This window comes from Thermus brockianus (assembly GCF_021462505.1).
Classification (GTDB): domain Bacteria; phylum Deinococcota; class Deinococci; order Deinococcales; family Thermaceae; genus Thermus; species Thermus hydrothermalis.
Window position 1 is genome coordinate 214,798 of the sequence record NZ_JAKEDV010000001.1, and the last position, 55,712, is coordinate 270,509.

General features: G+C 67.1%; 52 protein-coding genes (2 of these 52 only partly in view). 29 read left to right on the forward strand and 23 right to left on the reverse strand.

What is annotated here, in order from left to right; translation table 11 throughout:
• Positions 1–2,030, forward strand: the 3' portion of a protein-coding gene (gene secA, locus LXN00_RS01210) for a preprotein translocase subunit SecA (RefSeq protein ID WP_234503486.1). The gene continues 967 nt to the left of window position 1, outside the view; only the last 2,030 of its 2,997 coding nucleotides appear in the window; its start codon lies off the left edge, out of view; its stop codon occupies positions 2,028–2,030.
• 33 nt (positions 2,031–2,063) lie between these two features.
• On the opposite strand, the gene LXN00_RS01215 is transcribed toward secA, so the two are convergent.
• The 7 genes from LXN00_RS01215 to LXN00_RS01245 all read right to left on the reverse strand — a co-directional run bounded on the left by LXN00_RS01215 (position 2,064) and on the right by LXN00_RS01245 (position 9,401).
• Positions 2,064–2,798 (reverse strand): YebC/PmpR family DNA-binding transcriptional regulator, encoded by a 735-nt coding sequence (locus LXN00_RS01215; protein WP_234503490.1) that lies wholly within the window; start codon positions 2,796–2,798, stop codon positions 2,064–2,066.
• Entirely contained in the window at positions 2,785–4,320 is a 1,536-nt protein-coding gene (locus tag LXN00_RS01220; RefSeq protein ID WP_234503493.1) for a cation:proton antiporter family protein, read from the reverse strand. Before LXN00_RS01220 ends, LXN00_RS01215 begins: the two co-directional genes overlap by 14 nt.
• Positions 4,321–4,388: 68 nt before the next feature.
• Positions 4,389–5,021, reverse strand: a complete 633-nt coding sequence (locus LXN00_RS01225) for a DsbA family protein (protein WP_234503496.1) — start codon at positions 5,019–5,021, stop codon at positions 4,389–4,391.
• Positions 5,022–5,037: 16 nt separating this feature from the next.
• Complete coding sequence (speE, locus tag LXN00_RS01230) at positions 5,038–5,982, reverse strand: polyamine aminopropyltransferase (protein ID WP_234503499.1); 945 nt, start codon at positions 5,980–5,982, stop codon at positions 5,038–5,040.
• Positions 5,983–5,984: 2 nt separating this feature from the next.
• Complete coding sequence (speD, locus tag LXN00_RS01235; RefSeq protein ID WP_234503518.1) at positions 5,985–6,386, reverse strand: S-adenosylmethionine decarboxylase; 402 nt, start codon at positions 6,384–6,386, stop codon at positions 5,985–5,987.
• A 22-nt stretch (positions 6,387–6,408) separates the two neighbouring features.
• A complete protein-coding gene (locus tag LXN00_RS01240; protein ID WP_234503521.1) occupies positions 6,409–9,024 on the reverse strand; it encodes a DNA translocase FtsK in 2,616 nt (871 codons plus the stop codon).
• Between the two features lie 8 nt (positions 9,025–9,032).
• A complete protein-coding gene (locus LXN00_RS01245; RefSeq protein ID WP_071677968.1) occupies positions 9,033–9,401 on the reverse strand; it encodes a zinc uptake transcriptional regulator in 369 nt (122 codons plus the stop codon).
• 57 nt (positions 9,402–9,458) lie between these two features.
• Between LXN00_RS01245 and LXN00_RS01255 the strand changes: the two genes are divergently transcribed.
• The 5 genes from LXN00_RS01255 (at position 9,459) to LXN00_RS01275 (ending at position 16,002) form a co-directional block, all read left to right on the forward strand.
• Positions 9,459–10,469 carry a YibE/F family protein gene (locus LXN00_RS01255; protein ID WP_234503523.1) on the forward strand — a complete coding sequence of 337 codons (1,011 nt, stop codon included), beginning with the start codon at positions 9,459–9,461 and terminating at the stop codon, positions 10,467–10,469.
• A gap of 15 nt (positions 10,470–10,484) precedes the next feature.
• Positions 10,485–11,609 (forward strand): metallophosphoesterase family protein, encoded by a 1,125-nt coding sequence (locus LXN00_RS01260; protein WP_234503525.1) that lies wholly within the window; start codon positions 10,485–10,487, stop codon positions 11,607–11,609.
• Positions 11,584–14,460 carry an AAA family ATPase gene (locus tag LXN00_RS01265; protein WP_234503527.1) on the forward strand — a complete coding sequence of 959 codons (2,877 nt, stop codon included), beginning with the start codon at positions 11,584–11,586 and terminating at the stop codon, positions 14,458–14,460. Before LXN00_RS01260 ends, LXN00_RS01265 begins: the two co-directional genes overlap by 26 nt.
• Positions 14,461–14,552: 92 nt before the next feature.
• Positions 14,553–14,930: a CBS domain-containing protein gene (locus LXN00_RS01270; protein WP_234503542.1), complete on the forward strand. Its 378-nt coding sequence runs from the start codon at positions 14,553–14,555 to the stop codon at positions 14,928–14,930.
• A gap of 85 nt (positions 14,931–15,015) precedes the next feature.
• Complete coding sequence (locus tag LXN00_RS01275; protein WP_234503545.1) at positions 15,016–16,002, forward strand: pectinacetylesterase family protein; 987 nt, start codon at positions 15,016–15,018, stop codon at positions 16,000–16,002.
• On the opposite strand, the gene LXN00_RS01280 is transcribed toward LXN00_RS01275, so the two are convergent.
• Entirely contained in the window at positions 15,956–16,732 is a 777-nt protein-coding gene (locus LXN00_RS01280) for a hypothetical protein (protein ID WP_234503548.1), read from the reverse strand. The two genes, LXN00_RS01275 and LXN00_RS01280, sit on opposite strands and share 47 nt — an antisense overlap.
• A complete protein-coding gene (gene recG / locus LXN00_RS01285; RefSeq protein WP_234503552.1) occupies positions 16,732–19,038 on the reverse strand; it encodes an ATP-dependent DNA helicase RecG in 2,307 nt (768 codons plus the stop codon). Before recG ends, LXN00_RS01280 begins: the two co-directional genes overlap by 1 nt.
• A 15-nt stretch (positions 19,039–19,053) precedes the next feature.
• Between recG and LXN00_RS01290 the strand changes: the two genes are divergently transcribed.
• From LXN00_RS01290 to malQ, 5 genes are read left to right on the forward strand one after another with little or no spacing between them, the layout of a single operon-like run.
• Positions 19,054–20,268, forward strand: a complete 1,215-nt coding sequence (locus LXN00_RS01290) for a M16 family metallopeptidase (RefSeq protein ID WP_234503554.1) — start codon at positions 19,054–19,056, stop codon at positions 20,266–20,268.
• On the forward strand, positions 20,258–21,478 hold the full coding sequence (locus LXN00_RS01295) for a M16 family metallopeptidase (protein ID WP_234503556.1): 1,221 nt from the start codon (positions 20,258–20,260) through the stop codon (positions 21,476–21,478). Before LXN00_RS01290 ends, LXN00_RS01295 begins: the two co-directional genes overlap by 11 nt.
• Positions 21,468–22,328, forward strand: coding sequence for a DMT family transporter (locus LXN00_RS01300; RefSeq protein ID WP_234503557.1), 861 nt, complete (start codon positions 21,468–21,470; stop codon positions 22,326–22,328). The genes LXN00_RS01295 and LXN00_RS01300 overlap by 11 nt, the downstream gene beginning before the upstream one ends.
• 17 nt (positions 22,329–22,345) lie before the next feature.
• Positions 22,346–23,218, forward strand: coding sequence for a 3-hydroxyacyl-CoA dehydrogenase family protein (locus tag LXN00_RS01305; RefSeq protein ID WP_234503559.1), 873 nt, complete (start codon positions 22,346–22,348; stop codon positions 23,216–23,218).
• A 41-nt stretch (positions 23,219–23,259) separates the two neighbouring features.
• On the forward strand, positions 23,260–24,762 hold the full coding sequence (malQ, locus tag LXN00_RS01310) for a 4-alpha-glucanotransferase (protein ID WP_234503562.1): 1,503 nt from the start codon (positions 23,260–23,262) through the stop codon (positions 24,760–24,762).
• A gap of 39 nt (positions 24,763–24,801) precedes the next feature.
• Here malQ and sucD read toward each other — a convergent pair whose 3' ends face one another.
• Genes sucD through LXN00_RS01335 form a run of 5 tightly spaced genes read right to left on the reverse strand, consistent with a single transcriptional unit; the run spans position 24,802 to position 31,381 of the window.
• Positions 24,802–25,668 carry a succinate--CoA ligase subunit alpha gene (sucD, locus tag LXN00_RS01315; protein WP_234503563.1) on the reverse strand — a complete coding sequence of 289 codons (867 nt, stop codon included), beginning with the start codon at positions 25,666–25,668 and terminating at the stop codon, positions 24,802–24,804.
• Positions 25,665–26,801, reverse strand: a complete 1,137-nt coding sequence (gene sucC, locus LXN00_RS01320) for an ADP-forming succinate--CoA ligase subunit beta (protein WP_418952981.1) — start codon at positions 26,799–26,801, stop codon at positions 25,665–25,667. The genes sucD and sucC overlap by 4 nt, the downstream gene beginning before the upstream one ends.
• 43 nt (positions 26,802–26,844) lie before the next feature.
• Complete coding sequence (locus LXN00_RS01325; RefSeq protein ID WP_234503585.1) at positions 26,845–27,849, reverse strand: PIN/TRAM domain-containing protein; 1,005 nt, start codon at positions 27,847–27,849, stop codon at positions 26,845–26,847.
• Positions 27,846–29,114 (reverse strand): DNA repair protein RadA, encoded by a 1,269-nt coding sequence (radA, locus tag LXN00_RS01330; RefSeq protein ID WP_234503588.1) that lies wholly within the window; start codon positions 29,112–29,114, stop codon positions 27,846–27,848. The genes LXN00_RS01325 and radA overlap by 4 nt, the downstream gene beginning before the upstream one ends.
• Positions 29,115–29,170: 56 nt before the next feature.
• Positions 29,171–31,381 (reverse strand): ATP-dependent Clp protease ATP-binding subunit, encoded by a 2,211-nt coding sequence (locus LXN00_RS01335; protein WP_234503591.1) that lies wholly within the window; start codon positions 31,379–31,381, stop codon positions 29,171–29,173.
• Positions 31,382–31,496: 115 nt separating this feature from the next.
• Here LXN00_RS01335 and LXN00_RS01340 point away from each other — a divergent pair, with 115 nt between their 5' ends.
• Complete coding sequence (locus LXN00_RS01340) at positions 31,497–33,017, forward strand: glycine--tRNA ligase (RefSeq protein ID WP_234503593.1); 1,521 nt, start codon at positions 31,497–31,499, stop codon at positions 33,015–33,017.
• 13 nt (positions 33,018–33,030) lie between these two features.
• Positions 33,031–34,026 carry an aspartate-semialdehyde dehydrogenase gene (locus LXN00_RS01345; protein WP_234503596.1) on the forward strand — a complete coding sequence of 332 codons (996 nt, stop codon included), beginning with the start codon at positions 33,031–33,033 and terminating at the stop codon, positions 34,024–34,026.
• On the opposite strand, the gene LXN00_RS01350 is transcribed toward LXN00_RS01345, so the two are convergent.
• Positions 34,013–34,720, reverse strand: coding sequence for a TlyA family RNA methyltransferase (locus tag LXN00_RS01350; RefSeq protein WP_234503599.1), 708 nt, complete (start codon positions 34,718–34,720; stop codon positions 34,013–34,015). The genes LXN00_RS01345 and LXN00_RS01350 overlap by 14 nt on opposite strands.
• An 18-nt stretch (positions 34,721–34,738) precedes the next feature.
• Here LXN00_RS01350 and LXN00_RS01355 point away from each other — a divergent pair, with 18 nt between their 5' ends.
• Entirely contained in the window at positions 34,739–35,050 is a 312-nt protein-coding gene (locus tag LXN00_RS01355) for a DUF3234 domain-containing protein (RefSeq protein WP_234503603.1), read from the forward strand.
• On the forward strand, positions 35,043–35,471 hold the full coding sequence (locus LXN00_RS01360) for a hypothetical protein (RefSeq protein ID WP_234503605.1): 429 nt from the start codon (positions 35,043–35,045) through the stop codon (positions 35,469–35,471). The genes LXN00_RS01355 and LXN00_RS01360 overlap by 8 nt, the downstream gene beginning before the upstream one ends.
• On the opposite strand, the gene LXN00_RS01365 is transcribed toward LXN00_RS01360, so the two are convergent.
• Complete coding sequence (locus LXN00_RS01365; RefSeq protein ID WP_234503607.1) at positions 35,468–37,114, reverse strand: glutamine--tRNA ligase/YqeY domain fusion protein; 1,647 nt, start codon at positions 37,112–37,114, stop codon at positions 35,468–35,470. The genes LXN00_RS01360 and LXN00_RS01365 overlap by 4 nt on opposite strands.
• Before the next feature lie 9 nt (positions 37,115–37,123).
• A complete protein-coding gene (locus LXN00_RS01370) occupies positions 37,124–37,888 on the reverse strand; it encodes an enoyl-CoA hydratase/isomerase family protein (RefSeq protein WP_234503608.1) in 765 nt (254 codons plus the stop codon).
• Positions 37,889–37,979: 91 nt separating this feature from the next.
• Between LXN00_RS01370 and infC the strand changes: the two genes are divergently transcribed.
• The 6 genes from infC (at position 37,980) to mqnB (ending at position 41,994) form a co-directional block, all read left to right on the forward strand.
• Positions 37,980–38,495, forward strand: coding sequence for a translation initiation factor IF-3 (gene infC, locus LXN00_RS01375; RefSeq protein WP_071677664.1), 516 nt, complete (start codon positions 37,980–37,982; stop codon positions 38,493–38,495).
• Between the two features lie 92 nt (positions 38,496–38,587).
• Positions 38,588–38,785 carry a 50S ribosomal protein L35 gene (gene rpmI, locus LXN00_RS01380; RefSeq protein WP_071677665.1) on the forward strand — a complete coding sequence of 66 codons (198 nt, stop codon included), beginning with the start codon at positions 38,588–38,590 and terminating at the stop codon, positions 38,783–38,785.
• 12 nt (positions 38,786–38,797) lie between these two features.
• Complete coding sequence (gene rplT / locus LXN00_RS01385; protein ID WP_234503610.1) at positions 38,798–39,160, forward strand: 50S ribosomal protein L20; 363 nt, start codon at positions 38,798–38,800, stop codon at positions 39,158–39,160.
• A gap of 55 nt (positions 39,161–39,215) precedes the next feature.
• Entirely contained in the window at positions 39,216–39,680 is a 465-nt protein-coding gene (locus tag LXN00_RS01390) for a COG2426 family protein (RefSeq protein ID WP_234503613.1), read from the forward strand.
• Entirely contained in the window at positions 39,677–41,338 is a 1,662-nt protein-coding gene (locus tag LXN00_RS01395) for a glycerol-3-phosphate acyltransferase (protein WP_234503614.1), read from the forward strand. Before LXN00_RS01390 ends, LXN00_RS01395 begins: the two co-directional genes overlap by 4 nt.
• Entirely contained in the window at positions 41,338–41,994 is a 657-nt protein-coding gene (gene mqnB / locus LXN00_RS01400; protein ID WP_234503616.1) for a futalosine hydrolase, read from the forward strand. The genes LXN00_RS01395 and mqnB overlap by 1 nt, the downstream gene beginning before the upstream one ends.
• A 37-nt stretch (positions 41,995–42,031) precedes the next feature.
• On the opposite strand, the gene LXN00_RS01405 is transcribed toward mqnB, so the two are convergent.
• The 3 genes from LXN00_RS01405 to LXN00_RS01415 form a co-directional block, all read right to left on the reverse strand.
• The gene (locus tag LXN00_RS01405) at positions 42,032–42,646 is read right to left on the reverse strand and encodes a superoxide dismutase (RefSeq protein ID WP_234503618.1); all 615 of its coding nucleotides are present in this window, start codon (positions 42,644–42,646) and stop codon (positions 42,032–42,034) included.
• Positions 42,647–42,714: 68 nt separating this feature from the next.
• On the reverse strand, positions 42,715–44,112 hold the full coding sequence (gene fumC / locus LXN00_RS01410) for a class II fumarate hydratase (protein WP_234503632.1): 1,398 nt from the start codon (positions 44,110–44,112) through the stop codon (positions 42,715–42,717).
• Between the two features lie 21 nt (positions 44,113–44,133).
• The gene (locus LXN00_RS01415; RefSeq protein WP_234503635.1) at positions 44,134–44,877 is read right to left on the reverse strand and encodes a TerC family protein; all 744 of its coding nucleotides are present in this window, start codon (positions 44,875–44,877) and stop codon (positions 44,134–44,136) included.
• A gap of 32 nt (positions 44,878–44,909) precedes the next feature.
• Between LXN00_RS01415 and LXN00_RS01420 the strand changes: the two genes are divergently transcribed.
• The 6 genes from LXN00_RS01420 (at position 44,910) to cimA (ending at position 52,435) form a co-directional block, all read left to right on the forward strand.
• Complete coding sequence (locus tag LXN00_RS01420) at positions 44,910–45,905, forward strand: YpdA family putative bacillithiol disulfide reductase (protein ID WP_234503638.1); 996 nt, start codon at positions 44,910–44,912, stop codon at positions 45,903–45,905.
• A 137-nt stretch (positions 45,906–46,042) separates the two neighbouring features.
• Positions 46,043–47,731, forward strand: a complete 1,689-nt coding sequence (gene ilvB, locus LXN00_RS01425; protein WP_234503641.1) for a biosynthetic-type acetolactate synthase large subunit — start codon at positions 46,043–46,045, stop codon at positions 47,729–47,731.
• Complete coding sequence (gene ilvN, locus LXN00_RS01430; protein WP_234503667.1) at positions 47,728–48,240, forward strand: acetolactate synthase small subunit; 513 nt, start codon at positions 47,728–47,730, stop codon at positions 48,238–48,240. Before ilvB ends, ilvN begins: the two co-directional genes overlap by 4 nt.
• Positions 48,237–49,250 carry a ketol-acid reductoisomerase gene (gene ilvC, locus LXN00_RS01435; RefSeq protein ID WP_234503669.1) on the forward strand — a complete coding sequence of 338 codons (1,014 nt, stop codon included), beginning with the start codon at positions 48,237–48,239 and terminating at the stop codon, positions 49,248–49,250. Before ilvN ends, ilvC begins: the two co-directional genes overlap by 4 nt.
• Positions 49,251–49,295: 45 nt before the next feature.
• Positions 49,296–50,852 carry a 2-isopropylmalate synthase gene (locus LXN00_RS01440; protein ID WP_234503670.1) on the forward strand — a complete coding sequence of 519 codons (1,557 nt, stop codon included), beginning with the start codon at positions 49,296–49,298 and terminating at the stop codon, positions 50,850–50,852.
• Positions 50,853–50,854: 2 nt separating this feature from the next.
• Positions 50,855–52,435 (forward strand): citramalate synthase, encoded by a 1,581-nt coding sequence (cimA, locus tag LXN00_RS01445; RefSeq protein ID WP_234503672.1) that lies wholly within the window; start codon positions 50,855–50,857, stop codon positions 52,433–52,435.
• On the opposite strand, the gene LXN00_RS01450 is transcribed toward cimA, so the two are convergent.
• The 3 genes from LXN00_RS01450 to LXN00_RS01460 are packed head-to-tail and all read right to left on the reverse strand — an operon-like array spanning position 52,416 to position 54,719.
• Positions 52,416–52,940, reverse strand: a complete 525-nt coding sequence (locus tag LXN00_RS01450) for a Uma2 family endonuclease (RefSeq protein ID WP_234503674.1) — start codon at positions 52,938–52,940, stop codon at positions 52,416–52,418. The genes cimA and LXN00_RS01450 overlap by 20 nt on opposite strands.
• Before the next feature lie 7 nt (positions 52,941–52,947).
• On the reverse strand, positions 52,948–53,724 hold the full coding sequence (locus LXN00_RS01455) for an ABC transporter permease (protein WP_234503675.1): 777 nt from the start codon (positions 53,722–53,724) through the stop codon (positions 52,948–52,950).
• Positions 53,721–54,719 (reverse strand): ABC transporter ATP-binding protein, encoded by a 999-nt coding sequence (locus tag LXN00_RS01460; protein ID WP_234503676.1) that lies wholly within the window; start codon positions 54,717–54,719, stop codon positions 53,721–53,723. The genes LXN00_RS01455 and LXN00_RS01460 overlap by 4 nt, the downstream gene beginning before the upstream one ends.
• 24 nt (positions 54,720–54,743) lie before the next feature.
• Between LXN00_RS01460 and LXN00_RS01465 the strand changes: the two genes are divergently transcribed.
• Both LXN00_RS01465 and plsY read left to right on the forward strand, forming a co-directional pair.
• Positions 54,744–55,523, forward strand: coding sequence for an ABC transporter permease (locus tag LXN00_RS01465; RefSeq protein WP_234503679.1), 780 nt, complete (start codon positions 54,744–54,746; stop codon positions 55,521–55,523).
• A gap of 10 nt (positions 55,524–55,533) precedes the next feature.
• A protein-coding gene (gene plsY, locus LXN00_RS01470) for a glycerol-3-phosphate 1-O-acyltransferase PlsY (protein WP_234503682.1) crosses the window boundary here: on the forward strand, positions 55,534–55,712 show its 5' portion. It continues 424 nt past the right edge of the window; 179 of the gene's 603 nt are visible here — the first part of the coding sequence; its start codon is at positions 55,534–55,536; its stop codon lies off the right edge, out of view.

Genomic DNA, 55,712 nt, shown 5'->3' on the forward strand with positions numbered 1-55,712 from the left:
AGGATGGCCAGGTCATCATCGTGGACGAGTTCACGGGCCGCCTCATGCCGGGGCGCCGCTACGGCGAGGGCCTCCACCAGGCCATTGAGGCCAAGGAGGGGGTGCGGATTGAAAGGGAGAACCAGACCCTGGCCACCATCACCTACCAGAACTTCTTCCGCCTCTACGAGAAGCGCGCCGGCATGACCGGCACCGCCAAGACGGAGGAGAAGGAGTTCCAGGAGATCTACGGCATGGACGTGGTGGTGGTGCCCACCAACCGCCCCATGATCCGCAAGGACTACCCCGACGTGGTCTACCGCACGGAGAAGGGGAAGTTCTACGCCGTGGTGGAGGAGATCGCCGAGAAGTACGAGCGGGGCCAGCCCGTCTTGGTGGGCACCATCAGCATTGAGAAGTCGGAAAGGCTTTCCCAGATGCTCAAGGAGCCCAGGCTCTACCTGCCCCGCCTGGAGATGCGCCTGGAGCTCTTCAAAAAGGCGAGCGCCAAGCAGCAGGGGGAGGCTTGGGACCGGCTCAGGAAGCTTCTGGAAAAGCCCACCCAGCTCAAGGACGAGGACCTTGCGCCCTTTGAGGAGCTCATCCCGCCAAAGGGGAACCTGCGCACCGCCTGGGAAGGCTTGAAGCGGGCGGTGCACACCCTGGGCATCCTCCGCCAAGGCATCCCCCACCAGGTCCTAAACGCCAAGCACCACGCCCGGGAGGCGGAGATCGTGGCCCAGGCGGGCCGGAGCAAGACCGTCACCATCGCCACCAACATGGCGGGGCGGGGTACGGACATCAAGCTTGGGGGGAACCCCGAGTACCTGGCCGCCGCCCTTTTGGAGAAGGAGGGCTTTGACCGCTACGAGTGGAAGGTGGAGCTCTTCATCAAGAAGATGGTGGCGGGGCAGGAGGAGGAGGCGAAGGCCTTGGCGGCGGAGCTTGGGGTGAAGGAAGAGCTCCTGGAGAAGATCCGCCAGATCCGGGAGGCGTGCAAGGAGGACGAGGAGCGGGTGCGGGCCCTGGGGGGGCTTTTCATCCTGGGCACGGAACGGCACGAGTCTAGGCGGATTGACAACCAGCTCCGGGGCCGCGCCGGCCGCCAGGGGGACCCTGGGGGAAGCCGGTTTTACGTGAGCTTTGACGATGACCTGATGCGCCTCTTCGCCTCGGACCGGGTCATCGCCATGTTGGACCGCATGGGCTTTGACGACTCCGAGCCCATTGAGCACCCCATGGTCACCCGCTCCATTGAACGGGCGCAAAAGCGGGTGGAGGACCGCAACTTCGCCATCCGCAAGCAGCTTCTGCAGTTTGACGATGTGCTTAGCCGCCAGCGGGAGGTGATCTACGCCCAGCGCCGCCTCATCCTCCTGGGCAAGGACGAGGAGGTGCGGGAGGCGGCCATGGGCATGGTGGAGGAGACGGTGGCCGCCTTGGCGGAGAACTTCCTCAACCCCCAGGTCCACCCTGAGGACTGGGACCTCGAGGGCCTCAGGGCCGCCCTCCTGGACACCGTGCCCCAACTGGCGGACTTCCCCTTTGAGGAACTGAGGAAGCTCAAGCCGGAAGAGGGCGTGGAGCGCCTGGCGGAGGGGGCCCTCAAGGCTTACGAGGCCCGGGAGGCGGAGCTTTCCCCGCCCCTGATGCGGGCCGTGGAGCGCTTCGTCATCCTCAACGTGGTGGACTCCGCCTGGAAGGAGCACCTGCACAACCTGGACGTGCTCCGGCAGGGCATCTTCCTCCGGGGCTATGGGCAAAAGGACCCCTTCCAGGAGTACAAGATTGAGGCCACCCGCCTTTTCAACGATATGGTGGGCTTCATCAAGGGCGAGGTGGCCAAGTTCCTCTTCCGCCTCAAGGTGGAGGCCGAGCCCGTGCGCCCGGTGCGGGAAGCCCCCTACGTGCCCGTGCCCGAGGCGCCCAAGGCCCCGGAGGCCTTTGGGGTGGAAAGGAAGCGTCCCCCAACCCCCACGCCCCAGCCGGGCCTCTCCCGGGCGGAGCGCCGGCGGCTCATGCGGGAGGAGAAAAAGCGCAAGAAGGGATAGGCGTCCGCCCGGGGTGACCCCCGGGCGGCCTCTTTACGCCTCCACCTGGAGGCTTGCCGGGTCTAGGTTGGTGTAGACGTTCTGCACGTCGTCCAGGTCCTCTAAGGCCTCCACCAGGCGCATGACCTTGGCGGCCTCCTCGGGGGAGAGGCTTACGGTGTTCTGGGGGTGTTGCACCACCTCCACCGCCTCCACGGGGATGCCCCGCTTCTTGAGCTCCTCGGCGATGCGGTAGGCCTCGGCGGGGTCGGTGTAGAGGGTGAGGCTATCCCCTTCCTCCTCCAGGTCCAAAGCGCCGAGCTCAATGGCCGCCTCCTGGGCAGCTTCGGAGTTTTGGCAGACGATGACGCCTTTCCGCTCAAACTGCCAGGCCACGCTCCCCGAGGTGCCCAAGGAACCCCCGTACTTGGAGAAGACGTGGCGCACCTCGCCAGCGGTGCGGTTCCGGTTGTCCGTGAGGGCGTAGACCAAAAGGGCCACCCCGCCCGGGGCGTAGCCCTCGTAGACGATCTCCTCGTACTGCTCGGCGCTCTCCCCGCCCCCTTGGAGCTTCTGCAGGAGGCGCTCAATGTTCTCCATGGGCACATCGTCGGCGCGGGCGGCCTCAATGGCGTTGCGCAGCTGGACGTTGGCCTCGGGGTAGGGGCTTCCTCCGGCGCGGGCCGCCGCCTGGATGGCCCTGAGGTGCTTGGAGATGATCTTGCCGCGCTTTAGGTCGTTGGCGGCTTTCTTGCGCTTGATTTGTGCCCACTTGCTATGACCGGCCATGGCTCACCTCACCCATTATAGCGAGCCTTTCCAGTACCTTCTCCGCCAAGCGCTCCCCCGCCTCCCGGAAGGGGTGGAAGAGGAGGCTCACCCCGGCGGCCTCCAAGGCCGGGTCCTCCTCCAGGTGGAAGCTGGTGGCCGCCACCACGCCCCTAAAGCCCCTTTCCTTGAGCCAGCGGGCGGCGAGGAGCTTGGCCTCGAGGTCCGGCAGGGCCAGGACCACCGCCTTGACCCCCGAGAGGTCCAGCCTTTCCCAAAGCTCGGGGTCCTCCGCATCCCCGTAGAGGACCCGCCGGCCCTTGGCCCGGTGCCTTTCCACCTTCTCGGGGTCGGCGTCCAGGCCGAAGGGCCGCTCCCCACCCGCCTCCAAGACCCGGTAGACCGCTCCCCCCGTGCGCCCCATGCCCACGATGAGGACCGTGGCCCCGTCCAGGCGCTCGGGCTCCTCGTCGGGGTGGCGGCCCTTCCGCTCTAGGCGGAGGAGCAGGGGCTCGAGGCGCTTATAGAGGGTGTGGCTATAGCGGCCAAGGGGGGCGGAGAGGGCCATGGAAAGGGCCACCAGGAGGGCCAGGTTGCTCAGCGTCACCGGGAGAAGCCCGGCCTTCTCCAAGGCCACCCCCACGATGAGGGCGAACTCCGAGTAGTTGCCGAGGTAGGTCCCCGCCACAAAGGCGGTGCGGGCCCGGAGGCCCAGGAGGAGGAAGAGGAGGAAGAAGAGGGGGGCTTTGAGGAGGGAAAGGAGGAGGAGGCCCAGCACGAGCTTTGCCTCCACCCCGCTTAGCCCCTCCTTTAGGCCGATTTCCAGAAAAAAGGCCACCAGGAAGGCTTCCTTCAGGCTCCACAAGGACTTGGCCATCTCCGTGCCCTTGGGGTGCCCGGAGAGGAGGGTGCCCATGAGGAGCGCCCCCAGCTCCGGGGATAACCCCACCTGGCGGAAGGTTTCCCCGCCCAAAAGGGCAAGCCCCATGCCGAAGAGGACCAAGAGTTCCTCGTGGCCGCTCCTTTCCAGAAGCCAGCCCACCTGGGAGCGGAAAAGGGGGAAAAGGAGGACCAAAAGGGTCCAAGGGCTCACCGAACCCGCCCCATAAAGGGTGAGGAGGCCCACCGCCACCAGGTCCTGGAGTACCAGGATGCCCAAGGAGAGGCGGCCGTGGTAGGTGGTGAGTTCCCGCTTGTCTTCAAGAAGCTTGGCCACCAGCACCGTGCTGGAAAAACCCAGGGCCACGGCCAGGGGAAGAAGGCCCACGAAGGGCAGGGCCAGGAGGGCGAAGAGGAGGAGGTGAAGCCCCCCTGCCCCCAGGACCCGGGGCTCCAGGAGGTCCTTAAGCCGAAGCTTGAGCCCCACGCTAAAAAGGAGAAGGAGGACGCCGATCTCGGCGGCGTGGCGCAAGAACTCCGTTTCCCTAAGGCCCAGGGCGTGAAGGCCAAAGCCTGCCCCCAGGTACCCCACCAAGGGCGGGAGGCCTAGCCGGGTGGCGAAAAGGCCTAGGGCGAAGGCGGCGGCGACCCAGAGGGCCTCCATGCCCCCAGGGTAGCAGAGCAAGGGAAAAGGGGCGGGGGTGTGCTTCCCCCGCCCCTACACCGCTTGGCCTATTTCTGGGAAAGGGCCTGGTCCAGGAGGGCTTTCCATTCCTCGTAGGGCAGGAAGCCCGTGCGCTTCTCCCCGGCGATGAAGAAGGTGGGGGTTCCGGTGAGGCCGAGGTCGTTTGCCAGCTTCTGGTCCGCCAAAACGCCATCCCGGTGCCGCCCGGAGGCCAAGCAGGCCTGGAAGGCCTGGGTGTCCAGGCCCAGTTGCCCCGCCAGGTCCACCAAATAGCGGTCCAGGACCTCCCCCGCCAGGTTGCCCCAGGCGCTCGCCGCGCGGAAGAGGACCTCGTGGTACTCGTAGTAGCGCCCCGCTTCGCTGGCGCAGGCGGCGGCCTCGCTCGCCCGGATCACGTTGGCCTGGCCGGGGAAGGGGAAGTCGCGGAAGAGGTAGCGCACCTTGCCCGTGTCTATGTACTCCGCCTTCAGCCGGGGAAGGACGTTCAGGGCGTGGTTCTGGCAGTGGGGGCAGAGGTAGTTGGAGAAGTCCACCACCACCACGGGGGCGTCCTCCCGCCCCAAGGCGAAGCGGGCCCCCTGGGTGGGGTCCAGCCCCGCCTTGCCCTTGGGTCCCCACAGGATCCAGCCCAGGCCCAAAAGGGCCAGGGCCACCACCAGGAGAACAATAGCGCGCGGCATGGGCTTACTCTACCACCTACCGGATGTAGGGCGCTTGGCGGGCGTCCCCTTCTGGGGTGACGTAGAAGGGGTTGGCGTCGGTGGAAACCATCTCCTCCTTGTCCAAGGCCTCCTGCAGGTCCTTGGGCAGGACGAACATGGCCTCGAGGTAGGGGGCGTTCAGGTGGCGCAAGGGGAGGTTCCGCTCCCGGATGCGGGCCTCTATGACCCCTTCGGAGAAGGCGGCGGGGTCAAAGGCGTCCGAGGCCAGGAGGAAACCGAAGTTTAGGAAGAAGCCCGGGATATGGTTCTTGTAACTCCGCACGTAGCGGAAAGCCTCCCGCACCGTGCGGTGGACCACGGGGTGGACCCGGTGGTGGGTGAGCATGATCATCCCCGCCTGCATCCCCATCACCCCGCCCGGGTTCAGGTGCGCCTTCACCAGGCGGTAGAACTCCACAGTGTAGAGGAGGCGGGCCGGGTTGTCCTCCCCCACGGGGTCGGTGAGGTCAACGATCACCACGTCGTAGGCGTCCTGGGTCCGCTCCAGGTAGGCCCGGGCGTCGTCAATGACGAGGACGGTCCGGGGGTCGTCAAAGGCCCCCTGGTGCCATTCGGGCATGTGCTGCTTGGCCACCTCCACGAGCTCCCCGTCAATGTCCACCATCACCGCCCTTTCCACCGTGGGGTGGCGGAGGACCTCCCTCAGGGTCGCCCCCTCCCCGCCCCCCACGATGAGCACGGTCTTGGGCTCGGGGTGGGCGAGCATGGCGGGGTGGACCAGGGTTTCGTGGTAGATGTACTCGTCCTTTTCCGTGCTTTGCACGTCCTTATCCAGGATCAGCACCTTGCCGAAGCCCTGGCTCTCAAAGAGGAAGTAGTCCTGGTACCGGGTGCGGCCCGAGGCGATGACCCGCTCCATGCGCCGCACCATGGTCTCAAAGGGGGTGATGTGTTCAAAAAAGTACATGCCGTATTCCATCGCTAACCTCCTTGGTTGCCCGCAAAGCTCCGGCGCCGGATGGCGTGCTCCGTGCCCCGCCAGTAGCGGAAGGCGGACTCCTCCTTGGCCCCAAAGGCCCGGGAAAGCCCCTTGAGGACCTCCTCCGGGTCCACCCCGTCCCGGTAGAAGTAGAGGTCCAAGGTGGCGGAGGCGTTGTCCTCGGGCCAGGTGTGGATCATCACCGCCGCCACCGGGCTCACCACGGCGGCGGAAAGCCCCTGGGGGTGGAACTTGTAGACCACGGACTGGGCCGAGTCCTTAGGGGCCCCCAGGCGCATCACCGCATCCAGAAGGGCCGCCTCCACCATCTTGGGGTTTTCCAGCACGTCCAGATCGCAGCCGTAAATCTCCGCTACCCAGCGCCCACCCGGCACCATTTCCACAAGGGGCCATGATAGCACACCCCTAGCCGAAGAAGTCCTTGAGTTGCTCCTTGGTGATGAGGACCTCCCGGGGTTTGGAGCCCTTGGGGGGGCCCACGATGCCCATGGCCTCGAGGGCGTCCATCAGCTTTCCGGCCCGGGCGTGGCCGATGGAAAGCCGGCGTTGCAGTCGGCTCACCGACCCGTAGCCTTCCTCCACCACGATCTCCGCCGCCTTCTTCAGGAGGGGGTCGGAGAAGTCCACCTCTCCCGGCCCGGTACCCTCCGGGGCCTTGGGGGGTTCAAAGTCGGCCCCGTAGGCCTCGGCGAAGCGGTCCTCAAAGCTCTGCCCCCGCAGGTACCCGGCCAGGCGGGCCACCTCCTCCTCGGAGAGGTAGGGCACCTGGAGGCGCACGGGCTTGGTGAGGCCGGGCTGGTGGAAGAGGGCGTCCCCTTGGCCGATGAGCTTCTCCGCCCCTTGCGTGTCCAGGATGGTGCGGGAGTCAAAGCCGCTGGCCACGGCGAAGGCCAGGCGGGCAGGGATGTTCACCTTGATGAGGGAGGTGAGGATGTCCACGCTGGGGCGCTGGGTGGCGAGGATGAGGTGCATCCCCGTGGCCCGGCTCATCTGGGCGAGGCGGAGGATGGCCGCCTCCACCTCCTTGGGGGCGGTCATCATCAGGTCGGCGAGCTCGTCCACCACGATGACCAGGTAGGGCAGGGTTTCGCCCCCCTCCTTCTCCATCTTGGCGTTGTACTGCTCCAGGTTCCTGGCCCCCACCTGGCTCATGAGGCGGTAGCGCCTTTCCATGTGGGCCACCGCCCCTTGCAGGACCCCGGCGGCCTCCTCGGGGCTCGTCACCACGGGGCGCACCAGGTGGGGGATGCCCTCGTAGGGGGTGAGCTCCACCATCTTGGGGTCAATGAGGAGGAGGCGCAGGTGGGTGGGGAGGTGTTTGAAGAGGAGGCTTGCGATGAGGACGTTGATGGCCACGCTCTTCCCGCTTCCCGTGGACCCGGCGATGAGGAGGTGGGGCATCTTGGCCAGGTCCCTTACCCAGATCTCCCCCTCAATGCTTTTGCCCAGGACCAGGGGCAGGAGGGCCTTGGCGTTTTGGAAGCTTGGGGAGAGCACCGCCTCGGAGAAGCGCACCAGCTCCCGCTTGGGGTTCGGCACCTCCAGGCCCACGGTGTGCTTCCCGGGGATGGGGGCCTCAATGCGCACCGCCCCCACCGCCAAGGCCCGGGCCAGGTCGTTTTGCAGGCTTTGGATGCGGCTGATCTTCTCCCCGGGGGCGGGGAGGAGCTCGTAGCGGGTGACCGAGGGCCCCCGGGCGTGGCCCACCACCTCCGCCTGCACGCCGAACTGCTTGAGGGTTTCGGCGATGGCCCCCTTGAGCCTTTCCGCCTCCTCCTCCAGGGCGCGGAGGTGGCCCTTGGGCTCGGGGGGGTCAAGGAGCCCGGGGGTGGGCAGGGTGAGGGCGGTGCTCGGCGCCACCGCCACCCGGACCTCCCCTTGGGGGCGGGGGGGGTCTTTGGGGGGCGGGGTGGGTTCGGGGAAGACCAGGTCCAGGTCAAAGGGCTCGGGTTCGGGCTCCGCCCTGGGGGCTTCCTTGGCCTCCGAAGGCGAGGGTGGGGGGTTGCCGGTGAGGAGGGCCTTGAGGGCCTCCTTCTCCGCCTCGGGCCCAAGGGTGAGGAAGGGGAGCCAGCGGGATAGCTCCTCCTGGCGGGCCTCCAGGTCCTCGAGGAGCCCCGCCACCTCCTCCCAGCGCCCCCGCCGCTCTTCCCGCAGTTTGCGGCCCAGGAGGAGGCCCCTAAGGGAAGGGGTTAGCCGGGGAAGGGTTTGCAGGGCTTTAAGCCGCGCCTTTAGGGCCTGGACCTCCAGGTATAAGGCGGCGCGCCGCTCCTCCAGGGCCTCCCGCAAGGGCCCTTCCCCCGGGATGGGGGCCTTGAGGGCGCCCTCCAGGGCGAGGAGCCTGGGCTCGAGGGGCCTTTGGTCCGCTTCCATTTGGCGCCTAAGCTCCGCTACCCGTTCCTCCAAAAACCTTCGCAAGGCCCCTTCCACCTCGGGGAGTTCCTCGGGGGCGAGGCTTTTGGCCAGGGCATGGAGGGCGGCGTGCTCGGGGTAGAGCCGGGCTAAGGCCCGGATTCTCTGCCGCAAGAGGAGGGCTTTTAGCGCCTGCCGCGTCCGCCGCACCCCCTCCACCCCCTTCCGCATCCCCAAAAGGAGGAGGGAGAAGGGGGGGCGGGAACGCCAAAGGTCCAGGACCAGGCTCCCGAGGAGGAGGGGCGCCAGGAGGCCCAAGGCCCCCGCCCGTTCCTCCAAAAGGCGCCTAAACCCTTGGCCCCATTCCCCCGCCAAGGGCCCCGCCAGGGGGAGGAGGCTAAAGGCGAGGAGGTAGGCGAAAAGGAGGTGGCGGAGGAGGGGCTTGAGGGGCTTTTGCCGGTACAGGGCCACCGCCAGGAGGAAAAGGCTTGGGGGAAGGAGGTAGCCGGGCAGGCCCACCGCCCGGTAGAAGGCGCCCAAGGCCTCGCCGAGGGCTCCGGTGTCCAGGGGGAGGAAGGGGGAGGAGAGGAAGATGGCCAGGGCCCCGAGAAGGGCGACGTAACCCTCCCGCTCGTACCCACGGCTAGCCTTGGCGGGCTTCCGCTTGGCCATCGGGACGATTATAAGGCGCACTCCGGGCAACGGCCATAGACCGTGACCTCGTGGTCCTCGGCCTGGAAGCCGGGGGGGAGGTGGGTTAGGGCGAGCTCGCACCCCAAAAGCTCAAACACCCGGCCGCACCGCCGGCAGAAGAAGTGGTGGTGGTGCTCCAGGCCGGCGGGCTCGTACCGGGGGGGCTCGCCCGGCAGGGCCACGGGGGTGAGGAAGCCTTCCTCCACCAGGGCCTTGAGGTTGCGGTAGACGGTGGCGAGGCCCAGGGAGGGCACCTTCTTCCGGGCCAGGGCCAGGACCTCCTGGGGGGAGAGGGGCCTTTTCGCCTCCAAGAAGGCCTCCCGGATGGCCCGCCGTTGCTTGGTGGCCCGCTCCATGCCCCTTAGCATACAATCTGAGAAGCTCCTTTCATCTTCCCGGGCTAGAGTGGGGGCATGTGGCAAGGGCTTTTCCTTTTTCTCCTCCTTTCCGCTTGGGCCGCGGGGGAAGGAGGCTACCTTTTGGGGCAGATCCTGGCCCTGGACCCGGCGCGGGGCGTGGCCCAGGTGCGGGTGGCGGAAGGGGTCCAGGAGGCCCTCCTTCCCGCCGACGGGGGCGGCTTCCGGGTGGGGGAGCGGGTGGTCCTCTACCGCGAGGGGGGAAGGCTTTACGTCACCGAGCCCGACCGGTTTCCCCACCTTTTCCTTCTCCTCGGCCTCTTCGCCCTTTTTGCCCTCCTCCTCGGGCGGGGAAAGGGGTTTAGGGGGCTTTTGGGCACCTTCATGAGCCTTCTGGTGGTGGTCTACTTCGTGGTGCCCCGGGTGGCCTCGGGGGGAAACCCCCTTCTCTACGCCTTCTTGGGGAGCGTGGGCGTGCTCTTCCTCACCCTTTACCTGGTGCACGGGGTGAACCGCAAGACCACGGCGGCCCTCCTCGGGACCCTGCTCTCCGTGGCCTTCGTCCTCCTCTTAGCCCTTTTTTTCACCCGGGCCATGGGCTTCACGGGCCTCGCCTCCGAGGAGGCGCTTCTCCTCCGGCAGTGGGGTGGGGTGGACCTCGTGTCCCTGTACCTGGCGGGGGTGGTGGTGGGGGCCTTGGGGGCCCTCACGGACGTCACCGTCACCCAGGCGGCGGTGGTCCAGGCCCTAAGCCACGCCAATCCCCACCTGGGGCTTTGGGAGCTCTACCGCCGGGGGATGGAGGTGGGGTACGACCACATCGGGAGCCTGGTGAACACCCTGGTCCTGGCCTACGCCGCCGGTTCCTTGCCCCTTTTCCTCCTCCTCACCAAGGACCCCACCCCCTTGCGCTTCCTCCTCAACACCGAGCCCTTCGCCGCCGAGCTCGCCAGCATGGTCTTGGGCTCGTTGGGGCTTCTCCTCGCCGTGCCCCTCACCACCTGGGTGGCGGCCTTGGCCTTCCGCGGGGGGCGGGGCGGGCCGCCGGACCACGCCCACCCCCACTAGGGCATAATGGGGGCGATGCGCCTCCTTCACACGGCGGACTGGCATTTGGGAAAGCTATTAAAAGGTGTGGACCGCACCCCGGAGATCGGCGAAGCCCTGGAGGCGCTTCTTTCCATCGTCAAAAGCGAGGGGGTGGACCTGGTGGTGGTGGCGGGGGACCTCTTTGACCGGCCCCAGGTTTCCGCCGAGGCCGAGGCTTTGGCGGTGGAGTTTTTCCTAAGGCTTCGCGAGCTTGGGGTACCCGCCCTGGTCATCGCCGGGAACCACGACCCCAAGGAGCGCCTCGAGGCCCTCTCCCCCCTCCTCGCCCTGGCCGGGGCCACGGTGCGGGGCCGGCCCCTTTTTCGCGAGGAGGGCGGCGTGGTGGAGGTGAAGGGCGTAAGGGCGGCCCTCCTCCCCTTCGTTTCCGAAAGGGTGCTCATGAAAAGGCTTTGGCAGGAAGCGGAGGAGCGCCACCGCACCTACGCCGAGAACATGCGCCGCATCCTGGATAACCTGGCGAGCCCCCTCATGCTGGGGCACTTCGCCGTGGAGGGGGCGAGGCCCGGGGGAGGGGAGTTCGCCTTCCACCTCTCAGAGAGCTACGCCGTGCCCGTTTCCGCCCTGCCCACCGCCGCCCGGTACGTGGCCTTGGGCCACCTCCACCGCCAGCAGCAGGTTTCCGAGGCCCCCTTGGCCTGGTATTCGGGAAGCCTCATCCAACTGGACTTTGGCGAGGGGGAGGAGGCGGAGCGGGGAGCCCTTCTGGTGGAGCTTCCCCCTTCGGGCCCGGCCCAAATCCATCCCATCCGGGAGCGCTGGGGCAAGCCGTTAAGGACCTACCGCCTGGCCCCCGAGGCCTTGGATGGGCGGCTAGAGGAAATCAAGGGCTTCCCCGGCTACGTGCGGCTCGTCATAGAGGGGAGGCTTTCCCCGGCGGTGAAGGAGCGGCTTTTCCAGGCCCTGCCCAACCTCCTCGCCGTGGAGACCGCCGGGGCCTTGTCCGAGGAGGTCCAGGGCCAGGGAGGGGCGGAGCTTGGCCTTCTGGAGGCGTACGCCCGCTACCTGGAGGAGAAGGGGCGCAAAGAGGAAGCCCTTGTGGGAGGCTTGAAGCAGGTCCTGATGGAGGTGGAGCTTGCGGCCCTTGCGCCTGGAGCTTGAGGGGTTCGGCCCCTACCGGGAACGCCAGGAGGTGGACTTCTCCGACGTGGAGCTTTTCGCCATCACCGGGCCCACGGGGAGCGGCAAGAGCACCCTTTTGGACGCCATCGCCTTCGCCCTCTATGGCCGCGTGCCCCGGGTGGGCCGGGAGGTGGCCAACCTGGTGCACCCCGCTTTGGGAGAGGCCCGGGTGCGCCTCACCTTCCAGGTGGGGGAGAGGGTGTACCGGGTGGAACGGGTGAGGGGCAAGAGGGGCGAAGGGCGGCTTTTTGAGCTGGGGGCCTGGGGCGAGCGCCTGGTGCCTTTGGAAACCCTGGACCGGCTCAACCAGGGGATTGCGGACCTCCTGGGCCTCTCCTACGAGGCCTTCACCCGCGCCCTCCTCCTGCCCCAGGGGGAGTTTGACCGCTTCATGAAGGGGGAGGCGAAGGAAAGGCGCCAGATCCTTTTTGACCTCTTTGAGCTCACCCGCTTAAGGAAGGCCCGGGAGAGGGCGTCCGAGCGGCGAAGCGCCCTCTTGGAGGAGAAGGGGCGCCTGGAGGGGGAGCTTGCCGGCTTGGAGGGGGCTACCCCGGAGGCCTTGGAGGCCTTGGAGGCCGAACTGGAAAGGGCCCAAGAGGAGGCTGCGGCGCTGGAGGGGGAAAAGGCCCGGCTCGAGGGGGAGGTCAAGAAGTGGGAGAAGCTAGTCCAGGACCTGGAGGAGCGCCAGGCCCTGGAGGCGAGGCGAGCCCGCCTGCAGGCGGAAGCCCCCGCCATGGAGGCCCTGCGGGAGCGCTTGGCCCGGGCGGAGGAGGCGGCGCGGGCCCTTCCCCTTTGGCAGGCGTATCGGGAAAAGGAGGCGGCCCTTAGGGGCACGGAGGCGAAGCTTGGGGAGTGGGAAAGGGAACTGGCCCGCTTGGAGGAAGAGCGGAAGCTCCTTGCCTTTGACCCCGAGGCCCTGAGAAAGGCCCGGGAGGCCCTCCTGGAGGCCCAGGGGTTGAGGGCCCAAGAGGCTCTTTGGCGGCGGGTGGGCGTTAGGGAGCACCCCAAGCCGCGCCTAGACCCCAAGGCCCTGGAGGCCCTTTTGGAAAAGGAGCCCCTTCTGGAAGAGGAGGTGCGCGCCCTCGAGGCCTGGGCCAGGGCCGAGCAGGCGCTTCGGGATGCAGAGGCGGCCTTGGATAGGCTCAAGGAGGAACTGAAGGCGGTGGAGGCCCAGGGCAAGGCCAAACGGGAGGAAGTTTCCGCCCTGGAGGAGGCCCTAAAGGGGGCGGAGGCCCACGCCCTAAGGGAGGAGCTTGTGGCCCTCCAAGGGGAACTAGGCCGCCTCCTTCAGGAGAAGGCCCGTTTGGAAGGGGAGCTTGCCAAGCTCAAGGAGGCGGAGAGGCGGCAGGGGCTATTGGCCTACCACGACCTTCTGGAGCCGGGAAAGCCCTGTCCCCTTTGTGGCGGCGTGGTCCACGCCCTGCCCCCAAGGCCTGAGGGTCTGGACCTTTCGGGAAGGCGAAACGCCTTGGAGAAGGCCTTAAACGAGGTCTTGCGGACGCTTGGAAGCCTAGAGCGGGATGTTTCCGAAAAGGAGAAAGCCCTAAAGGCCCTAGGGGTGGAGCCCAAGCCCGGGGACCTCGAGGCCCTCAGGCAGGCCCATCTAGAAGCGCAAAGGGACCTGGAGGACCTGCGGGGCCGCTACCAGGAACTTAGAGGAGAGCTAAAGTCCAAGGAGACGGCGGTGAGGGAGCTAAGGCAAGAGGAATCCCGCCTCCGCCAAGGCCGGGAAGGGGAGGCGGAGGCCCTCCTCGCCGAGGCCCAGTCCGCCCTGGCTGCCCTTCGGGAGGAGAAGGCCGCCTTGGGGGCCGGGCTACACCGCCACCTCCAGGAGGCCACCCGGGGCCTGGGGGTGGAGGCCCACCTGCGGGCCCTCGCCGATGAGGTGAAGGCGCTAGAAGAAAAGGAGAAGAAGGACCGGGCGCTTTCCCAAAAGGTGGAGGAGACCCTCCGAACCCTTTCCGCCTTGCGGGCCAAGAAGGAGGAGCAAAGGAAAGCCCTCGCCGAGGCGGAGGCTTCCCTCCAAGGGCTTTTGCCCGAGGAAGAGGCGAAGCGGTTCCACCTTTCCCCTGAGGAGGAGGCGGCCTTGAGAAGCCGCCTTCAGGGCCACGAAAAGGAGCTCGCCGAGGTGGAGGCCCGTTGGCGCGCCCTGCCCCCTTTACCCGAGATCCCCTTGGAGGAGGCGAGGGCTCGCCTTGGGAAGGCCCAGGAGGCCCTCAACCGGACCCACGAGGGGCTTCGGGAGCTGGGGGAAAGGATGGCCGTTCTGCGGGACCGGGCGAAGACCCTGCGGGAAAATCTGCAAAAGCGCCGGGAGCTGGAGGGCCGGCTGGCGCAGGTGGTGCGGGAGGTGGACCTGTGGGACAAGCTCGCCCGCGACCTCCAGGACAACCAATTCCCCGCCTATCTCCTGGGCCTCAGGCAACAAAGCCTGGTGGAGCGGGCCGACGCCCTCCTCGTCACCCTTTCGGGCGGGCGGTACCGGCTCCTCGCCAAGGAGGACGAGTACGAGGTGTACGACCTCTGGACCGAGGCCCGCCGCCCGGTGAAGACCCTTTCCGGGGGGGAGAGCTTCCTCGCAAGCCTCTCCTTGGCCCTGGCCCTTTCCGAGGAGCTTTCCCGGGGCCGTTTGGGGGCGCTCTTTTTGGACGAGGGTTTCGGCACCCTGGACCCGGAGACCCTCGAGGTGGTGGCCGGGGTATTGGAAAGCCTTCCCACCCGGGGCAGGCTCGTGGGCGTGGTGACCCACGTGGAGGCCTTGGCGGAAAGGCTTCCCGCTAGGCTCCGCGTGCGCAAGCACCCCTCGGGTAGCCGGGTGGAGTGGGTCTAGGGGACGGATGTCCCTGGCCAAGGGCATACCCCTTTGGGTACCTTGAGGGTGCCCGGAAAGCCTTCCCCGAGGTTCGGGCAAGGAGGTGTCCCGTGAAAAAGGCCAAGGACATCATGTCCACCGAGGTGGTGATGATCCAAGGTTCGGCCACGGTGAAGGAGGCCATCAACCTCATGAAGGAAACGGGCCTCCGCGCCCTTATCGTGGACCGCCGGAACGAGGAGGACGCCTACGGCATCGTCACCGAGACGGACATCGTCTACAAGGTCATCGCCTACGGCAAGGACCCCTCCACGGTCCAGGTGCACGAGATCATGACCAAACCGGTGATTACGGTGAACCCCGACCTGGGGGTGGAGTACGTGGCCCGGCTTTTCGCCAACACCGGCATCCGCCGCGCCCCGGTGATCCAGGGCGAGGTCCTTGGGATCGTTTCCGTGAGCGACATCCTGCGCAAGGCGGTCTTTTAGGGAGAGGGGTCCTTAGGGGCGGCCTTGGGGCCGCCTTTTCTTGACTCGGTCCAAACCCTCTTTTAGACTGGGGGCGGAGGTGGAAATGAAGCGGCTTCTAGCCCTCCTTTGGCTTTTGGGTTTGGCCTTGGCCCAGGGGCTTGCCCTCTGGCAGGCGGTGGAGGTGCCGGGCGGGGTTTGCGCCGACGGCTCCCCCTACCGCTTTTACGTGAGCCCGGGGGACCCGAAGAAGGTGGTCTTGGACTTTCAAGGGGGCGGGGCCTGCTGGGACGCCGCCACCTGCGGCCCGGAAAGCCGCACCTACCGCAAGCGGGTGGACACGCAAGAGCTCGCCCTCGCCCAGGGCATCTATAACCGCCTGAGCGTGGCGAACCCCTTCTACGGCTGGACCCACGTCTTCGTCCCCTACTGCACCGGGGACCTCCACGTGGGCAGGGCCACGGTGGACTACGGGGGCTACCGGGTGCACCACCAGGGGGCGCGGAACGTGCAGGCGGTGCTGGAGTACCTTTTCAAGAACCACACCAACCCGGAGCGGGTCTTCGTGACCGGGTGTAGCGCCGGGGCCTACGGGGCGGTCTTCTGGGCGGACAAGGTGCTTGCCACCTATAAAAACGCCCAGGTGGCGGTCTGCGGGGACGCCGGGGTGGGGGTGCGCACGGAGGGCTTCCCGGGGTTCGCCCGCTGGAACCCCCGGTTGCCCGAGCTCCCCGGCCTCGCCCCGAACCCCGAGGTTGCGGAGATCTACCTGGCCTTGGCCCGGGCCTACCCGAAGGCGGTCATCGCCCAGTACACCGCCGTCCTGGACGGTACGCAGATCTTCTTCTACGCCCTCATGAAGGGCGAGGCCACCCCCTCCGAGGCCACCGCCCGGGAATGGGCCCTGAAAGCCCAGGAGGCGGTGCTCCGTCCGGCCCAGGCGGAGAACTACACCTTCTACCTGGCCCCGGGGGGCCAGCACTGCATCCTGCCGAGGCCCGAGCTCTACACCTTGAAGGTGGGGGAGGTGAGCTTCCTGGACTGGCTTAGGGGGTTGGCGGAGGGGAAGGCGTCCCCTCGGGTGCGGCCTTGAGGCCGAAGCCGGCGAACCAGTCCTTTAGCCCGGGGTAGAGCGCCAAAAGGAGGCGGTGGCCCTTCCTCCGGTCCAGGGGGGCCGCCGCCAAAAAGGTTTTGAGGAGCCGGTCGCCGTCTTCCCGGAGGAGCGCTTCCGCCTTTAGGGTGAACTGGGCCTGGAACCAAAGCGCCCCCGCCAACCCCCCCCGCCTTCTCTCGTAGGCGGAAAGGCTCGTTTTGGGGGGTGCCAGGCGGGCGAGGTAGCGGCACCAGGCGAGGAGGTTTTCCGCCAGGTGGGGCCAGGCCTCCTTCAGGGCCAGGAGGAAGAGGTAGTTGGCGAAGAACTCGTCCAGCCACCTGGCCCCGGTGCGGAGCCGCCAGGCCACCTGCACGGCGTGGGCGTACTCGTGCCCCAGGTTGAGGTCCAAGAAGGCGGGGATCTCCCCGGGCGGGGGGCCCAAGGGCAAGAGGGCTTCCCGCAGGCGGTGGAGGAGCCTTTCCGGGTAGGTCAAGGGCGCATAGAGGGCGAGCCCCTCCTTTCCCGCATGCTGGAAGGGGAGGCCATAGGGGTAGGGAACCCGGGCCCGCCAGTCCTTTTCCGAGAGGACGTAGAGGGTCACCTGGGGCAGGGGGGCGTAGCGGGCGTAGGTTTCCCCGAGGGCCAGGAGGTAGTCCCTGAGGGCCTTGGCCCGGAGCACCCCCCCTTCCGAGGCGAAGGCGGGGAGGAGGGGGTGGGGGAGGGCCCGCATCAGATCACTTCCCTAAAGCCGATGCGCGCCGCCTGGGCCCTGAGCTCCTCCTTCAGGGCCTGGTGCTCGGGCCGGGAGAGGTCCGGGTCGGCCTCGAGGATCCGCTTGGCCAGGGCCCGGGCCCGCTCAATGATCCCCGTGTCCTCCGCCAGGTCGCCGAGCTTGAGCTCGGGGTAGCCCGACTGCCGCGTGCCCCTAAGCTCCCCCGGGCCCCTTAGCTTCAGGTCCATCTCGGCGATGTAGAAGCCATCGGTGGACTCCTCCAAGACCCGAAGCCGCTTCAGGGTCTTCTGGCTCGCCTCCCCCGCCAGGAAGATGGCGTAGCCCGGTAATCCCCCCCGGCCTACTCGGCCCCTTAGCTGGTGGAGTTGCGCCAGGCCGAAGCGCTCGGCGTTCTCCACGATGATGAGGGTGGCCTTGGGGATGTCCACCCCCACCTCAATCACCGTGGTGGATACCAGGAGGTCAAAGGCCCCCTGGCGGAAGGCCTCCATCACCTCCTCCTTCTCCCGGGCGGGCATCTTGCCGTGGAGGAGGGCCATGCGCACCTCGGGGAGGAGGGCTTTGAGCTCCTCGTAGAGGGTTTTCGCCGCCTTCAGGTCCAGTTCCTCGTTCTCCTCAATGGCCGGGGCTACCACAAAGACCTGGTGGCCCTTTCGCACCTCCTCCCGGGCGAAGGCGTAGGCCTGGAGGCGGAGGCGGTGGGGGAGGACCTTGGTCTTTACCGGGGTGCGGCCCGGGGGCATCTCGTCCAGGACGCTCACCTCCAGGTCCCCGTAGAGGGTGAGGGCCAGGGAGCGGGGGATGGGGGTTGCGGACATGACCAGGACGTCGGGGGGCACCCGGGCCATCTTGAGGAGGGCCCGCCGTTGGAGGACGCCGAAGCGGTGCTCCTCGTCCACCACGGCGAGGCCAAGGTCCCGGAAGGCCACCCCCTCCTGGATGAGGGCGTGGGTGCCCACGGCCACCTGGGCCTCCCCCGCCGCCAGGCGCCCGATGGCCGCCTCCTTCTCCTTGGGGCTCATGGAGCCCAGAAGGAGCTCCACCCGCACCCCCAAGGGGAAGAGGTAGCGGGTGAGGTTTTGGAAGTGCTGCCGGGCCAGGATCTCCGTGGGGGCCATGAGGGCCCCTTGGGCCCCGTTTTGCGCCGCCAAAAAGAGGGCGAAGGCCGCCACCACCGTCTTCCCCGAGCCCACGTCCCCCTGGAGGAGGCGGGCCATCTGCCTCGGGCTTTGCATGTCCTCGGCGATCTCCCCCATGACCCTTTCTTGGGCCCGGGTGAGGGGGAAGGGGAGGGCCTTCTTGAAGGTTTCCACCCAGGCCTCCTCCACCCGGAAGCTCCGGCCCAGGACCATTCCCCCGGCGTCCAAAAGGGCCTTCAGTTCCAAAAGGAGGTACTCGTCAAACTTGAGCCGCAGGAGGGCCCGCTTAAGGGCCTCCTCGTCCTCGGGGAAGTGGATGTTTTTGAGGGCTTTGCTGTAGTCCTCTAGGCCCTCCGCCTCCCGGTAGGGCCCCAAAGGGTCTGGAAGGGGCAGGGCAAGTTCCAGGGCCCGGTGGACCGTGCGCCGGAGGAAGGCCTGGCTGATCCCCTCCTTGGCGGGGTAGATGGGGACGATGCGCCCGGTGGAGAGGGACTCGGTGCCCTCGTCCTCAAAGTGCTCCACGAAAAGCTGCACGCCTCCCCGCCGTTGCACACGGCCCGTGACGATCAGGGTGGTGCCTTCCTCTATTTGGGAGAGGACCCAGGGCTGATTGAACCAGACCAGGGTGAGGCGGAAGCCCCAGGCGTCCTGGGCCTTCACCTGCACCACCTGCATGCCCTTCTTGGGGGTCTTGATGAGCTCCTTGCTAAGCACCTTCACCTGCAAGGTGGCCTTCTTGCCGTCCTCCAGAAAGCGCACCCCGGGGAGGGTGCGGCGGTCCTCGTAGCGGCGGGGGTAGTACTGGAGGACGTCCCGCACCGCGTGGAGGCCGAGCTCGGAGAGCTTCTTGCGGCTTTGCGGGGGGGCGAGGCGGTGGGCGGGCTCCTCGAGGCCCAGGCGGGAAGGGGGAGGCGTGGGCTTCTCCTGGGAAAGGCCGTCCTGGAGAAGGCGGATGGCGGCTTCCAAGACCTCTTTCCGCGCTTCCGGGGTTTTGGCCCCGTAGCCCTGGAAGAGCCGCTGGACCTCGGGGAAGGGCCGGGCCAGGTTCGCTATCAGGCTCTCCAGGCCCCCCACCACCACCCGGTCCTGGGCCCCGTCCTTGAGCTCGCGAAGAAGGGGCCTGAGAAGCCTTTCCTTAAGTTCCCCTTCCCTCACGCTCCCCATGATACCCTTAGGCCTGTGAGCCGCGTGGAGCGACTGCCGAATGGCCTCCTCCTGGCCCTGGAGGAAAGGGACTACCCAGGGGTGGCCTTCCAACTTTTGGTCCCCGCCGGGGCGGTGAACGAGCCCGAGGGGCTTTTGGGGGCGAGCACCCTCCTGGAGGGGTGGCTTTGGAAAGGGGCAGGGGAGCTGGACGCCCGGGGCCTGGCGGAGGCGCTGGACGCCTTGGGGGTGCGGCGGAGTAGCGGGGCGGGGCTAGAGTACACCGCCTTCGCCGCCGCCTTCCTGCCCGAGGTGCTGGAGGAGGTCTTCCGCCTCTACGCCCTCCTCCTCACCCGCCCCCGCCTCCCCGAGGAGGGGTTTGAGGCGGTGCGGAGCGTGGCCCTTCAGGCCCTCCTTTCCCAGGAGGACCAACCGGCGCGGAAGCTCTTCTCCGAGCTTCGCCGCCACGTCTTCCTCTCCCCCCACGGGCGCGACCCCTTGGGGGAGGAGGAGAGCCTGAAGGGGGCGAGCCCCGAGGCGGTGCGGGAGGACTTCCGTAGGCGCTACACCCCCAAGGGGGCCATCCTGGCGGTGGCGGGGGGGGTTTCCTGGGAGAGGCTCTTGGCGGCCCTCGAGCCCCTTTTGGCCTGGGAGGGGGAGGAGGCCTTTTACCCTACCCCCAGGCTCTCCGAGCCCCACCGCTTCGCCCTGGACAGGCCCACGGCCCAGGTGCAGATCGGCTTGGCCTACCCCGACGTGGGGCCGGAAGACCCCAACTTCTACGCGGCGAGGCTCGCCCTGGAGGTCCTCTCGGGGGGCATGGCTAGCCGCCTCTTCACGGAGGTGCGGGAGAAGCGGGGCCTGGTCTACGCCGTCTCCGCCTTCCCCGCCGGGGTGAGGGGCCAGGGCCTCCTCATGGCCTACGCCGGGACCACCAAGGAGAGGGCGGGGGAGACCCTGGCGGTGATGCTAAGGGAGATGGAGCGCCTACAGGAAGGCGTGGAGGAGGAGGAGCTCGCCCGGGCCAAGGTGGGCCTGAAGACCGCCTTGGTCCTGGCGGACGAGTCCATCCGGAGCCGGGCCGCCTCCATGGCCCGGGACCTCTTCTACCTGGGGCGGGTGCGCCCCCTGGCGGAGATTGAGGCGGCCATCGCTGGGACGGGCCTCGAGGCGGTGAACCGCTTCTTGCGGGAGCACCCCTACCGGAACCCTTGGGTGGGGCTCCTGGGGGAGGTGAGCCATGTTTCGTGAAGCGGAGCTAAAGAACGGCCTTAAGGTCATCGCCGAAGTCCTGCCCGAGGCCCGCAGCGTGGCCTTGGGCTACTTCGTGAGGACGGGGGCCCGGGACGAGCGGGAGGAGGAAAGCGGGGTCAGCCACTTCCTGGAGCACATGGTCTTCAAGGGGCCCGAGGGGATGGACGCCCTTTCCGTGAACCTGGCCTTTGACCGCCTGGGGGCCCAGTACAACGCCTTCACCTCGGAGGAGGCCACGGTCTACTACGGGGCGGTGTTGCCGGAGTTCGCCTTTGAGCTTCTTGCCCTCTTCTCCAAGCTCCTGCGGCCCGCCCTCCGCCAGGAGGACTTTGACACGGAGAAGAAGGTCATCCTGGAGGAGATCGCCCGCTACCAGGACCGCCCCGGGTTCATGGCCTACGACTGGGCCCGGGCCCGCTTCTTCCAGGGCCACCCCTTGGGGAATAGCGTCTTGGGCACGGTGGAGAGCATCACCGCCCTCACCCGGGACCAGATGGCCGCCTACCACCAAAGGCGCTACCTTCCCAAGAACATGGTTCTGGCCGCCACGGGCAGGGTGGACTTTGCGAGGCTTCTGGAGGAGGCGGAGGCCCTCACGGCGGACTGGCCCCAAGGCGAGGCGGAAAGGACCTACCCTCCCCTTAGCCCGGCCTTGGGCGTGGAGGAGCGCCCCTACGAGAAGGCCCGGGCGCTTTACCTGGTGGGGCTATTCCCCGGGGTGGCCTACCAGGAGGAAAGCCGCTTTGCCGCCCAGGTCCTGGCCCATCTCTTGGGGGAGGAGGGCTCGGGGAGGCTGCACTTTGCCTTGGTGGACCGGGGCTTGGCGGAGGTGGCCTCCTTCGGCCACGAGGAGGCGGATAGGGCGGGCTTCTTCCACGCCTACGTGCAGGCGGACCCCGAGAACAAGGAAAGCGTCCTCGCGGCCCTAGAGGAGGAGCTTTCCCGTCTGCGGCGGGAAGGGGTGGGGGAGGAGGAGGTGGAAAGGACCAAGACCCCCTTGGCCACCGCCTTGGTCTTCGCCGGGGAGACCCCCATGGGCCGGCTCTTCCACCTGGGGATGGAGTACCTCTACACCGGCCGCTACCTCTCCCTGGGGGAGCTCAAGGAGCGGATTGGCCGGGTATCCGCTAGGGAGGTGAACGCCCTCTTGGAGGAGGGGCTCTTGGACCGGGGCCTCTACTATCTGGTCGTGCCCCATGGAGCCTAGGGCCTTAGGGGCGGCGCTTCTCACCATCCTCTTTTGGGCGAGCGCCTTCGCCGGCATCCGGGCCGGGCTTCAGGGCTTCGCCCCGGGGCACCTCGTGCTCCTCCGCTTCCTCGTGGCGGGGGGCGTGCTCCTCTTGTACGCCCGCCTCCGGGGCCTACGCCCGCCCAGGCGGGAGGACCTGCCCCGGCTTTTCCTCCTGGGTTTCCTGGGCATCACCCTTTACCACACCGCCTTGGTCTACGGGGAGCTCACGGTGAGCGCCGGGGCGGCGAGCCTCCTCATCGCCACCGGGCCGGTCTTCACCGCCATCCTCTCCTACTTCTTCCTGGGGGAAAGGCTCAGGCCCCTCGGGGTCTTGGGCTTGGGCCTAGCCCTTCTGGGCTCGGGCCTCATCGCCTTAGGGGAGGGGGGTGGGGTGGCCTTCAGCCCGGGGGCGTTCCTCATCCTGCTTTCCGCCCTGGCCACCTCCTTCTACTTCGTCCTGCAAAAGCCCCTCTTCGCCCGCTACCGGAGCGAGGAGATGACGGTCTACACCTTGGTCCTGGGCACCCTGCCCCTTTTGGCCTTCCTCCCGGGGTTGGGCGAGGCCCTAAGGGAAGCGCCCAGGCCGGCCCTTTGGGCCGCCTTGTACCTGGGGGTGTTTCCCGGGGCCTTGGCCTACCTCACCTGGACCTACGCCCTTTCCCGTACGCCGGCCTCGAGGCTCTCCTCCTTCCTCTACCTCTCCCCCCTCTTGGCCCTCCTCATCGCCTACCTCTGGCTTGGCGAGGTGCCTTCCCCCCTTTCCCTGGTGGGCGGGGGGCTTGCCCTTTTGGGCGTCCTCTTGGTGAACCTCCGGGGCGTAAAATAGCCCCCGAGAGGTGGCCTATGGAGGTGAAGACCATCGGCGTGGTGGGGGCGGGCCAGATGGGAAGCGGCATCGCCCAGGTGGCGGCCCAGGCGGGGTACGAGGTGGTGCTGGTGGACGTGGCGGAGGGCTTCTTGGAACGGGGCTTAGCCGCCATCCGCCGCTCCTTGGGGAAGTTTTTGGAAAAGGGGCGCCTCAGTCAGGAGGCCTACGAGGAGACCCTTGGCCGCATCCGGACAAGCCTTGCCCTCGAGGCCCTCGAGGAGGCCGACCTCATCGTGGAGGCCATCGTGGAGGACGAAGGGGAGAAGCGGCGGCTCTTTGAGCGCCTCTCCACCTTGGCCAAGCCCGAGGCCATCCTGGCCAGCAACACGAGCTCCATCCCCATCACCGCCTTGGCCCGCTATTCCGGGCGGCCCGAGCGGTTCATCGGCATGCACTTCTTCAACCCCGTGCCCCTCATGCAGCTCGTGGAGGTGATCCGGGGGGAGCTCACCGCCCCGGAAACCCGGGACGTGGTGGTGGCGGTGGCGAAGCGCATGGGGAAGACCCCCTTGGAGGTGCAGGACTACCCGGGCTTCATCTCCAACCGCCTCCTCATGCCCATGATCAACGAGGCCATAGAGGCCTTGCGGGAAGGGGTGGCCAGCAAGGAGGCCATTGACGGGATCATGCGCCTTGGGATGAACCACCCCATGGGGCCCCTGGAGCTTGCCGACTTCATCGGCCTGGACACCTGCCTGGCCATCATGGAAGTGCTCCATAAGGGCTTCGGAGACGACAAGTACCGCCCCTCGCCCCTCCTTCGCCGCATGGTGCAGGCGGGGCTTTTGGGGCGCAAGGCGGGCAGGGGCTTTTACACCTACGACGAGAAGGGCAACAAGGTGGGTTAGGGGGGCTGGAAGCCTTTCCACGTAGGGGGTAGACTGGGGGCATGGACCTACCCCGCGCCTACGGTTTGCTCCTCCACCCCACGAGCCTTCCGGGCCCTTGGGGCGTGGGGGTGTTGGGGGAAGAGGCCCGGGCCTTTCTCCGCTTCCTGAAGGGAGCCGGGGCCCGCTACTGGCAGGTTCTGCCCCTCGGCCCCACGGGCTATGGCGACTCCCCCTACCAGTCCTTTAGCGCCTTCGCCGGGAACCCTTACCTGGTGGACCTAAGGCCCCTGGCGGAGCGGGGCTTCCTCCGGCTGGAAGACCCCGGTTTCCCGGAGGGCAGGGTGGACTACGGGCTCCTTTATGCCTGGAAGTGGCCCGCCCTACGGGCGGCCTTCCAAGGCTTCCGCCAAAAGGCCTCCCCGGAGGAGCGGGAGGACTTCGCCCGCTTCCGGGAGGAGGAGGCCTGGTGGCTCCGGGACTACGCCCTCTTCATGGCCCTCAAAGCCCACCACGGCGGCCTACCTTGGAACGCCTGGCCCCTCCCCCTGAGAAGGCGGGAGGAGCGGGCGCTTAGGGAGGCGGAAGCTTCCTTGGCGGAGGAAATCGCCTTCCACGCCTTCACCCAGTGGCTCTTTTTCCGCCAGTGGGGCGCCCTCAAGGAGGAGGCCGAGGCCTTGGGCATCGCCTTCATCGGGGACATGCCCATCTTCGTGGCCGAGGACTCCGCCGAGGTCTGGGCCCACCCCGAGTGGTTCCACCTGGACGAGGCGGGGAAGCCCACGGTGGTGGCAGGGGTGCCCCCGGACTACTTCTCGGAAACCGGGCAGCGCTGGGGCAACCCCCTTTACCGCTGGGAGGTTTTGGAACGGGAGGGCTTCTCCTTCTGGATCGCCCGTTTGCGGAAGGCGTTGGAGCTTTTCCACCTGGTGCGCATAGACCACTTCCGGGGCTTTGAGGCTTATTGGGAAATCCCCGCCTCCTGCCCCACGGCGGTGGAGGGGCGCTGGGTCAAGGCCCCGGGGGAAAGGCTTTTCGCCCGCATCCGGGAGGTCTTCGGAAGGGTCCCCATCCTGGCGGAGGACCTGGGCTTCATCACCCCCGAGGTGGAGGCCTTGCGGGACCGCTTTGGTCTGCCCGGGATGAAGGTGTTGCAGTTCGCCTTTGACGACGGGATGGAAAACCCTTTCCTCCCCCACAACTACCCCGAGCACGGGCGGGTGGTGGTCTACACCGGCACCCACGACAACGACACCACCCTGGGGTGGTACCGCACCGCCACGCCCCACGAGCGGGACTTTATGGGGCGGTATCTGGCGGACTGGGGGATAACCTTTAGGGAGGAAACCGAGGTGCCCTGGGCCCTTATGCGCCTCGGGATGATGTCCCGGGCCCAGCTTGCCGTCTACCCCGTGCAGGACGTTTTGGCTTTGGGGTCCGAGGCGCGGATGAACTACCCGGGAAGGCCAAGCGGCAACTGGGCCTGGCGGCTCCGGCCGGGGGAGCTGGGCGAGGTGCACGGGGAGAGGCTTTTGGCCATGGCGGAGGCCACGGGCCGAACGTGAAGGGGGCCCCAAGCGGGGCCCCCCTGGGGCTTAGGCCCCTTAGCCCAGGGCCTTTTTCACGAGCTCCACAATCTCGTCAATGGTGTCCGCCACGGGGATGCCCGCCTCGGCGAAGGCCCTGAGCTTGGACTCCGGGGTGCCCACGTTCCCCATGATGATGGCCCCGGCGTGGCCCATGCGCTTCCCCTTGGGGGCGGAGCGGCCGCCGATAAAGCCCACCACGGGTTTTTTCATGTTCTCCTTCACCCAGGCCGCCGCCTCCTCCTCGTCCGAGCCCCCGATCTCGCCGATGAGGACCACGGCCTCGGTCTCGGGGTCCTCGTTGAAGAGGGGGAGAAGGTCCTTGAAGGTGGTGCCGATGACCGGGTCGCCGCCGATGCCCACGGTGGTGGTGGTGCCGATGCCCGCCTGGGATAGGGCGGCCGCCGCCTCGTAGGTGAGGGTGCCCGAGCGGCTGATGAGCCCCACCTTGCCCCGTTTGAACACGTGGCCCGGCATGATGCCGATCTTGGTTTCCTCGGCGCTGATGATGCCCGGGCAGTTCCCCCCGATGAGGCGGCTACCCAGGGCCTTGATCTCCGCCACCGCCTTCACCATGTCCAGGGTGGGGATGCCCTCCGTGATGAGGACGATGAGGGGGATGCCGGCGTGGGCCGCTTCCAAGGCGGCGTCCGCCGCCATGGGGGCAGGCACGAAGATGATGGAGGCGTCTATGGCGTGGTGGGCCACCGCCTCCTTCACGGTGTCGTAAACGGGTAGGCCGAAGACCTCGGTCCCCCCTTTCCCCGGGGTGACCCCGGCCACGATCTTGGTGCCGTAGTCCAGCATCTGCTTGGTGTGGAACTGCCCTTCCCGGCCGGTGATGCCTTGGACCAGGACCCGGGTTTCGCGGTTCACCAGGATCACGCCGCACCTCCCACCATGGCCACGATGGCCTTAGCCGCTTCTATGGACGTGGGGTACATGTAGATGGGCTTGCCTTCCAGAAGCCGCTTGGCCTCCTCCTCGGCGGTGCCCGCCACCCGCATGACCACCGGTTTGGTGAGAAGCCCTTCCTCCAGGGCCCGGATCACCCCCTTGGCCACCTCGTCCGCCCGGGTGATGCCGCCGAAGATGTTGATAAAGACCCCCTTCACATCGGGGTCTTTAAGGACCACCTTGAGGGCGTTGTAGACCACTTCGGCCTTGGCCCCGCCCCCGATGTCCAGGAAGTTGGCGGGCCTGCCCCCCACCCGGTTCACCAGGTCCAGGGTGTACATCACAAGCCCGGCCCCGTTTCCAATGATGCCGATGTTGCCGTTAAGCTTCACGTAGGCGAAGCCGTAGTTGCTGGCCTCCACTTCCAGGGGGTGTTCCGCCTCAATCTCCCTTAGCTCCGCCAAATCGGGGTGGCGGAAGAGAGCGTTATCGTCCAGGACGATCTTGGCGTCGGCGGCCACCACCTGGCCGTCCGTGGTCACCACCAGGGGGTTGATCTCGGCGATGGAGGCGTCCACCCCCTCGTAGGCGCGGTAGAGGGCCACCAGGACCTGGGCTAGCTTGTTGAGGTTGCCCTCGAGGCCCGCCCGCTTCACCATCTCCCGGGCCTCAAAGGGACGGAACCCCTTGTGGGGGTCAATCCAGAACTTGTGGATGGCCTCGGGGCGTTCCGCCGCCACCTCCTCAATGTCCACGCCCCCCTCCTTGGAGAGCATGAGGACCACCCGCTTCTGCGCCCGGTCCAGGATGAGGCCGGCGTAGTACTCCTTGGCGATGTCCACCGCCTCGGCCACCAGGACCTTTTTCACCGTGAGGCCCTTGATGTTCATGCCCAGGATGGCCTGGGCCTTCTCGTAGGCCTCCTGGGGGGTGTCGGCGAGCTTCACCCCGCCCGCCTTGCCTCTCCCGCCCACGTGCACCTGGGCCTTGATGACCACCCGCTTGCCGAACTCCTCGGCGATGCGCTTCGCCTCGTCTGGGGTGTAGGCCACCTTGCCGGGCGGCACCGGCACCCCGTAGCGGGCCAGGATTTCCTTGGCTTGATACTCGTGCAGGTTCAAGCTCCACCTCCTCGGCCGGCCAAGGCCGAGGGGCATTATACTCCTAGGCCTCGTGAGCGGGACGGGCGAAGAAAAGGCGGCCCACCTGGGTCTGGATGGCCTGGGTCACCACCACCTCAATCTCCTGCCCCCGGTAGCGGATCCCCCCGTCCACCACCACCATGGAGCCGTCCTCCAGGTAGCCCACCCCCTGGTGGGGCTCCTTCCCCTCCTTGAGGATCAGGAGCTTCAGGGTGTCCCCCACCTGGAGTTGGGGCCTTAGGGCCTGGGCCAGGGCCTGGACGGAAAGGGCTTTTACCCCGTAGATGCGGGCCATCTGCAAGAGGGCGAGGTCGTTGCTCACGAGGGCGGCCCCCAGGTCCCGGGCCAGGAAGAGGAGCTTCTCGTCCACGCTTTCCCCCTTGGGGGTTTCCTCTAGGACCTCGAGGGGGACGTGCTCCTTGAGCTTTTCCAGGGCCTCGAGGCCCCGCCTTCCCTTGGCCCGCTTGAGGGGGTCTTGGCTGTCGGCGAAGTGCTGCAGCTCTTTGAGCACGAAGTGGGGCACATAGAGGGGCCCTTCCAAAAACCCCGTGGCCGCCACCTCGGCGATGCGCCCGTCCACCAGAACGCTCGTGTCCAAGAGCTTGCCCCCCTTGGCCCTTTCCGGCCGGGGCAGGCGCAGGTAGTCCCGGTAGCCCAGGGCCAAGTAGGAAAAAAGCCCCACCAAAAAGAGGGCGAGGAGGAGGCTATGGTAAGGGGAGAAGCCCGGCACCTGGGAAAGCAGGGTGGTGAGGAGGACCGTGAGGAGAAGGCCTAAGGTGGCCCCCAGGGTCAGGGCCACGGGCACCTCGGGAGGGAGGTCCTTTAGGCGGCGCAGGGGCCTTTCCGCCAGGGCCTCCAGCCTCGGGACGAGGAGGACGCCGGCGAGAAAGCCCGCCAGGAAGAGGTAGAGCCGGTTGAGGGAAAGGAGCCCGGCGGAGCGGGGAAGGAGGCCCAACCCCTCCAGGACCACCGCCAGCTGGTAACCCAGGAAAGCAAAGAGAAGATACAAGAAGACTTGGCCGCTCATTCCAGGTACCTCTCCACGGCCTCCTTCAGGCCCCGGGTGTTCCCGGGGTGGAGGAAGCGGGAAAAGCCCGCCCGCTCCCCTTCCTTAAGCCGCCTCTCCAGGCCCACCACGTTCCGCACCTCGCCGAGAAGCCCCACCTCTCCCACCACCGCCAGGTCCTGGGGAAGGGGCTTACCCACCACCGCAGAATACACCGCCAGGGCCACGGCCAGATCCAGCCCGGGGTCCAGCACCCGAAGCCCCCCCGCCAGGTTCACGTAGACGTCCAGGTTGCCCAGGGGGAGGCCGAGCCGCCTCTCTAGCACGGCGAGGACCATGTCCACCCGCCTCCCGTCTAAGCCCTGCACCACCCGGCGGGGAGCGGGGAAGGGGGTCTTGGCCGCCAGGGCCTGGACCTCGAGGGCCAAGGCCCTTTCCCCGGCCAAGGCCAGGGCGATGGCGCTTCCCGGCACCCCAATGGGCCTTTCCAGGAGGAAGGCCTCGGAAGGGTTTTTCACCTCTAAAAGCCCCCCTTCCTCCATGCGGAAGACCCCAAGCTCCCCCACGGGGCCAAAGCGGTTCTTGGCGCTCCGGAGGACCCGGTACACCCCAGCGGTCTCCAGGTAAAGGGTGGCGTCCACGGCGTGCTCCACGCTCTTGGGCCCCGCCACCACCCCTTCCTTGGTCACGTGCCCCACCAGGACCACCGCCGTGCCCGTGGCCTTAGCGAAGCGCACAAACGCCCCCGTGGCCTCCCGTACCGCCACCAGGCTCCCGGGGCTTCCCCCCGCCTCAATGGTCTGGATGGAATCCACGAAAAGCGCCTCGGGCGGCGTGCGTTCCAAGAGGGCCAAAAGGGGCTCCAGGCGCGTTTCCTTTAGGAGGAGAAGGTCATCTAGGCCGAGCCGCCGGGCCCGGAGCTTGATCTGCGCCGGGGACTCCTCCCCGGCCACGTAGTACACCTCCCGGCCCATGCGCTTGGCCATCTCCAGGAGGAGGGTGCTCTTGCCCACCCCAGGCTCGCCTCCCAAGAGCACCACCTCCCCCGGGACGAACCCCCCGCCCAGCACCCGGTCCACCTCCGCAAGCCCCGAGGAAAAGCGCCGCTCCTCCCCTTCGTCCACCTGGGAAAGGGCAAGGAGGGAGGCCGCCTCCTTTGGGGCTTCCCGGCGGGTGGTGGGGGCCACCTCTTGGAAGCTTCCCCAAGCCCCGCACCCCGGGCACCGGCCCAGGGGCTTGGGCGTGCGGTAGCCGCACTCCACGCAGGCGTATGCGGTCTTGGCCATGGTCAAAAAGAGGGGAAAGGGCCCTAAAACCCTTTCCCCCACCTTGCGCTACCCATCTAGACCAAGAGCTCCTCGCCCTCCACCTCGTGGAAGGCCAGGCGGCCTTCCTCCACGGCCACGTAAAGCCGCCCCGTGGGCTTTTTCAGGAGGGCCAGGGAAAGGGGGTCTTCTATGCGCTCCCGGATCACCCCGCGGATGGCCCGGGCGCTTCCCGTCTTGGGGGCCTGTTCCACCACGAAGCGGGCCACTTCCGGAGCGAAGGCCACCTCTATGTCCCGGCTCTTCAGCTCCTTCTGGATATCCTCCAGCATGAGCCGGGCCACCTGCACCAACTCCTCCTCCGTGAGGGGACGGAAGCGGATCACCTCGTCCAGGCGGTCCAGGAACTCAGGGGTGAAGAGGGCCTTCAAGGGGGACTCGGTGTCCACCTCCTTGCTGGTGAAGCCGATGGCGGGGCCCACGTTGTAGCCGGTGTTGGAGGTCATGATGAGGATGACGCGGCGGAAGTCCACGGTGCGCCCCATGCCGTCCGTGAGGCGGCCTTCGTCCAGGACCTGGAGGAAGGTGTTGTAGATGTCGGGGTGGGCCTTTTCAATCTCGTCCAGGAGGACCACGCTAAAGGGTTGGCGGCGCACCGCTTCCGTGAGACGGCCCCCTTGCTCGTAGCCCACGTAGCCGGGCGGGGCCCCGATGAGCTTGGAGATGGAGTGGGGCTCCTGGAACTCGGACATGTCAAAGCGGATGAGGGCCCGTTCCGAGCCGAAGAGCACCTCAGCCAGCGCCTTGGCCAGTTGCGTCTTGCCCACGCCGCTTTGCCCCACAAAGAGGAAGCTCGCGGCTACCCGGGTCCTGCCCCCGAGGCCCACCCGGGCCCTCCTTAGGGCGTTCGCCAGGGCGCGGATGGCCTCCTCCTGGCCCACCACCCGCTTCCTTAGCTCCTCTTCCAGGCGCATGAGCTTTTCGTCGTCCTTGTCGTCCACGTAGACCCCGCCCCAGGAGTCCACCACCGCCTCGATGTCCTCCCGGGTCACCACGGGGGTGCCGTCCTCCTCCTCGGCCACGGGCAGGCCCAAGGAGGCATTGAGGCGCACGCGGCTTGCCGCCTCGTCAATGAGGTCAATGGCCTTGTCGGGGAAGTTGCGCCCGGGCAGGGAGCGGATGCCGATTTTGACCGAAAGCTCCAGGATCTCGTCCGGGATGATGACCCCGTGGTGGGCCTCGTAACGGGGGCGGAGGCCCTTGAGGATCTCCAGGGTTTCCTCCGGGGAGGGTTCCAGGACGATCACCGGTTGGAAGCGGCGCTCCAGGGCGGGGTCCTTTTCAATGTAGCGGTGGTACTCCCCGGTGGTGGTGGCCCCAATGACCTGGATCTCCCCCCGGGCCAGGGCCGGCTTCAGGATGTTGGCGGCGTCCAGGGTGCCCTCGGCCCCCCCGGCCCCGATGAGGGTGTGGAGCTCGTCAATGAAGGCGATGACCTTGGCGTTTTTGAGCTCCTCAATGATCTGGCGAAGCCTCTCCTCAAACTCGCCCCGGTACTTGGTGCCCGCCACCACCCCGGCCAGGTCAATGGCCACCACCCTGGCCCCCCGCAGGATGGGGGGAACCCGGCCCTCCACGATGGCCTGGGCCAGGCCTTCCACGATGGCGGTCTTGCCCACCCCCGGGTCCCCGATGAGGACGGGGTTATTCTTGGTGCGCCTCGCCAGGATCTGGATGACCCGGTTGATCTCCTCCTGCCGGCCGATCACGGGGTCCAGCTTCCCTTCCCGGGCCTCCTTGGTGAGGTCGCGGCCGTACTCGTCCAGGAAGGGGGTGTTCACGGGCTTTTCCCGCTCCCGCCCCTCAGCCATGGACAGGACCCGCCAGCGGATGGCGTCCACGTCCTTGGCGAAGTGGGAGAGGATGCGGTAGGCGATCCCGTCCCCCTCGCGGATGATGCCCAGGAGGATGTGCTCGGTGCCGATCACCGAGGCGCCCATGTTGCGGGCCTCGGCGCTCGCCAGCTCCATGACCCGCCTCGCCCTGGGGGTGATGGCGGGGGGCTCGCCCGTGCGGCTCCCCTCACCCCGGCCCACCAGCTCCTCCACCATGCGGCGCATGGCCTCGAGGCTCGCCCCGTACTCCTGGAGGATGCGGGCCGCGGTGCCCCCCTCGCGCATCAGGCCCAGGAGGAGGTGCTCTGGGCCGATCATGGAGTGGCCTAAGCGGCTCCCCTCCTCCCTTGCGTAGTGAAAGACCAGCCTGGCGCGGTCGTCGTACCTGTTCATGCTCCCCTCTACCTCACATTCTAGCCTAAGCCCTGCCCCTTCGTGGGTTTGCGCCCCCGCTCACCTTGGCCTTAAGATGCCCTTTAACCGGGGCTTGGCCCCTTGGGGAGGAGAGATGCCAGCGAGCACCCTTGACGAACTGGTGGCGCTTTGCAAACGGCGTGGGTTTATCTTTCAGGGCTCGGAGATCTACGGGGGCCTTCAGGGCACCTACGATTACGGGCCCTTAGGGGTGGAGCTCAAGAACAACCTGAAGCAGGCCTGGTGGCGCAGGAACGTCTACGAGCGGGACGATATTGAGGGGCTGGACGCCAGCATCCTCACCCACCGCCTGGTCCTCCACTACTCCGGCCACGAGGCCACCTTCGCCGACCCCATGGTGGACAACCGCATCACCAAGAAGCGCTACCGCCTGGACCACCTCCTGAAAGACCAGCCCGAGGCGGTGCTTTCCCGCCTTTACCGGGCCATGGAGGTGGAGGAAGGCCACCTCCACGCCCTGGTGCAGGCCATGATGGCCTCCCCGGAGCGGGCCGGGGGGGCCATGACCGCCGCCGGGGTCTTGGACCCGGCCACGGGGGAGCCCGGGGACTGGACCCCACCCCGGTACTTCAACATGATGTTCAAGACCTACGTGGGGCCGGTGGAGGAGGAGGCGGCCTTGGCCTACCTGCGCCCGGAGACCGCCCAGGGCATCTTCATCAACTTCAAGAACGTCCTGGACGCCACAAGCCGCAAGCTTCCCTTTGGCATCGCCCAGATCGGCAAGGCCTTCCGCAACGAGATTACCCCCAGGAACTTCATCTTCCGGGTGCGGGAGTTTGAGCAGATGGAGATTGAGTACTTCGTGCGCCCGGGGGAGGACGAGTACTGGCACCGCTACTGGGTGGAGGAACGCCTCAAGTGGTGGCAGGAGATGGGCCTAAGCCGGGAAAACCTGGTGCCCTACGAGCAACCCCAGGAGGAGCTCGCCCACTACGCCAAGGCCACGGTGGACATTCTCTACCGCTTTCCCCACGGCCTGGAGGAGCTAGAGGGCATCGCCAACCGCACGGACTTTGACCTGGGAAGCCACACCAAGGACCAGGAGGAGCTCGGGATCACCGCCAAGGTGCTCAGGAACGAGCACTCCACCGCCCGCCTGGCCTACCGGGACCCGGACACGGGGAAGTGGTTCGTCCCCTACGTGATAGAGCCCTCCGCCGGGGTGGACCGGGGGGTCTTGGCCCTTTTGGCCGAGGCCTTCACCCGGGAGGAGCTGCCCAATGGGGAAGAGCGCATCGTCCTCAAGCTCAAGCCCCAGCTCGCCCCCATCAAGGCGGCGGTCATTCCCCTCGCCAAAAACCGGCCCGAGATCACCCAGTACGCCAAAGCCCTTAAGGCCAAGCTCCAGGCCCTGGGCCTCGGGCGGATCCTCTACGAGGACACGGGCAACATCGGCAAGGCCTACCGCCGCCACGATGAGGTGGGGACCCCCTTCGCCATCACCGTGGACTACGATACCATCGGCCAGAGCAAGGACGGCACCACCCGGCTCAAGGACACGGTCACGGTGCGGGACCGGGACACCATGGAGCAGATTCGGCTCCACGTGGACGAGCTGGAGGGGTTTTTGCGGGAGAAGCTTAGGTGGTGATACCATGGGCGGCATGAGGGTAGCCGTGGTGGGGGCCACGGGGGCCGTGGGGCAGGAGATCCTGAAGGTCCTCGAGGCCCGCAACTTTCCCCTAAGCGACCTTAGGCTCTACGCCTCCCCCCGCTCCGCCGGGAAGCGCCTGGCCTTCAGGGGGGAGGAAATCCCCGTGGAGCCCTTGCCGGAAGGCCCCTTGCCCGCCGATATCGTCCTGGCGAGCGCCGGCGGGGCCCTTTCCAAGGCCCTCGCCCCCCTTTGGGTGGAGGGGGGTGCGGTGGTGGTGGACAACTCCAGCGCCTTCCGCTACGAGCCCTGGGTGCCCCTGGTGGTGCCCGAGGTGAACCGGGAGGCCATCTTCCGCCACCAGGGGATCATCGCCAACCCCAACTGCACCACCGCCATCCTGGCCATGGCCCTTTGGCCCCTGCACCGGGCCTTCCGGGCCAAGCGGGTTATCGTGGCCACCTACCAGGCGGCCTCGGGGGCGGGGGCGAAGGGGATGGAGGAGCTTCTAAGGGAAACCCACCGCTATCTCCACGGGGAGACGCCAGAGGCCCAGGTCTTCGCCCACCCCCTTCCCTTCAACGTCATCCCCCACATAGACACCTTCCAGGAAAACGGCTACACCCGGGAGGAGATGAAGGTGGTGTGGGAAACCCACAAGATCTTCGGGGACGAGTCCATCCGCATCAGCGCCACCGCCGTGCGGGTACCCACCCTTAGGGCGCACGCGGAGGCGGTGAGCGTGGAGTTCGCCGAGCCCGTCACCCCCGAGGCGGCGCGGGAGGTCCTGCGGCAGGCCCCCGGGGTGGAGGTGGTGGACGAGCCTTTGGCCAAGCGCTACCCCATGCCCCTCACCGCCAGCCACAAGTGGGACGTGGAGGTGGGGCGGATCCGCCAAAGCCTCGCCTTTGAGAACGGCCTGGACTTCTTCGTGGTGGGGGACCAGCTCCTGAAGGGGGCCGCCCTCAACGCCGTGCAGATCGCCGAGGAATGGCTTAAGGGCGCCTGAGCCAAAGCCAGACCTCCCGGTTTCCCTCCTTGCCCGGGAGGGGGCTTTCCTTTTCCCCGAGCACCCGGAAGCCCAAGGCTTCCGCCTTCTCCCGCACCCGGCGGAGGGCCTCTCGCCTTAGGGCCTCCTCCCGCACCACCCCCTTGTGGGCTCCAGGCCAGAGCTCAAACTGGGGCTTGACCAGGACCAAGGCGTCCCCCCCGGGCTTGAGAAGGTCCAAGACCTTGGGCAGGAGGAGGGTGGAGGAGATGAAGGACACGTCCATGACCAAGAAGTCCACGGGCTCGGGGAGGTGGAGGGTGCGGGCGTCCTGCTTCTCGAGGCTCACCACCCGGGGGTCCTGGCGCAAGGTGGGGTGGAGTTGCCCTTTCCCCACGTCCACGGCGTAGACCCGCCTCGCCCCCCTTTCCAAGAGCACCTGGGTGAAGCCTCCCGTGCTCGCCCCCAGGTCCGCCGCCACCTTGCCCGCCACCTCCAAGGGAAAGGCCTCCAGGGCCCCCAGGAGCTTGTAGGCACCCCGGCTCACGTAGCGGGCCTCTTCCAGGACCTCCACCCGGGCCCCTTCGGGCACAGGGAAGGCGGGCTTCGCCACCACCTTGCCCTCCACAAGAACCTTGCCCTGGGCGATGAGGGCTTTGGCCTTCTCCCGGCTTTCCGCAAGGCCCTTTTCCACCAGGTACCGGTCCAGGCGCACGGAAGGTATTATCTACCCGTGGAGCCCGAGCTTTCCGGGGTCTGGTACGTGTTGGAAGGGGAGCCGGGGGAGCACCTGGTGGTGGAGGCCCTGGGCCAGAGGCTTTCCGGCATCTGGACGCGCCGGGAACTGGCCGAGGCCTTTCTCGCCCACCATCCGCATCTGGGCATGCGGGTGAGCCCTTTGGAAAGCAGGGCCCTAAAGGAGGCCTTCCTCAGGGCCTTGGGGATGCTCAAGGTGGAGGCGGTCATGGTGGACTACCGGCCCGGGGTGCACCGGGCCCAGGTGGCCAAGGTGGCGGAGCTCTTAGAGGAGGTGCGGCGTGCGTAGGGCTTTGGCGCTACTTGGGGTTCTTTTGGCCTTGGGGCTAGCCCAGCGGGCGGAGGTGAGCCTGGGTAGCCCCTTCGGCGTGCAAGGGGGCGTGCGCTTCGCCCTGGTGCCTTTTTTGGCGGAGGGGCGGGTCTACGGGGGGGTGGGCCTCGAGGTCCTGGGGGGTGGGGTGGACCTCCTCCTCAAGCTTCCCCTCACCGACCTCTACCTGGGCCTGGGGAGCTTCTACGGCACGGGGCCCGCCTTAAGCTACCCCGGGGACACCCGGGGCCAGGGGGGCGTGCGGGCGGTCTTGGGCACCTGGCTCAACCTGCCCCTCCCCCTCCTCGGGGCCTACCTGGAGGTTCACCCCACCTACTACCTAACCCCCACCCAGGGCTTCGGGGTGGGGGCGGCCTTGGGCCTAAGCCTGGGGCTTTAGGCCTTGTACCCCTCCTTGAGGGGGACGATGCGGTTTAGGACCAGGGCCCCGGGCCTCGAGTCCACAGGGTCTTGCCAGAAGTAGCCCAGCCGCTCCAACTGGTAGCGGGTGTCCTTGGGGTTTTGGGCGAGGCTCGGCTCCACGAAGCCATGCCTGACCACCAGGGCCTCGGGGTTCAGGTTCTTCAGGAAGTCCCCGCCCTCCTCCGGGTCCTTGGTGAGGAAGAGGCGGTTGTAGAGGCGGAACTCCACGGGCAGGGCGTGGCGGGCGGAAACCCAGTGGATCACCCCCTTGGGCTTGACCCCGTCCTCCGGGTTGGCCCCCAGGGTCCCGGGGACGATGCGGGCCTTGAGGAGCTTCACCTCGCCCCCTTCCTCCACCACGTCCTCCAGCTCTATCACGTAGGCGTGGCGGAGGCGCACCCGCTGCCCGGGGGCGAACCGCTTCCAGCCCTTGGGGGGGTTGAGGGCAAAGTCCGTGCGCTCAATGTAAAGCTCGGGGGAAAAGGGCAGGGGACGGGTACCCTCCTTGGGGATGTCCCGGGGCCAGTAGGGGGCCTCGAGCCACTCCTCCCCCTGGTAGTTGGTGAGGAGGACCTTTAGGGGCTCCACCACCCCCAGGACCCGGGGGGCGATGGGGTTCAAGTCGTCCCGCACCACCTCCTCAAAGAGGTCCATCTCAATGAGGGCCTCGTTGCGGGAAATCCCCGTGCGGCGAACGAACTCCAGGATGGCCTCGGGCCGCACCCCCCGCCGCCTAAGCGCCCTTAAGGTGGGAAGCCTGGGGTCGTCCCAGCCCGAAACGTACCCCCCCTCCACCAGCCGGATGAGCTTGCGCTTGGAGAGGACCGTGTGGCTCAGGTCCAGCCGGGCGAACTCGTACTGGTGGGGCCTGGGGGCGAGGGGCAGGCCGCACTTCCCCTTGAGGTTCTCAATGACCCAGTCGTAGACCGCCCGGTTGTTCTCAAACTCCAGGGTGCAGAGGGAGTGGGTCACGCCCTCAATGAAGTCCTCGAGGGGGTGGGCGTAGTCGTACATGGGGTAGATGACCCACCGGTCCCCGGCGTGGTAGTGGGGGGCGTGGACGATGCGGTAAAGCACCGGGTCCCGGAGCTTGAAGTTGGGATGGGCGGGGTCAATCTTGGCCCTCAGGACCCGGCTTCCCGTGGGGAACTCCCCCCGGCGCATCCTCTCAAAGAGCTCCAGGTTCTCCTCCACGCTCCGCTCCCGGTAGGGGCTCGGCTTGCCCTCGGCCCTGAGGGCGCTCATCTCCTCCTCGGAAAGGTCGTCCACGTAGGCCTTGCCCTCTCGGATGAGGACCAGGGCGCATTCGTACATCGTTTCAAAGTAGTCCGAGGCGTAGAGGATGCGGTTCGGCGTGAACCCGAGCCAGCGCACGTCCTCCTCAATGGCCCGGGCGTACTCCTCCTTCTCCGTTTCCGGGTTGGTGTCGTCGTAGCGGAGGTTGCACTCCCCACCATAGTCCAGGGCGAGGCCGAAGTTGAGGAGGATGCTCCGGGCGTGGCCGATGTGCAGGTAGCCGTTGGGTTCGGGGGGAAAGCGGGTGAGGAGCTTAGGGTACTTTCCCTCCTTGAGGTCCCGCTCCACGATCTCGGTGATGAAGCACTCGGGGACGAGGCCCATAACCCAAGTCTACGAGAAGCGGGGCTTTCTCTTCTCAAAAAAGGCGCGGATGCCCTCCTTGAGATCCCCGGTTTCCCGCACCCAGGCGTTGGCCAAGGCGGCGAGGCGGAAGCCGTCCTCGAGGCCCATCCCCGGCAGGGCGAGCAAAAGCTCCTTGGTGAGGCGCAAGGAGGTGGGGGCGTTTTGCGCCACCTCCTCCGCCAGGGCCACCGCCTCCTCCAGGGCCTTCCCGGGAGGGCTTATGCGGTTTGCGAGCCCTAGGGCCCGGGCCTCTTCCGCCCCCACGAGGCGCCCCGTGAGGAGGAGGTCCTTCGCCACCTTTTCCCCCACGGCCCGCACCAGGATCACGGAAACCAGGGCGGCCACGAAGCCGATCTTGACCTCGGTGTAGCCCAGCTTGGCCCCCTCGTCCATGACCACGAGGTCGCAGGCGGTGGCAAGCCCGGCCCCGCCCGCCACCGCCGGGCCGTTCACCGCCGCCACCGTGGGCTTGGGGAAGGTGTAGAGGCGGTGAAAGAGGCGCATGAGGGAAAGGGAGTGGCGGTAGTTTTCCTCCGCCCCCATCTCCGTGACCCTTTCCAGAAAAGCCAGGTCCGCCCCAGCGCTAAAGGCCTGGCCTTTCCCGGTGAGGACCACCGCCTTGGCCTCGGGGTCTTCCTCCGCTTCCCCTAGGGCCTTCAGGAGGCCCTCCACCATGGCGGGGGAGAGGGGGTTTCGCCGCTCGGGGTCATTGAGGTAAAGGCGGTAGACCCGCCCGCGTTCCACCTGGACCATGCCCCCATTGTAGTGGGGAAGGCTTCCTGCTAGACTGCCCTTAGCCCGCACAGGAAGAGGCCAAGGCCCTGCGGGCTAGGAGGTGGTGTAGATAAAGGAGTACCTGGTAAACGAACGCATCCGCGCCAAACAGGTGAGGGTCATCGGACCCGATGGGCAACAGCTCGGCATCATGGACACGCGGGAGGCCCTGCGCCTTGCAGAGGAGCAGGACCTGGACCTGGTCCTGGTGGGCCCCACCGCCGACCCGCCCGTGGCCCGCATCATGGACTACTCCAAGTGGCGCTACGAGCAGCAGGTGGCGGAGAAGGAGGCCCGGAAGAAGGCCAAGCGCACCGAGGTCAAGTCCATCAAGTTCCGGGTCAAGATTGACGACCACGACTATCAGACCAAGCTCAACCATATCAAGCGCTTCCTGGAGGAGGGGCACAAGGTCAAGGTCACCATCATGTTCCGGGGGCGGGAGATGAGCCACCCCGAGCTTGGGGAAAGGCTTTTGAACCGCGTGGCCGAGGACCTCAAGGGCCTTGCCGTGGTGGAGATGAAGCCCGAGCTCTTGGGCCGGGACATGAACATGCTCCTGGCCCCCGCCAAGGTGTCCGCCTAGACGGAGGGCGTTTCCCTTGGTATAGTGGGAAGGCTTTTGGGGAGCCCTCAAGACCCCTTCTAGGGGCGCTTCCCAAGGGCAGGAGGAAGCGTATGCCGAAGATGAAGACCCATAAGGGCGCCAAGAAGCGGGTAAAGGTGACCGCTTCGGGCAAGGTGGTGGCCATGAAGACGGGCAAGCGGCACCTCAACTGGCACAAGTCCGGTAAGGAGATCCGGCAGAAGGGGCGGAAGTTCACCCTGGCCAAGCCCGAGGCGGAGCGGATCAAGCTCCTTCTCCCCTACGCGTAAAGGAGGTAGAGGATGCCGCGCGCCAAAACCGGGGTTGTCCGCCGCAGGAAGCACAAGAAGATTCTGAAGCTCGCCAAGGGCTACTGGGGCCTTCGCTCCAAGAGCGTGCGCAAGGCCCGGGAAACCCTCTTCGCCGCTGGGAACTACGCCTACGCCCACCGCAAGCGGAAGAAGCGGGATTTCCGCAAGCTCTGGATCGTGCGCATCAACGCCGCTTGCCGCCAGCACGGGCTCAACTACTCCTCCTTCATCCACGGCCTGAAGAAGGCGGGGGTGGAGCTGGACCGCAAGGTCTTGGCGGATCTGGCGGTGCGGGAGCCCCAGGCCTTTGCCGAGCTCGTGGAAAGGGCCAAGGCCGCCCGGGCCTCGGCCTAAAGCGTGCCCCTTGGCGCCCTGCGGGAGGCTTCCTGGCAGGGCGCTTTTTTTGACCATGCCGCCTGAGCTTTACGTGGTCTTGGTGGCCGCCCTGCCCGTGGTGGAGCTAAGGGGGGCGATCCCCTTGGGGGTAGCCTTGGGGCTTCCCCCGTGGGAGGCTTTTCTCTTGAGCCTTCTCGGCAACCTCTTGGTGGCCCCCGTGGCCCTGGCCCTCCTGCCCTGGGCGGTGGGCCTAATCACCCGCCACCCCTTCTTTGCCCGGCTCTGGCGGGCCCTCGAGGCCCGGGTTCGGCTAAAGGGGGAAGAGCAGGTGCAAAGGCTCGGCGCTTTGGGCCTTTTCCTCTTCGTGGCCGTGCCCCTTCCCGGCACCGGGGCCTGGAGCGGGGCGGTCCTCGCCGTGGTGCTCGGGCTTAGGCGGCGCTACGCCTTCTTGGCCATTTCCTTGGGGGTCCTGGCCGCAGGGCTTATCGTCCTCCTCCTCACCGGGGGAGCGGTGGCCGGGCTAAACTACCTGCGATGACCGCCTTCTTGCTTCCCTTGGCATACGCGGTGGGGGCGCTTCCTTTGGGGTACTGGCTCGCCCGGCGGCGGGGGGTAGACCTGCGCACGGCAAGCCCCTACACCTTGGGTCTGGAAAACGCCGTTAGGCGCCTAGGTATAGGGTTTACCCTCCTGGCCTTTGCCCTGGACTTCTTGAAGGGGTACCTCCCCCTCCTCTTGGGGCGCGCCCTCGGGCTTTCCCTGGCGGAGCTTCTCCTTCTGGCGATGGCGGCCTACCTGGGCCACCTCTACCCCCTTTTCCTGCGCGACCCTTGGCCGCTTCGGGCCAAGGGGGCCGGGGTCCTCTTGGGCATCGTGGCGGGGCTTCCCTTGCCCCCCGCCTTGGGGATGGTGCCCGTGGCCCTGGGGCTTGCCCTTTACGCCCTCACGGGCTACGCCTCCTTGGGGGCTTTGGGGCTTCCCTTGGGCCTCGTCTTGGCGGGGTTCCTCGGGGGGTGGGGCGGGGTGGAAAGGCTTCTCGCCTGGGGGCTCCTTCTCCTCGCCCTTTGGCGCTACAAGGAGAACCTGGGCCGGATCCTCGAGGGCACCGAGCCCAAGCTGGGAAACCCCTTGCCCCTCCCCTCGGAAAAGCAGGTGGTCTGCGCCTTCCTCATCCACCCCCTTACCCTAGAGGATTTTTGGCAAAGCCCCCGGTTCCGCTGGCTTAGGCCCTTGGTGCGCCTGGGGCTTCTGCGAAAGGAGTGGATAGAGGGGCTTGCGGAGCGCTTCCGCCCCATGAAGGTGGGGGAGGTGCGCGGGGTGAAGACGGCGGACGGGCGGGAGGTGCTCTGCCACCTGATCTCCGCCCCCCTCCTGCCCCACCAGATCAAGGGGAAGCCCGAGCTTGCCGTGAGGCGGGCCATCCAGGGGGCGAGGCTCGCCCAGGAGCTTGGGGCCACGGTGGTGGGCCTGGGGGCCTTTTGGAGCGTGGTGGGGGAGAAGGGGAAGAGGGTGCAGGAGGCGGTGCCGGGGATCCAGGTGACCAACGGCGGCGCCTACACCGCTGGCACGGTAAAGGCGGCCATCCCCCAGATCCTCGCCCACTTCGCCCAAAGCGGCAAGGACCTAAAGGCCACCACCGCCGCCGTGGTGGGGGCCAACGGGGTGGTGGCCTTCGGCATCGCCCGGCAGATCGCCCCCCTGGTGGGCCGGCTCATCCTGGTGGGGCGGGACCTGGAACGGCTTGGGCGGGCGGCGGAAACCTTGAGGAAAAACCTGGAGCGGAAAGGGGAAGCCCCCGAGATCCAGGTGAGCACCGAGGTGGGGGCCATCCGGGAGGCGGACCTCGTCTTCACCGCCACCAGCGACCCCAACCCCGTCATCTACCCCGAGCACGTGAAGCCCGGGGCCTGGATCTACGATGAGGGGGTGCCCCCGGACGTCCACCCCTCCGTGAGGGAGGTGCCGGGGGTGCGGGTCATCCCCGGGGGGGTGGTGCGGCTTCCCGGGGAGGCTTGGGCCACCCTGGACCTCCACTTTGGCGCCCGGGACCAGGTCCCCGCCTGCCTGGCGGAAACCATGATCCTGGCGGCGGAGGAGGCCTTTGACCGCAAGAGCCTGGGGGGAGAGCTCAAAGGGGAAAACATCCAGTTCTTCGTGGAGCGGGCGGAGGCCTTGGGCTTCCGGGTGGTGGACTAGTGTGGCTCCTCCTTTCCCCCACGGCCCTCGAGGCCCCCTTCCTCCGGGGCGAGCCCTTCGCCTTCCTCGGGCGGAAGGGGCTTAGGGGGGAGGGGTTCGTCTACCTGGAAACGGGCATCGGCAAGGTCAATGCCGCCCTCGCCCTGGCCCTTTGGGCGGCCACCCACGAGGTGGAAAAGGCCCTCCTTTTCGGCATCGCCGGGGCCTACCCGGGTAGCGGCCTCCGCCCGGGGGATCTGGTCCTGGTGGGGGAGGAGGTAGAGGCGGACCTGGGGCTAAAGGAGGGCCTTGCTCCCTTGGGCTTCCCGGCCTTGGAGCTTGGGGAAAAGCTCTACTTTTTTAACCGCTTTCCCCTGGATCCTGGCCTCACCCAAAGCCTGGCCCAGAGCCTCGGCCTTCGGGTCGTCACCGGCCTCACCCGGGACCTGGTTTCAGAAGGCCTCGAGGAGGCCCTGGCCTTGGCCAGCCGGTGGAACGCCGCCTTGGAGAACATGGAGGGGGCGGCCTTCGCCCGGGCCTGCCTCGCCCTCGGCATCCGGGGGGCGGAGCTTCGGGCCATCTCCAACCCCGCCGGCGTCCGGGACAAGGGGGCCTGGCGGGTGAAGGAGGCGGTGGCGGCCCTGGAGGAGGCCCTGGCCCGCCTCTTGGAAGGATAAAGGGGGCCTCTCCCGGCCCCCTGGAGGCGCGAGGCCTTTAGGCCTTCTTGTAGAAGGCCTCCGCCACGTCCCAGTTGAGCACGTTCCAGATGGCCTGGAGGTAGTCCGCCCGGCGGTTTTGGTACTTCAGGTAGTAGGCGTGCTCCCAAACGTCAATGCCCACGATGGGGGTGAAGCCCTCCATCACGGGGTTGTCCTGGTTGGGGGTGGAGAGGACGTGGAGCTTGCCGAAGGGGTCCTTCACGAGCCAGGCCCAGCCCGAGCCGAAGCGGCCCATGGCCGCCTGGGTGAGCTTCTCCTTTAGGGCCTGGAAGCCGCCCAGCTGCTCGTCAATGGCCTTCTTGAGCTCCCCCACGGGCTCCTTGGCCCCGCCCGGGGTAAGGAGTTGCCAGAAAAGGCTATGGTTCAGGTGCCCGCCCCCGTTGTTGCGCACCGCCATCTGGATGTCCTGGGGCAAGGCGGCCAAATGGCGGAGGAGCACCTCCAGTTCGGCCCCGTGCAGGTAGGGGTACTTTTCCAGGGCGGCGTTGAGGTTGTTCACGTAGGCCCCGTGGTGCTTCTGGTGGTGGATCTCCATGGTCTGGGCGTCAATGTGGGGCTCCAGGGCCTCGTAGGGGTAACCGAGTTCGGGTAGCTTGAACGGGTACGGCATACCTCACCTCCCAAGCCCCACTATAAGGCACCCACCCCTTTAGGGGGTGGGCGTCCTCACAAAGCGCCCTAGCCCTCGTGGGGCTTGGCGAGCTTTAGGGGCACCACGATGCGGTCAAACTCCTCTTCGGTAAGGTAGCCCAGCTCCAAGGCCGCCTGCTTCAAGGACTTCTTCTCCTTGATGGCCTTCTTCACAATCTCCGCCGCCTTGTCGTAGCCGATGGCCTTGTTGAGGGCGGTGGCCAGCATGGGGTTTTTCTGCAGGTGCTCCTCAATCCGCTCCAGGTTGGGCTCAATCCCCTTGGCCAGGTGCTCGTCAAAGGATTCCATGGCGTCCGCCAGGAGCTTGATGGACTCGAGGGCGGCGTCCACCATCACCGGCTTGTAGACGTTGAGCTGGAAGTTCCCCTGGCTTGCGGCAAAGGCCACGGCGTGGTCGTTGCCGTAGACCCGCACCACCACCATGGTGAGGGCCTCCACCTGGGTGGGGTTCACCTTGCCGGGCATGATGGAGGAGCCGGGCTCGTTGGCGGGGATGAAGATCTCCCCAATCCCCCCGTAAGGCCCCGAGGCCAGCCAGCGGATATCGTTCCCGATCTTCATCAGGGCCCCGGCCAGGGTGCGCAAAGCCCCCATCACGTGGGCAAGCTCGTCGTGGGCGGCCAAGGCGGCGAAGCGGTTTTCCGCCACCCGGAAGGGAAGGCCCGTCTCCTCCGCCAGGTACTGGGCCACCAGCTCGCCGAAGCGGGGGTGGGCGTTGAGCCCCGTGCCCACGGCGGTGCCGCCGATGGCGAGGTTGTAGAGGCCCTTTCCCGCCTCCTTCACCATGCCCAGGGTGTTCCTAAGTTGCGCCGCCCAGCTTCCCACCTCCTGCCCCAAGGTGATGGGCACGGCGTCCATAAGGTGGGTGCGCCCGGTTTTGACGATGGTGTCAAAGGCCTTGGCCTTCTCCTCAAAGGTGGCGATGAGGGCTTCCGCCGCCGGGTAGAGCCGTTGGTGAAGGGCCAGGGCCGTGGCCACGTACATGGCGGTGGGGAAGGTGTCGTTGGAGCTCTGGCCCCGGTTCACGTGGTCGTTGGGGTGGACGTACTTGCTCCCAAGGGGCTTTCCCAAGATCTCCGAGGCCCGGTTGGCGATGACCTCGTTCACGTTCATGTTGGTCTGGGTGCCCGAACCCGTCTGGAAGACCACCAGGGGGAAGTGCTCGTCCAGCTTGCCCTGGACCACTTCTTCCGCCGCCTGGATGATGGCCTTGGCGATTTCCTCGGGAAGCTCCCCAAGTTCCAGGTTGGCTCTGGCGGCGGCCTTTTTCAGCATGCCGTAGGCCCTTATGACCTCTATGGGCATGCGGAAACGCCAGGCCCCAATCTTAAAATGCTCCAGGGAACGCTGGGTCTGGGCCCCCCAGTACTTGTCCGCCGGCACCTTCACCTCGCCCATGGTGTCCCGCTCAATCCGGTATTCCATAGGACCACCTCCGGCCCGATTTTACCCTTCCTCTTCATACGGCTGGTGGAGCTTCACGGGCTTGCCCCTGAGCCCCGCCCGCAGGTTCAGCCACTCCACGAAGACGGCGAAGCCCATGGCGAAGTAGACGTAGCCCTTGGGGATGTGAACCCCTGTTCCTTCCGCCACCAGGGTGAAGCCGATGAGGAGGAGGAAGCTTAGGGCGAGCATCTTCACCGTGGGGTGCTCGTTCACGAAGGCGTAGATGCCCTTGGAGGCGAGGAGCATGATGGCCACGGAGATGAGGATGGCCGCCACCATCACGGGCACATAGCGGGTGAGGCCCACGGCGGTGATCACGGAGTCAATGGAGAAGACGATGTCCAGCAGGAGGACCTGGGCGATGACGCTGGCGAAGCTCGGAGCCACCCGCTTCACCGCATGCCCCGGCTCCCCTTCCAGCTTCTCGTGGATTTCCTTCACCGACTTGTAGATGAGGAAAAGCCCCCCAGCCATCAGGACCAGGTCCTTCCCCGTGACCTCGTGGCCCAAAAGGGCGAAGAGGGGTTTCTTAAGCGCCATGATCCAGGCGATGGAGAGGAGGAAGAGGATGCGGGTCACCGCCGCCAGGCTCAGGCCCAGAACCCGGGCCCGGTCCTGCTCCTCTTTGGGAAGCTTAGAGGCCAGGATGCTGATAAAGATCACGTTGTCCACGCCCAGGACCACCTCCAGCACCGTGAGGGTGACGAGGGCGATCCAGACCTCGGGGTTAGCGAGCCACTCCATGGGCAAGAACTATACCCCATAAACTGGGGAGCATGGTGGACGTGTTGGTGGTGGGGGCGGGTCCCGTGGGGCTTGCCTGCGCCATAGAGGCCAAGCGCCATGGGCTTTCCCACCTGGTGTTGGAAAAGGGCACGGTGGCGGAAACCATCTACCGCTTTCCCCGGAACATGCTCTTTTTCTCCGAGAGCAAGAACATAGAGATCGGGGGCCACCCCTTGGTGTCCCACGGCCCCAAGCCCACCCGCAGGGAGGCCCTCCTCTACTACCAGCGCGTGGCGGAGCGGGAGGCCTTGAACGTCCTCACCTACACGGAGGTTCTCCGCATCCAAGGCCAGGAGGGGGCCTTTCAGGTTTTCGCCCGGGGACGGCAAGGGGAGAAGACCTTCCTCGCCCGCTACGTGGTCCTGGCCACGGGCTACTACGGCAACCCCAACCGCCTGGGCGTGCCCGGGGAGGACCTGCCCCACGTCCTGCACCGCTACGAGGAGGGGGAGGCCTTCTTCGGCCGCAAGGTGGCGGTGGTAGGGGGGAGCAACTCGGCGGTGGAGGCGGCTTTGGAGCTTTACCGGGCTGGGGCGAAGGTGGTCTTGGTCCACCGGGGGAAGTGGGTGCGCCCTAGCGTCAAGTACTGGCTTCTTCCCGATTTTGAAAACCGGGTGAAAGAGGGGAGCATAGAGGCCTTCATGGAGGCGGAGGTGGAGGCGATTACCCTCGAGGGCCTCTGGCTTAGGCGCCCCGCTGGGCGGGTCTTCTTGGAGGCGGACTTCGTGCTGGTCCTCATCGGCTACCGGGCCGAGGACCGCCTGCTGCGGGAGGCCGGTGTGGTTTACGAAGGGGAAAAGCCTCGCCTAAGCCCTGAGTTGGAAACCTCCATTCCGGGCCTCTTCGCCGTGGGCTCCTGCGCCTTTGGCCCCGACACCCGCTCGGTGTTCATAGAAAACGGCCGGGAGCACGCCAGGCTGGCCCTCTTTGCCATCGCCAAGCGGCTTGGCCCCTTGACACCCCCGCGGGGTGCGGGCTATCCTTAGCGGCAAGATGCGTTTCGCTCTCACCCTATCCCTAGGCCTGGTCCTAATCGTAGGGCCAGCGGGGGGTAGGGTGTAGCGGTTTTCAGGCGCATCCAAACCCCCCGGGAAACCGGGGGGTTTCGGTTTAGGAGGGGGCGATGAAGGGAGCGGAGGCACTTTTAAAGGCGCTGGAACGGGAAGGGGTGGAGTTGATCTTCGGCCATCCGGGCGGGGCCATCATGCCCACCTACGACGCCCTCTATGACAGCAAGATCCGCCACATCCTGGTGCGGCACGAACAAGGAGGGGTGCATGCGGCCACAGCCTATGCCCGGGCGAGCGGCCGGGTGGGGGTGGTCATGGCTACCTCGGGCCCCGGGGCGCTCAACCTGGTCACGGGGCTTGCCGACGCCTACATGGACTCCACCCCGGTGGTGGCCATCACCGGCAACGTTCCCCGGGCCCTCATCGGCACGGACGCCTTCCAGGAGGCGGACGTCACCGGGGTCACCATGCCCATCACCAAGCACAACTACCTGGTCCAGGACGTGAACGAGATCCCCCGGGTGGTGCGGGAGGCCTTCCACATCGCCTCCACGGGGCGCCCGGGGCCCGTCCTGATTGACATCCCCAAGGACGTGCAGCTCGCCGAGTTCACGGGGGATTTTGAGGTGGAGCTGGACCTGCCCGGCTACAAGCCCACCACCAAGGGCCACCCCAAGCAGATTGAGCGGGCCCTGGACGCCCTGGAGAAGGCGGAAAGGCCCATCCTGATGGTGGGGGGCGGGTCCCAGCACGCCCACGCCGAGCTCCTCGCCTTCGCCGAGAAGACGGGCCTGCCCGTGATCACCACCCTGATGGGCCTCGGGGCCTTCCCCGGCAACCACCCCCTCTGGCTCGGGATGCCGGGGATGCACGGCACCGTGGCCGCCAACCGGGCCATCCACCACGCCGACGTGATCCTGGCCATCGGCCTTCGCTTTGACGACCGGGTCACGGGCAAGGTTTCCCGCTTTGCCCCCCACGCCCACACCATCATCCACGTGGACATAGACCCGGCGGAGATCGGCAAGGTGGTGCGCACCCACATCCCCATCGTGGGGGATGCCCGGCTGGTCCTGAAGGAGATGCTCAAGGGGGCCAAGCCCCTGAAGCTTGCGAGCTGGTGGCGGGAGCTGGAGGAGTGGCGCACCCGCTACCCCTTGCGCTGGAAGCCTAGGCCCCACCTGCAAAGCCAAGAGGTGATCCGGGCCTTCTTTGAGGCCACCGGGGGGAACGCCATCGTCACCACGGGGGTGGGGCAGCACCAGATGTTCGCCGCCCAGTTCTTCCCCGTGACCCGGCCCAGGAGCTTCATCACCTCTGGGGGCCTGGGTACCATGGGGGTGGGGCTTCCCTTCGCCATCGGGGCCAAGTTCGCCCGGCCGGACGAGCTCGTCATTGACTTTGACGGGGACGGCTCCTTCCAGATGACCCTGCAGGAGCTGGCCACGGTGGTGAAGTACGGCCTGGACGTGAAGGTGGTGATCCTGAACAACGGCTACCTGGGGATGGTGCGCCAGTGGCAGGACCTCTTCCACGCCAAGCGCTACTCCGAGGTCTACCTGGCGGACTCCAACCCGGACTTCGCCCGCCTGGCCGAGGCCTACGGCATCCGGGGCATCAAGGTGGAGCGCAAGGAGGACCTGAGGAAGGGCGTGGAGGCGGTCCTGAACGCCGATGGGCCCGTGGTGGCGGAGTTCAAGGTCTACCACGAGGAGGGCGTCTTCCCCATGATCCCCGCGGGCGGCGCCGCGGAGGACATGATCCTCGAGCACCCCGAGGAGAAGGAGGAGGTGGAGGCGTGAGGCACGTCATCTCGGTCCTAGTGCAGGACCATCCCCGGGTCCTGAACCGCATCACCAGCCTGTTCGCCCGCCGGGGCTTCAACCTGGAAAGCCTGGCCGTGGGGACCACCCATGTGCCCGGCCTTTCCCGCATCAGCCTGGTGGTTTCCGGGGACGACCACACCCTGGAGCAGGTGGAGAAGCAACTCAACCGGCTCATAGAGGTGCTCAAGGTCACGGACCACTCCGAGCCCCACGTGGAGCGGGAGCTTTGCCTGGTAAAAGTCCACGTGGCCGGGGTGGAGGAGCGGCTTGCGGTGAAGGACATCCAGGAGGCCTTCCGGGCCCGGGTGGTGGACGTGGCCCAGAGGAGCCTGATCCTGGAGCTCACCGGCGACTCCAAGAAGGTGGACTCCTTCATTGAGGCCCTGAGGCCTTACGGGATCCTCGAGGTCATGCGCACCGGGGCCGTGGCCATGAGCCGCGGCGAGAGGACCCTTAAGGTCAGGGAAAAACGGGAGGCGGTATGAAGATTTACTACGAGCACGATGCGGACCTAGGCTTCATCCTCGGCAAGAAGGTGGCGGTACTGGGCTTTGGCTCCCAGGGGCACGCCCACGCCCTGAACCTGAAGGAGTCGGGGGTGGACGTCCGGGTAGGCCTCCGGCCCGGTTCCAAGAGCTTCGCCAAGGCGGAGGCGGCGGGGCTCCGGGTGCTTTCCGTGGCCGAGGCGGTGCGGGAGGCGGACATCGTCATGGTCCTCCTCCCCGACGAAACCCAGGGGCGGGTCTACCGGGAGGAGATAGAGCCCAACCTGAAGGAAGGGGCGGCCTTGGCCTTCGCCCACGGCTTCAACATCCACTTCGGCCAGATCAAGCCCAGGCGGGATCTGGACGTCTGGATGGTGGCCCCCAAGGGGCCCGGCCACCTGGTCCGGAGCGAGTACCAAAGGGGTAGCGGAGTGCCCGCCCTGGTGGCGGTGCACCAGGACGCCTCGGGGAGCGCCTTCCCCACCGCCTTGGCCTACGCCAAGGCCATCGGGGCCGCCCGGGCCGGGGTCATCGCCACCACCTTCAAGGACGAGACGGAAACCGACCTCTTCGGGGAGCAGGCGGTGCTCTGCGGGGGGCTCACCCGGCTCATCCAGGCGGGGTTTGAGACCCTGGTGGAGGCGGGGTACCCGCCGGAGATGGCCTACTTTGAGACCGTGCACGAGGTGAAGCTCATCGTGGACCTCATCTACGAGGCGGGCTTCGCCGGGATGCGCTACTCCATCTCCAACACCGCCGAGTACGGGGACTACACCCGGGGCGAGGTGGCGGTGCCAGTGGAGGAAACCAAAAGGCGCATGCGGGAAATCCTCCGGCAGATCCAGACCGGGGAGTTCGCCCGGGAGTGGATGCTGGAGAACCAGGTGGGCCAGCCCGTCCTCGAGGCCAACCGCAAGCGCTGGAAGACCCACCCCATTGAGGAGGTGGGGGCGAGGCTGCGGGCCATGATGCCCTTCCTCAGGGCGAGGGTATTGGAGGAAGTGGGGTAGCGAGAAGGCCCCCTTTTGGGGGCCTTCTGCGTAAGGGAGGGAACCATGGAGCGGCACATTCGGATCTTTGACACCACGCTCAGGGACGGCGAGCAAAGCCCAGGGGTGGCGCTTTCCTTGGACCAAAAACTGGAAATCGCCCACGCCCTGGCCCGGCTCAACGTGGACATCATTGAGGCGGGCTTCCCCGTATCCGGGCCCTTGGAGTTTGAGGCGGTACGGCGCATCGCCACGGAGGTCAAGGGCCCCATCATCGCCGCCTTGGCCCGCACCCACACCCTGGACATTGACCAGGCGGCCAAGGCCCTGGAGAAGGCGGAAAAGCCCAGGATCCACGTCTTCACCTCCGCCTCCAAAATCCACCTGGAGTACATGCTGAAGAAGACGGAGGAGGAGGTTTTGGAGATGGCCGATAAAATGGTCCGCTACGCCCGTCGCTACGTGGACGACGTGGAGTTTTCCGCCCAGGACGTGATGCGGGCGGACTGGGACTTCGTGAAGCGGCTTTACGAGGTGGCCATAGAGGCGGGGGCCACCACCATCAACATCCCCGACACCACGGGCTACGGAACCCCCGGGGAGTACGGGGCCCTCATCCGCCGCATCCGCGACGAGGTGGTGCGGGGCCGGGACGTCATCATCTCCACCCACACCCACGACGACCTGGGCCTGGCCACGGCCAACGCCCTGGCGGGGATAGAAAACGGGGCGGGCCAGGTGGAGTGCACCATCAACGGCATCGGGGAGCGGGCGGGGAACACCTCCTTGGAGGAGGTGGTCATGGCCCTCTACGTGCGCCGCGACTGGTACAAGGCCTACACCCAGATCAACACCCGGGAGATCTACCGGGTTTCCCGCCTGGTGGAGCGGTACACGGGGATGCCCGTTCCTCCCAACAAGGCCATCGTGGGGGACAACGCCTTCGCCCACGAGTCCGGCATCCACCAAGACGGCGTCCTGAAGCACCGGGCCACCTACGAGATCATGGACGCCGAGCTCATCGGCCGCCGGCCTGCGGTGATCGTCCTCGGGAAGCACTCGGGACGGGCGGCCTTTAGAAAGGCCCTCGAGGACCTGGGCTACAAGGACCTCTCCGAGGAGGACCTGAAGAAGCTTTTCGCCCGCTTCAAGGAGATCGCCGAGAAGAAGGGCCCCCTTTCCGCCGAGGAGCTTCAGGCCCTGGTGGAAAGCGAGCGCGAGCCCGCCTCCCACTTCTTCGCCCTGGAGCACGTGCAGTTCTTCTCGGGCTCGGGCCTCCTGCCCACGGCCACGGTGAAGGTAAGGACCCCCGATGGGGAAAGGGTGGCCACCCACACGGGGGACGGGCCGGTGGACGCCGTGTACAAGGCCATCCAGGAGGCCATTGGCCTCAGGCCCGAGCTTGAGCTCTACCGGGTGGAGGCCATCACGGGGAGCACCGAGGCCTTGGGCCAGGTGACGGTGCGGCTCAGGCTCGGCGAGCTCCAGGCGGTGGGGGTGGGGGTTTCCCCCGACATCATTGAGGCGAGCGCCCTGGCCTTCTTGGACGCCGCCGGGAAGCTGGCCTCGGGCCGGGCCACCCGGCACCCCCCTTCCATCGCCGAGGTGGAGCGAGGGGTTTAGGCATGGTGGAGATCCTGGACACCACGCTCCGGGACGGCACCCAAGGGGAGGGGGTGAGCCTCTCCGTGGACGACAAGGTGGCCATCGCCAAGCGTTTGGCCGCCTTCGGCGTCCACGTGATTGAGGGGGGGTGGCCTGGCTCCAACCCCAAGGACGCCGAGTTTTTCGCCCGCATGAAGGGGGTGGACCTGGGGGCGGCGAGCCTCGCCGCCTTCGGGGCCACCCGCCGCAAGGGGCTTTCCCCAGAGGAGGACCCCTCCGTCCTCGCCCTCCTGGAGGCGGAGACCCCGGTGGTGGTCCTCTTTGGCAAGAGCTGGACCCTTCATGTCCTCGAGGCCCTGGAGACCACCCTGGAGGAGAACCTCCGCATGATCCGGGACACGGTGGCCTTCTTCGCCCAGAGGGGAAAGCGGGTGATCTACGACGCCGAGCACTTCTTTGACGGCTACAAGGAGGACCCCGCCTACGCCCTCGCCACCCTCGAGGCCGCCCGGGAGGGAGGGGCGGACACCCTGGTCCTCTGCGACACCAACGGGGGAAGCCTCCCTGAGGAGGTCTACGCCATCACCAAGGCCGTGGTGGAGCGCTTTCCCGGGGTTCGCATCGGCATCCACCCCCACAACGACGCCGAGCTCGCCGTGGCCAACGCCCTGGCGGCGGTGCGGGCCGGGGCCACCCACGCCCAGGGCACCATCAACGGCTACGGGGAGCGGTGCGGCAACCTAAACCTCACCAGCTTCCTCCCTACCCTGGTCTTCAAGTACGGCATCCCCGCCATCCCCCCGGAAAGGCTAAAGGGCCTTCGGGAGCTCTCCCACTTCGTGGACGAACGGGCCAACCTTACCCCAAACCGCCGCGCCCCCTATGTGGGGGAGGCGGCCTTCGCCCACAAGGCGGGGGTGCACGTGTCCGCCGTTCTCAAAAACCCCCGCACCTACGAGCACATCCCCCCGGAGTGGGTGGGGAATACTCGCCGCTTCCTGGTTTCGGACGTCTCGGGCCGCTCCAACCTCCTCGCCAAGCTCCAGGAGCTCGGGGTGGACCTCTCCAAGGAGGAGGCCAGGCGCCTCCTGGAGGAGGTGAAGGCCTTGGAGTACGAGGGCTACGCCTTTGAGGGGGCGGAGGCGAGCTTCTACCTTTTGGCCCACCGCCTGAAGGGCGGGGCCCTTCCCTTTAGCGTGGAGGGGTTTAGCGTCTTCGTGCACGGCTCGGGCCTGGACACCGCCTGGGCCGAGGCCACGGTGAGGGTGCGGGTGGGGGAGACGCTCCAACACACCGCCGCCGAAAGCCCCTTCGGGCCCGTTTCCGCCCTGGACCGGGCCTTCCGCAAGGCGGTGTTGCAGTTCTACCCGGAGCTCGCCGAGGTGGAGCTCACGGACTACAAGGTGCGCATCCTCTCGGGCCAGGAGGCAGGCACCAACTCGGGGGTGCGGGTGATGACCGAGATGCGGCGGGGGGAGGAGCGCTTCGCCACGGTGGGGGCCAGCGAGAACATCCTCGAGGCCTCCCTCAAGGCCCTCACGGACGGCTACGCCTACGCCCTCCTCTTTCCCGTGCGCGCCCTTACCCCCAGGGAAGCCTGACCTCGGGGAAGGCCAGGGGGCTTGCGGGCTCTTCCGGGGTGAGGAGGCGGATCTCCCGGTACCGCCCGCCCCGGGGGTCCCGGTACACCTCTAGGAGGTTTTCCTGGAGGTTTAGGAGCCACACCTCGGGGATGCCCGCCTCGGCGTAGAGGGGAAGCTTCACCTCCTTGTCAAAGGGCAAGGAGGTGTCCGCCACCTCCACCAAGAAGAGGACGTCCTCCGGGGCAGGAAGCCTTTCCGCATACCGCTCCAGGGGGGGCTTGAGCACCAGGAGGTCCGGCTCGGGCTGCGAGTCTTCGGAGAGGCGCAAGGGGCTTTGCACCAAGATAACGGCTTTGCCCCGGAAGGCTTCCTGGAACCGCTCGTCCAGTTGGGCTACCTTATGCACGTGCCTAGGGCCGATGGGGCTCATCTGGTACACCTCTCCCCGCAGTAGCTCCACGTGCGGCACCCCTTGGAAGGCCCGCTCAAACTCCTCCACGCGGAACCGGTACCGGGTGGCCATACCCCCATTATGCCCCTTGGCCGGAGTAGTGCCTAAGCCCAAGCCGCCAAAGCCCCCGCCAAAGGAGGAGGAAGAAAAGCCCCCAGAGGAGCATCACCCAAAGGCCCGGGAAAAGGCGCACCTCCTGTCCGGCAAGGAGGGCGGCGGGGAGGTAGACCAGGTAGGGGAAGGGGGTGAGGAGGGCGAGGGAGCGCAAGGGCTCGGGGAAGACCTCGAGGGGGGCGATGGTCCCCGAGAGGAAGAGGTAAAGGAGGAAGAAGACCTCCTCCACCGCCGTGGCCCGCTCGCTCCAGAAGGTGAGGAGGGCGGTGACGTACTGCATGAGGTAGCGGAGCAAAAAGGCCAAGGCGGTGAGGAGAAGCCCCAGGAGGAAGGGCAAGGGCTCGGGCCGGAAGCGGGCCTCGGGAAAGAGGAGGAAGAAGAGGAGGGTGAGGAGGACCACAAAGGGAAGCCGGGCGAGCCTTTCCGCCACGTGGGCCGCCAGGTGGTCCAAGAAGGGGTCCAGGGGCCTCAGGAGGCGGAAGGAAAGCCTCCCTTCCACCACGTCCCGCTCAAACTCCCACACCACCCAGACCACCGTGGCCTGGCGCACCAGGAAGACCATGAGGAAGTAGCGGGCGAACTCCCCAGGGCTTAGGGGAAAGTCCCCGTGCCGCGCCGCCTCGGTCCAGACCCCAAGGAGGATTAAAGGAAGCGCCCCCGCCAAGGCCCAAAGGAAAAGCTCCGCCCGGTACTCCAGCATGTAGGCGAGGTAGACCGCAAGAAGGGTCCTGGCCTTCCTCATCCTTCCACCTCCTTGGGGCTTTGGAAGACCCGGGCGATGACCTCTTCCAGAGGGGGTTCCTTGACCTCGAGGTCCTCCACGGGAAGCCGCTTTAGGATCAGGGCCACCCGCTCCGTGAGCCCATCCCGGGGGACGAGGAGGCGCGCTTCCTGCCCCTCCACCTCCCGCACCTCCCCAAAGGGCGCAAGGGCCTCCCGGGGAAGGGGCCGGGCGAGGACCAGGCGCACCTCCCGGTAGGGGGCGAAGCGGGCCGTGAGGCCCGCAAGCTCCCCGTCGTAAAGGAGCCGGCCTTGGTGGATCACGAGGACCCTGTCCGCCAGGGCGGCGATGTCCGCCATGTAGTGGCTCGTGAGGAGGACGGTGGCCCCGTAGCGGGCGTTGTAGGCCCGCACGAAGGCCCGCACCGCCACCTGGGCGTTCACGTCCAGGCCCAGGGTGGGCTCGTCCAGGAAGAGCACCTCCGGCCGGTGGAGGAGAGCGGCCAAAAGCTCCGCCTTCATCCTCTCCCCCAAGGAGAGCTTGCGCACGGGTTGGTGGAGCTTGTCCCCTAGGCCCAGCATCTCGGCGAGCTCCCCCACCCGCCGCCGAAACTCCCGCTCGGGGATCTCGTAGATGGCGGCGTTCAGGCGGAAGGTGTCCATGGCCGGGAGGTCCCAGATGAGTTGTTGCTTGTTGCCCATGACCAGGGTGATCTTCTTCAGGAAGGCCTTTTCCCGCCGCCAGGGCACGTGCCCCGCCACCAGGGCCTGGCCCCGGGTGGGGTGGATGAGGCCCGTGAGCATCTTCAGGGTGGTGGTCTTGCCCGCCCCGTTGGGGCCCAGGAAGCCCACCACCTCCCCCCGCCGGATGGCGAAGCTCACCCCCTCCACGGCCCGCACCAGGCGGTACTGGCGGAAGAGGAAGTGGCGCAGGGTACCCAGGAGGCTTTCCTCCTTTAGGGCCACGCGGTAGTGCTTGGTGAGGTCCTGGGCCAGGATGATGGCCTCTTCGCGCACCCCCTAAGTCTACCCTGTGGTGTAATGGTTTTCGTGCGTTATCTACGGGTTTTCGGCCTGTTCCTACGCCTTTCCCTGGCGGCGGAGATGGAGTACCGCCTGAACTTTCTCCTCGGGCTTTTCTCCTCGGCGCTTACCCTTCTTGGGGCCCTCTTCGGCCTCGTCCTCCTCTACCAAGGGGGGTACCGGCCAGGGGGATGGGCCTGGGAGGAGGCCCTTTTGGTCCTCGCCGCCTTTACCCTCCTCCAGGGGCTTGGGAGCACCCTCTTCGCCCCCAACCTCAACAAGATCGTGGAGCACGTGCAACAGGGCACCCTGGACTTCGTGCTCCTGAAGCCTTTGGACCCCCAGTTTTGGCTCTCCTTGAGGGTCTTCTCCCCTTGGGGCCTCGGGGATTTCCTCCTGGGGCTTGGGCTTCTCCTCTATGGGGGAGGCCGGCTTGGCCTGGGGCTTCAGGACTACCTCCTCTTCGCCCTCTACTGGCTTTTGGGGGCGGTGATCCTCTATAGCCTCTGGTTCCTCCTCGCCACCACCAGCATCTGGTTCGTGAAGATCTACAACGTCACCGAGGTCCTGCGGGGGCTCTTGGAGGCGGGGCGCTTTCCCGCCTCCAGCTATCCGGCCCTCTACCGCTTCTTCTTCACCTTCGTGGTGCCCGTGGCCTTCCTCACCACGGTGCCGGCGGAGGCCGCCTTGGGAAGGGGGGCGCCCTGGGTGGCGTTGGGGCTTGCCCTGGGCCTTTTCCTCCTGGCGCGGGGCTTCTTCCGCCTGGCCCTTCGGAGCTACACATCGGCGAGCAGTTAAAATCCACCCCATGGACTGGCTTTGGGTCCTCCTTCTCGCCTACCTCTTCGGCTCCATCCCGGCGGGGGTCCTGGTGGCCCGCACCTACGGGGTGGACATCCGCAAGGTGGGTTCGGGGAACATCGGGGCCACCAACGTCCTTAGGACCTTGGGCCCTGGCCCCGCCTTCGTGGTGGCCTTCTTTGACGT

Coding starts and splice junctions, on each gene's coding strand:
- LXN00_RS01215 (WP_234503490.1), bottom strand. CDS start 2,798: ATGGCCGGTCATAGCAAGTGGGCACAAATCAAGCGCAAGAAAGCCGCC.
- LXN00_RS01220 (WP_234503493.1), bottom strand. CDS start 4,320: ATGGAGGCCCTCTGGGTCGCCGCCGCCTTCGCCCTAGGCCTTTTCGCC.
- LXN00_RS01225 (WP_234503496.1), bottom strand. CDS start 5,021: ATGCCGCGCGCTATTGTTCTCCTGGTGGTGGCCCTGGCCCTTTTGGGC.
- speE (WP_234503499.1), bottom strand. CDS start 5,982: ATGGAATACGGCATGTACTTTTTTGAACACATCACCCCCTTTGAGACC.
- LXN00_RS01240 (WP_234503521.1), bottom strand. CDS start 9,024: ATGGCCAAGCGGAAGCCCGCCAAGGCTAGCCGTGGGTACGAGCGGGAG.
- LXN00_RS01245 (WP_071677968.1), bottom strand. CDS start 9,401: ATGGAGCGGGCCACCAAGCAACGGCGGGCCATCCGGGAGGCCTTCTTG.
- LXN00_RS01255 (WP_234503523.1), top strand. CDS start 9,459: ATGTGGCAAGGGCTTTTCCTTTTTCTCCTCCTTTCCGCTTGGGCCGCG.
- LXN00_RS01260 (WP_234503525.1), top strand. CDS start 10,485: ATGCGCCTCCTTCACACGGCGGACTGGCATTTGGGAAAGCTATTAAAA.
- LXN00_RS01275 (WP_234503545.1), top strand. CDS start 15,016: ATGAAGCGGCTTCTAGCCCTCCTTTGGCTTTTGGGTTTGGCCTTGGCC.
- LXN00_RS01280 (WP_234503548.1), bottom strand. CDS start 16,732: ATGCGGGCCCTCCCCCACCCCCTCCTCCCCGCCTTCGCCTCGGAAGGG.
- recG (WP_234503552.1), bottom strand. CDS start 19,038: ATGGGGAGCGTGAGGGAAGGGGAACTTAAGGAAAGGCTTCTCAGGCCC.
- LXN00_RS01295 (WP_234503556.1), top strand. CDS start 20,258: ATGTTTCGTGAAGCGGAGCTAAAGAACGGCCTTAAGGTCATCGCCGAA.
- LXN00_RS01300 (WP_234503557.1), top strand. CDS start 21,468: ATGGAGCCTAGGGCCTTAGGGGCGGCGCTTCTCACCATCCTCTTTTGG.
- LXN00_RS01305 (WP_234503559.1), top strand. CDS start 22,346: ATGGAGGTGAAGACCATCGGCGTGGTGGGGGCGGGCCAGATGGGAAGC.
- malQ (WP_234503562.1), top strand. CDS start 23,260: ATGGACCTACCCCGCGCCTACGGTTTGCTCCTCCACCCCACGAGCCTT.
- LXN00_RS01325 (WP_234503585.1), bottom strand. CDS start 27,849: ATGAGCGGCCAAGTCTTCTTGTATCTTCTCTTTGCTTTCCTGGGTTAC.
- radA (WP_234503588.1), bottom strand. CDS start 29,114: ATGGCCAAGACCGCATACGCCTGCGTGGAGTGCGGCTACCGCACGCCC.
- LXN00_RS01335 (WP_234503591.1), bottom strand. CDS start 31,381: ATGAACAGGTACGACGACCGCGCCAGGCTGGTCTTTCACTACGCAAGG.
- LXN00_RS01340 (WP_234503593.1), top strand. CDS start 31,497: ATGCCAGCGAGCACCCTTGACGAACTGGTGGCGCTTTGCAAACGGCGT.
- LXN00_RS01345 (WP_234503596.1), top strand. CDS start 33,031: ATGAGGGTAGCCGTGGTGGGGGCCACGGGGGCCGTGGGGCAGGAGATC.
- LXN00_RS01365 (WP_234503607.1), bottom strand. CDS start 37,114: ATGGGCCTCGTCCCCGAGTGCTTCATCACCGAGATCGTGGAGCGGGAC.
- LXN00_RS01370 (WP_234503608.1), bottom strand. CDS start 37,888: ATGGTCCAGGTGGAACGCGGGCGGGTCTACCGCCTTTACCTCAATGAC.
- rpmI (WP_071677665.1), top strand. CDS start 38,588: ATGCCGAAGATGAAGACCCATAAGGGCGCCAAGAAGCGGGTAAAGGTG.
- rplT (WP_234503610.1), top strand. CDS start 38,798: ATGCCGCGCGCCAAAACCGGGGTTGTCCGCCGCAGGAAGCACAAGAAG.
- LXN00_RS01390 (WP_234503613.1), top strand. CDS start 39,216: ATGCCGCCTGAGCTTTACGTGGTCTTGGTGGCCGCCCTGCCCGTGGTG.
- LXN00_RS01395 (WP_234503614.1), top strand. CDS start 39,677: ATGACCGCCTTCTTGCTTCCCTTGGCATACGCGGTGGGGGCGCTTCCT.
- LXN00_RS01405 (WP_234503618.1), bottom strand. CDS start 42,646: ATGCCGTACCCGTTCAAGCTACCCGAACTCGGTTACCCCTACGAGGCC.
- fumC (WP_234503632.1), bottom strand. CDS start 44,112: ATGGAATACCGGATTGAGCGGGACACCATGGGCGAGGTGAAGGTGCCG.
- LXN00_RS01415 (WP_234503635.1), bottom strand. CDS start 44,877: ATGGAGTGGCTCGCTAACCCCGAGGTCTGGATCGCCCTCGTCACCCTC.
- LXN00_RS01420 (WP_234503638.1), top strand. CDS start 44,910: ATGGTGGACGTGTTGGTGGTGGGGGCGGGTCCCGTGGGGCTTGCCTGC.
- ilvB (WP_234503641.1), top strand. CDS start 46,043: ATGAAGGGAGCGGAGGCACTTTTAAAGGCGCTGGAACGGGAAGGGGTG.
- ilvC (WP_234503669.1), top strand. CDS start 48,237: ATGAAGATTTACTACGAGCACGATGCGGACCTAGGCTTCATCCTCGGC.
- LXN00_RS01440 (WP_234503670.1), top strand. CDS start 49,296: ATGGAGCGGCACATTCGGATCTTTGACACCACGCTCAGGGACGGCGAG.
- cimA (WP_234503672.1), top strand. CDS start 50,855: ATGGTGGAGATCCTGGACACCACGCTCCGGGACGGCACCCAAGGGGAG.
- LXN00_RS01450 (WP_234503674.1), bottom strand. CDS start 52,940: ATGGCCACCCGGTACCGGTTCCGCGTGGAGGAGTTTGAGCGGGCCTTC.
- LXN00_RS01455 (WP_234503675.1), bottom strand. CDS start 53,724: ATGAGGAAGGCCAGGACCCTTCTTGCGGTCTACCTCGCCTACATGCTG.
- LXN00_RS01465 (WP_234503679.1), top strand. CDS start 54,744: ATGGTTTTCGTGCGTTATCTACGGGTTTTCGGCCTGTTCCTACGCCTT.